This window comes from Streptomyces sp. NPDC032721 (genome assembly GCF_055579625.1).
The window spans coordinates 1,071,461-1,127,053 of sequence record NZ_JBVIMX010000001.1 but is presented as its reverse complement, the minus strand read 5'-3'; the positions used below and the strand labels follow the sequence as shown (position 1 = coordinate 1,127,053).

58 protein-coding genes and 1 pseudogene (1 of these 59 running past the window's edge) are annotated in these 55,593 nt (G+C 70.3%); 27 read left to right on the top strand and 32 right to left on the bottom strand.

Annotated features, from left to right (window positions below):
- The 15 genes from ACZ5PB_RS04770 to ACZ5PB_RS04700 all read right to left on the bottom strand — a co-directional run.
- Positions 1-568 carry the 5' portion of an NUDIX domain-containing protein gene (locus ACZ5PB_RS04770; protein ID WP_468687780.1) on the bottom strand. 953 nt of this gene lie to the left of the window's left edge, so the window shows 568 of its 1,521 coding nt (coding positions 1-568); its start codon is at positions 566-568; its stop codon lies beyond the left edge, outside the window.
- Between the two features lie 55 nt (positions 569-623).
- Positions 624-1,718, bottom strand: coding sequence for an NUDIX hydrolase (locus tag ACZ5PB_RS04765; protein WP_468687778.1), 1,095 nt, complete (start codon positions 1,716-1,718; stop codon positions 624-626).
- Positions 1,719-1,777: 59 nt separating this feature from the next.
- Positions 1,778-3,796, bottom strand: a complete 2,019-nt coding sequence (locus ACZ5PB_RS04760; protein ID WP_468687776.1) for an ABC transporter ATP-binding protein — start codon at positions 3,794-3,796, stop codon at positions 1,778-1,780.
- 247 nt (positions 3,797-4,043) lie between these two features.
- Positions 4,044-4,976 carry a phosphotransferase family protein gene (locus ACZ5PB_RS04755; protein ID WP_468687774.1) on the bottom strand — a complete coding sequence of 311 codons (933 nt, stop codon included), beginning with the start codon at positions 4,974-4,976 and terminating at the stop codon, positions 4,044-4,046.
- Positions 4,977-5,036: 60 nt separating this feature from the next.
- Positions 5,037-5,696, bottom strand: a complete 660-nt coding sequence (locus ACZ5PB_RS04750) for a PIG-L deacetylase family protein (protein ID WP_468687772.1) — start codon at positions 5,694-5,696, stop codon at positions 5,037-5,039.
- Positions 5,693-6,997 carry a phosphodiester glycosidase family protein gene (locus ACZ5PB_RS04745; protein ID WP_468687771.1) on the bottom strand — a complete coding sequence of 435 codons (1,305 nt, stop codon included), beginning with the start codon at positions 6,995-6,997 and terminating at the stop codon, positions 5,693-5,695. Before ACZ5PB_RS04745 ends, ACZ5PB_RS04750 begins: the two co-directional genes overlap by 4 nt.
- The gene (locus tag ACZ5PB_RS04740; protein WP_468687769.1) at positions 6,994-8,010 is read right to left on the bottom strand and encodes a phosphotransferase; all 1,017 of its coding nucleotides are present in this window, start codon (positions 8,008-8,010) and stop codon (positions 6,994-6,996) included. The genes ACZ5PB_RS04745 and ACZ5PB_RS04740 overlap by 4 nt, the downstream gene beginning before the upstream one ends.
- On the bottom strand, positions 8,007-9,545 hold the full coding sequence (locus tag ACZ5PB_RS04735) for a Gfo/Idh/MocA family protein (protein WP_468687767.1): 1,539 nt from the start codon (positions 9,543-9,545) through the stop codon (positions 8,007-8,009). The genes ACZ5PB_RS04740 and ACZ5PB_RS04735 overlap by 4 nt, the downstream gene beginning before the upstream one ends.
- Positions 9,542-10,687, bottom strand: a complete 1,146-nt coding sequence (locus ACZ5PB_RS04730; RefSeq protein WP_468688277.1) for an LLM class flavin-dependent oxidoreductase — start codon at positions 10,685-10,687, stop codon at positions 9,542-9,544. The genes ACZ5PB_RS04735 and ACZ5PB_RS04730 overlap by 4 nt, the downstream gene beginning before the upstream one ends.
- A 25-nt stretch (positions 10,688-10,712) precedes the next feature.
- The gene (locus ACZ5PB_RS04725) at positions 10,713-11,750 is read right to left on the bottom strand and encodes an Ldh family oxidoreductase (RefSeq protein WP_468687764.1); all 1,038 of its coding nucleotides are present in this window, start codon (positions 11,748-11,750) and stop codon (positions 10,713-10,715) included.
- A 72-nt stretch (positions 11,751-11,822) separates the two neighbouring features.
- The gene (locus ACZ5PB_RS04720) at positions 11,823-12,671 is read right to left on the bottom strand and encodes a protein kinase family protein (protein WP_468687762.1); all 849 of its coding nucleotides are present in this window, start codon (positions 12,669-12,671) and stop codon (positions 11,823-11,825) included.
- 85 nt (positions 12,672-12,756) lie between these two features.
- A complete protein-coding gene (locus ACZ5PB_RS04715) occupies positions 12,757-13,647 on the bottom strand; it encodes an aminoglycoside phosphotransferase family protein (protein WP_468687761.1) in 891 nt (296 codons plus the stop codon).
- Positions 13,648-13,798: 151 nt separating this feature from the next.
- Positions 13,799-14,977 carry a GNAT family N-acetyltransferase gene (locus ACZ5PB_RS04710; protein ID WP_468687758.1) on the bottom strand — a complete coding sequence of 393 codons (1,179 nt, stop codon included), beginning with the start codon at positions 14,975-14,977 and terminating at the stop codon, positions 13,799-13,801.
- A gap of 20 nt (positions 14,978-14,997) precedes the next feature.
- Positions 14,998-15,546 (bottom strand): MaoC family dehydratase, encoded by a 549-nt coding sequence (locus ACZ5PB_RS04705; protein ID WP_468687756.1) that lies wholly within the window; start codon positions 15,544-15,546, stop codon positions 14,998-15,000.
- A 2-nt stretch (positions 15,547-15,548) separates the two neighbouring features.
- Positions 15,549-16,466 carry an HpcH/HpaI aldolase/citrate lyase family protein gene (locus ACZ5PB_RS04700; RefSeq protein WP_468687755.1) on the bottom strand — a complete coding sequence of 306 codons (918 nt, stop codon included), beginning with the start codon at positions 16,464-16,466 and terminating at the stop codon, positions 15,549-15,551.
- A 300-nt stretch (positions 16,467-16,766) separates the two neighbouring features.
- Between ACZ5PB_RS04700 and ACZ5PB_RS04695 the strand changes: the two genes are divergently transcribed.
- Positions 16,767-18,092: an XRE family transcriptional regulator gene (locus tag ACZ5PB_RS04695; protein ID WP_468687754.1), complete on the top strand. Its 1,326-nt coding sequence runs from the start codon at positions 16,767-16,769 to the stop codon at positions 18,090-18,092.
- Positions 18,093-18,211: 119 nt separating this feature from the next.
- Here the strand turns inward: ACZ5PB_RS04695 and ACZ5PB_RS04690 are convergent, their stop codons facing one another.
- The 12 genes from ACZ5PB_RS04690 to ACZ5PB_RS04635 form a co-directional block, all read right to left on the bottom strand.
- Entirely contained in the window at positions 18,212-18,748 is a 537-nt protein-coding gene (locus tag ACZ5PB_RS04690; protein ID WP_468687752.1) for a DUF6082 family protein, read from the bottom strand.
- An 81-nt stretch (positions 18,749-18,829) separates the two neighbouring features.
- Positions 18,830-19,423 carry a DUF6624 domain-containing protein gene (locus ACZ5PB_RS04685; protein WP_468687750.1) on the bottom strand — a complete coding sequence of 198 codons (594 nt, stop codon included), beginning with the start codon at positions 19,421-19,423 and terminating at the stop codon, positions 18,830-18,832.
- The gene (locus ACZ5PB_RS04680) at positions 19,420-20,205 is read right to left on the bottom strand and encodes a hypothetical protein (RefSeq protein WP_468687749.1); all 786 of its coding nucleotides are present in this window, start codon (positions 20,203-20,205) and stop codon (positions 19,420-19,422) included. Before ACZ5PB_RS04680 ends, ACZ5PB_RS04685 begins: the two co-directional genes overlap by 4 nt.
- Positions 20,206-20,249: 44 nt before the next feature.
- The gene (locus ACZ5PB_RS04675) at positions 20,250-20,690 is read right to left on the bottom strand and encodes a DUF6082 family protein (RefSeq protein WP_468687747.1); all 441 of its coding nucleotides are present in this window, start codon (positions 20,688-20,690) and stop codon (positions 20,250-20,252) included.
- A 56-nt stretch (positions 20,691-20,746) separates the two neighbouring features.
- On the bottom strand, positions 20,747-21,700 hold the full coding sequence (locus ACZ5PB_RS04670; protein WP_468687745.1) for an aminoglycoside phosphotransferase family protein: 954 nt from the start codon (positions 21,698-21,700) through the stop codon (positions 20,747-20,749).
- Between the two features lie 101 nt (positions 21,701-21,801).
- Positions 21,802-22,371 carry a hypothetical protein gene (locus ACZ5PB_RS04665; protein ID WP_468687744.1) on the bottom strand — a complete coding sequence of 190 codons (570 nt, stop codon included), beginning with the start codon at positions 22,369-22,371 and terminating at the stop codon, positions 21,802-21,804.
- Positions 22,365-22,856, bottom strand: coding sequence for a GntR family transcriptional regulator (locus ACZ5PB_RS04660; RefSeq protein WP_468687743.1), 492 nt, complete (start codon positions 22,854-22,856; stop codon positions 22,365-22,367). The genes ACZ5PB_RS04665 and ACZ5PB_RS04660 overlap by 7 nt, the downstream gene beginning before the upstream one ends.
- Positions 22,857-23,117: 261 nt before the next feature.
- On the bottom strand, positions 23,118-23,609 hold the full coding sequence (locus ACZ5PB_RS04655; protein WP_468687742.1) for a GntR family transcriptional regulator: 492 nt from the start codon (positions 23,607-23,609) through the stop codon (positions 23,118-23,120).
- Positions 23,606-23,797: a DUF5999 family protein gene (locus tag ACZ5PB_RS04650; RefSeq protein ID WP_468687741.1), complete on the bottom strand. Its 192-nt coding sequence runs from the start codon at positions 23,795-23,797 to the stop codon at positions 23,606-23,608. Before ACZ5PB_RS04650 ends, ACZ5PB_RS04655 begins: the two co-directional genes overlap by 4 nt.
- Positions 23,798-23,902: 105 nt before the next feature.
- Positions 23,903-24,091, bottom strand: a complete 189-nt coding sequence (locus tag ACZ5PB_RS04645; RefSeq protein WP_468687739.1) for a hypothetical protein — start codon at positions 24,089-24,091, stop codon at positions 23,903-23,905.
- Between the two features lie 224 nt (positions 24,092-24,315).
- Positions 24,316-24,483, bottom strand: coding sequence for a hypothetical protein (locus tag ACZ5PB_RS04640; RefSeq protein WP_468687738.1), 168 nt, complete (start codon positions 24,481-24,483; stop codon positions 24,316-24,318).
- Entirely contained in the window at positions 24,480-25,052 is a 573-nt protein-coding gene (locus tag ACZ5PB_RS04635; RefSeq protein WP_468687737.1) for a hypothetical protein, read from the bottom strand. The genes ACZ5PB_RS04640 and ACZ5PB_RS04635 overlap by 4 nt, the downstream gene beginning before the upstream one ends.
- Positions 25,053-25,349: 297 nt before the next feature.
- Here ACZ5PB_RS04635 and ACZ5PB_RS04630 point away from each other — a divergent pair, with 297 nt between their 5' ends.
- The 5 genes from ACZ5PB_RS04630 to ACZ5PB_RS04610 all read left to right on the top strand — a co-directional run bounded on the left by ACZ5PB_RS04630 (position 25,350) and on the right by ACZ5PB_RS04610 (position 29,517).
- On the top strand, positions 25,350-26,693 hold the full coding sequence (locus ACZ5PB_RS04630; protein WP_468687735.1) for a hypothetical protein: 1,344 nt from the start codon (positions 25,350-25,352) through the stop codon (positions 26,691-26,693).
- 33 nt (positions 26,694-26,726) lie between these two features.
- Positions 26,727-27,263, top strand: coding sequence for a GNAT family N-acetyltransferase (locus ACZ5PB_RS04625; protein ID WP_468687734.1), 537 nt, complete (start codon positions 26,727-26,729; stop codon positions 27,261-27,263).
- Between the two features lie 925 nt (positions 27,264-28,188).
- On the top strand, positions 28,189-29,064 hold the full coding sequence (locus tag ACZ5PB_RS04620; protein ID WP_468687733.1) for a helix-turn-helix domain-containing protein: 876 nt from the start codon (positions 28,189-28,191) through the stop codon (positions 29,062-29,064).
- A complete protein-coding gene (locus ACZ5PB_RS04615) occupies positions 29,057-29,287 on the top strand; it encodes a DUF397 domain-containing protein (RefSeq protein WP_468687730.1) in 231 nt (76 codons plus the stop codon). The genes ACZ5PB_RS04620 and ACZ5PB_RS04615 overlap by 8 nt, the downstream gene beginning before the upstream one ends.
- The gene (locus tag ACZ5PB_RS04610) at positions 29,287-29,517 is read left to right on the top strand and encodes a DUF397 domain-containing protein (protein ID WP_468687729.1); all 231 of its coding nucleotides are present in this window, start codon (positions 29,287-29,289) and stop codon (positions 29,515-29,517) included. Before ACZ5PB_RS04615 ends, ACZ5PB_RS04610 begins: the two co-directional genes overlap by 1 nt.
- Positions 29,518-30,045: 528 nt before the next feature.
- On the opposite strand, the gene ACZ5PB_RS04605 is transcribed toward ACZ5PB_RS04610, so the two are convergent.
- Positions 30,046-31,137 (bottom strand): hypothetical protein, encoded by a 1,092-nt coding sequence (locus ACZ5PB_RS04605; RefSeq protein WP_468687727.1) that lies wholly within the window; start codon positions 31,135-31,137, stop codon positions 30,046-30,048.
- Positions 31,134-31,724 (bottom strand): RNA polymerase sigma factor, encoded by a 591-nt coding sequence (locus ACZ5PB_RS04600; RefSeq protein ID WP_468687724.1) that lies wholly within the window; start codon positions 31,722-31,724, stop codon positions 31,134-31,136. Before ACZ5PB_RS04600 ends, ACZ5PB_RS04605 begins: the two co-directional genes overlap by 4 nt.
- Before the next feature lie 396 nt (positions 31,725-32,120).
- Between ACZ5PB_RS04600 and ACZ5PB_RS04595 the strand changes: the two genes are divergently transcribed.
- The 3 genes from ACZ5PB_RS04595 to ACZ5PB_RS04585 all read left to right on the top strand — a co-directional run bounded on the left by ACZ5PB_RS04595 (position 32,121) and on the right by ACZ5PB_RS04585 (position 35,428).
- Entirely contained in the window at positions 32,121-32,243 is a 123-nt protein-coding gene (locus ACZ5PB_RS04595; protein ID WP_468687723.1) for a hypothetical protein, read from the top strand.
- A gap of 66 nt (positions 32,244-32,309) precedes the next feature.
- Complete coding sequence (locus ACZ5PB_RS04590; protein WP_468687721.1) at positions 32,310-32,687, top strand: hypothetical protein; 378 nt, start codon at positions 32,310-32,312, stop codon at positions 32,685-32,687.
- Positions 32,684-35,428: a tetratricopeptide repeat protein gene (locus ACZ5PB_RS04585; protein ID WP_468687719.1), complete on the top strand. Its 2,745-nt coding sequence runs from the start codon at positions 32,684-32,686 to the stop codon at positions 35,426-35,428. Before ACZ5PB_RS04590 ends, ACZ5PB_RS04585 begins: the two co-directional genes overlap by 4 nt.
- Before the next feature lie 109 nt (positions 35,429-35,537).
- On the opposite strand, the pseudogene ACZ5PB_RS04580 reads toward ACZ5PB_RS04585, so the two are convergent.
- A pseudogene (locus tag ACZ5PB_RS04580) lies at positions 35,538-35,696 on the bottom strand (transposase); the annotation flags it as partial.
- A 203-nt stretch (positions 35,697-35,899) separates the two neighbouring features.
- On the opposite strand from ACZ5PB_RS04580, the gene ACZ5PB_RS04575 reads away from it, so the two are divergent.
- The 4 genes from ACZ5PB_RS04575 (at position 35,900) to ACZ5PB_RS04560 (ending at position 38,422) form a co-directional block, all read left to right on the top strand.
- A complete protein-coding gene (locus ACZ5PB_RS04575) occupies positions 35,900-36,226 on the top strand; it encodes an HD domain-containing protein (RefSeq protein ID WP_468687717.1) in 327 nt (108 codons plus the stop codon).
- Between the two features lie 310 nt (positions 36,227-36,536).
- Positions 36,537-36,890 carry a winged helix-turn-helix domain-containing protein gene (locus ACZ5PB_RS04570; RefSeq protein WP_468687715.1) on the top strand — a complete coding sequence of 118 codons (354 nt, stop codon included), beginning with the start codon at positions 36,537-36,539 and terminating at the stop codon, positions 36,888-36,890.
- 179 nt (positions 36,891-37,069) lie between these two features.
- Entirely contained in the window at positions 37,070-37,276 is a 207-nt protein-coding gene (locus tag ACZ5PB_RS04565; protein WP_468687713.1) for a helix-turn-helix domain-containing protein, read from the top strand.
- Positions 37,277-37,462: 186 nt separating this feature from the next.
- Positions 37,463-38,422, top strand: a complete 960-nt coding sequence (locus ACZ5PB_RS04560; protein ID WP_468687710.1) for a tyrosine-type recombinase/integrase — start codon at positions 37,463-37,465, stop codon at positions 38,420-38,422.
- A gap of 565 nt (positions 38,423-38,987) precedes the next feature.
- Here ACZ5PB_RS04560 and ACZ5PB_RS04555 read toward each other — a convergent pair.
- Positions 38,988-39,836, bottom strand: a complete 849-nt coding sequence (locus ACZ5PB_RS04555) for a helix-turn-helix transcriptional regulator (RefSeq protein ID WP_468687708.1) — start codon at positions 39,834-39,836, stop codon at positions 38,988-38,990.
- A complete protein-coding gene (locus ACZ5PB_RS04550; RefSeq protein ID WP_468687705.1) occupies positions 39,785-40,150 on the bottom strand; it encodes a hypothetical protein in 366 nt (121 codons plus the stop codon). The genes ACZ5PB_RS04555 and ACZ5PB_RS04550 overlap by 52 nt, the downstream gene beginning before the upstream one ends.
- Positions 40,151-40,313: 163 nt before the next feature.
- Here ACZ5PB_RS04550 and ACZ5PB_RS04545 point away from each other — a divergent pair, with 163 nt between their 5' ends.
- From ACZ5PB_RS04545 to ACZ5PB_RS04480, 14 genes are all read left to right on the top strand, one after another.
- Positions 40,314-40,493, top strand: coding sequence for an SDR family NAD(P)-dependent oxidoreductase (locus ACZ5PB_RS04545; RefSeq protein WP_468687704.1), 180 nt, complete (start codon positions 40,314-40,316; stop codon positions 40,491-40,493).
- Between the two features lie 515 nt (positions 40,494-41,008).
- Positions 41,009-41,671 (top strand): hydrolase, encoded by a 663-nt coding sequence (locus ACZ5PB_RS04540; protein ID WP_468687703.1) that lies wholly within the window; start codon positions 41,009-41,011, stop codon positions 41,669-41,671.
- Positions 41,672-41,676: 5 nt separating this feature from the next.
- On the top strand, positions 41,677-42,198 hold the full coding sequence (locus ACZ5PB_RS04535) for a DoxX family protein (RefSeq protein WP_468687702.1): 522 nt from the start codon (positions 41,677-41,679) through the stop codon (positions 42,196-42,198).
- Between the two features lie 98 nt (positions 42,199-42,296).
- Positions 42,297-42,875 (top strand): Dps family protein, encoded by a 579-nt coding sequence (locus tag ACZ5PB_RS04530; protein WP_468687701.1) that lies wholly within the window; start codon positions 42,297-42,299, stop codon positions 42,873-42,875.
- Between the two features lie 110 nt (positions 42,876-42,985).
- Complete coding sequence (locus ACZ5PB_RS04525) at positions 42,986-43,831, top strand: alpha/beta fold hydrolase (protein ID WP_468687700.1); 846 nt, start codon at positions 42,986-42,988, stop codon at positions 43,829-43,831.
- Between the two features lie 44 nt (positions 43,832-43,875).
- Complete coding sequence (locus ACZ5PB_RS04520; RefSeq protein ID WP_468687698.1) at positions 43,876-44,829, top strand: alpha/beta hydrolase; 954 nt, start codon at positions 43,876-43,878, stop codon at positions 44,827-44,829.
- On the top strand, positions 44,826-46,748 hold the full coding sequence (locus ACZ5PB_RS04515; protein ID WP_468687697.1) for an amidohydrolase: 1,923 nt from the start codon (positions 44,826-44,828) through the stop codon (positions 46,746-46,748). Before ACZ5PB_RS04520 ends, ACZ5PB_RS04515 begins: the two co-directional genes overlap by 4 nt.
- 56 nt (positions 46,749-46,804) lie before the next feature.
- Positions 46,805-47,542, top strand: coding sequence for a GPR1/FUN34/YaaH family transporter (locus ACZ5PB_RS04510; RefSeq protein ID WP_468687695.1), 738 nt, complete (start codon positions 46,805-46,807; stop codon positions 47,540-47,542).
- A gap of 232 nt (positions 47,543-47,774) precedes the next feature.
- Positions 47,775-48,500 carry an alpha/beta fold hydrolase gene (locus tag ACZ5PB_RS04505; RefSeq protein ID WP_468687693.1) on the top strand — a complete coding sequence of 242 codons (726 nt, stop codon included), beginning with the start codon at positions 47,775-47,777 and terminating at the stop codon, positions 48,498-48,500.
- A gap of 103 nt (positions 48,501-48,603) precedes the next feature.
- Positions 48,604-49,935, top strand: coding sequence for an ABC transporter substrate-binding protein (locus ACZ5PB_RS04500; RefSeq protein ID WP_468687691.1), 1,332 nt, complete (start codon positions 48,604-48,606; stop codon positions 49,933-49,935).
- Positions 49,935-50,900, top strand: coding sequence for a carbohydrate ABC transporter permease (locus ACZ5PB_RS04495; protein WP_468687689.1), 966 nt, complete (start codon positions 49,935-49,937; stop codon positions 50,898-50,900). Before ACZ5PB_RS04500 ends, ACZ5PB_RS04495 begins: the two co-directional genes overlap by 1 nt.
- Positions 50,897-51,784, top strand: a complete 888-nt coding sequence (locus tag ACZ5PB_RS04490; protein ID WP_468687688.1) for a carbohydrate ABC transporter permease — start codon at positions 50,897-50,899, stop codon at positions 51,782-51,784. Before ACZ5PB_RS04495 ends, ACZ5PB_RS04490 begins: the two co-directional genes overlap by 4 nt.
- Positions 51,781-54,540, top strand: coding sequence for a helix-turn-helix transcriptional regulator (locus ACZ5PB_RS04485; RefSeq protein WP_468687686.1), 2,760 nt, complete (start codon positions 51,781-51,783; stop codon positions 54,538-54,540). The genes ACZ5PB_RS04490 and ACZ5PB_RS04485 overlap by 4 nt, the downstream gene beginning before the upstream one ends.
- 133 nt (positions 54,541-54,673) lie before the next feature.
- The gene (locus tag ACZ5PB_RS04480) at positions 54,674-55,510 is read left to right on the top strand and encodes an alpha/beta fold hydrolase (RefSeq protein ID WP_468687685.1); all 837 of its coding nucleotides are present in this window, start codon (positions 54,674-54,676) and stop codon (positions 55,508-55,510) included.
- The last annotated feature ends 83 nt before the right edge of the window (positions 55,511-55,593 follow it).

Sequence of the window (55,593 nt, the reverse complement as noted above, 5' to 3'; positions counted from 1 at the left end):
CCGGCTCGACGGCGGGCGTGAGCGTGAGCAGCTTCTCGCGGACGGAGGGGGAGGTCACCTTGTCCAGGGGCCGCCACTCGACGCCGCCGACTTCGTCTTCCTGCAGCATCACAGGCGCCGTCGCAGTGCGCAGGCGGAAGAGGAAGCGGAGGTCGAAGTGGCGGTGGCCGGGTTCGCCTTTGCCCGGTCTGGCACCGATGTCGTGGATGTCGACATCGAAGGGCGCGGTCTCGTAGCCGGGCCACGGTGTCACGGCCTGGGACGGGATTCCGGTCTCCTCGTGCAGTTCCCGCAGCGCCGTCTCTGCCAGGGACTCGTCGTCGGGCTCGGCGTGTCCACCTGGGATGAGGGTCCTCCCGCTCGCCAGGTGCAGCACGTGCAGGACGCGGCCGAAAGGGTCGACGACGATCGCGGCACAGGTGACGTGTCCGGTGAACGTGGAGCGGCTGGCGATGTCGGCGGGCCGGTCGAGGGCCTGCAGGAGGGCCCCGAGCTTGGGGCGCTCGTGAGGGTGGTGAGCGAGATAGGTCTCGACGGTGGTGCGGATGTGGTGGTGCGACAGCGGCATAGGTGTACCTCAGAGGGTGCGGCGCGGAGCGGTCGAGGTGGTGTGGTCGTCCGTGTCAGCTCAGCCGCATCCCCTCCGCAGGGACTTCCTCGATCGCGGTGCGGGGAGCGACAGGCAGGCCCCAGCGCTCCCGAGCGGTCTCCGCAGCGAGTCCCGCTTGCCGGGCCCCTGGCGGGCCCCAGCCCAGCAGGGCGGCTGCCTGGACGGGAGTGGCGAGCAGGCGTGCGAAGGAGCGGCCGGTGGCGGGGTCGACGGCCGCCCGTCCGATGCCGGTGACACGGGCGGCCAGGCGGAGCCGGGCGTTGGGCCCCACACCGCCGTAGACCTCGCCCGTCGCATCGAGGACCCAGCCCAGCCGCACCGGGTCGGTGAGGGTGAGCTGGGCTTCCTCGGCGGCCTCGCGGTGAAGGGTCTCCTCGGCCGTGGCGTCGGTCTCCTCCACGGTGCCGCCGGGCAGCATGGGCAGGGCGCCCCGGGGGCCGGGGTCGGCAACAAGGACGATCCTGCCGTCGGGCAGAAAGCACCACGCCCAGGCTTGCCGCACGGGGAAGGACTCGGGAACGGGCCCGCGGTCGAAGGGGCTGTTCCACAGGGGGCGGTAGCGGACGTGGACGTCATGGCGGTCTAGCGCGGGGACGCCGAAGAGGTGTCGGCCGTCGGCGAGGTGCGAGGTGGCGGTGTTGCCGAGCCGGGCACGGTAGGCGGCGAGCATGATCTGCCCGTCCACGGGGCGCAGCCGCTGCACCGCGTCCCGGGTTTCCAGGAAGGCGTACTCGGACAGTTCCTCGCGGGGCAGGCGGATCGCCTCCACTTGCTCGGGCGTGAGGGTGCCGCCGTCGAAGACGTACCGGATCTCTCCGGGGAAGGGGGTGCCGGGTCTGATGTCCGGGTGGTGGTGTGAGAGGGAGTGGACGGCGAGCACGCCCGACAGGGGCAGGTCCAGGCCCAGTTCTTCGGTGATCTCGCGCCGGCAGGCGAGGTGCGGGTGTTCGCCGGATTCGACGACGCCGCCGGGCAGCAGCCACCGGTCGTCGTCGCGGTAGGTCGGGCGGACCAGCAGGACGCGGCCGACCAGGTCGGTGATGAGGGCGGCGGAGCCGAGCCACACCGCGTTCCGGGTCGCGGCGCGGGCTGGCGGGACGGGCTGCATGGCAGCTCGGACGGATGGGGGGAGGGAGGAGGACATGTTCTGCCTTACGGGGGAGCGGCTCATGCTGTGTCCACGACGCTGGGCGAAGCTGGCTTCGGGACGTGCGGGGCCGGGTGATACTGCGCCGACTGGGCAGTGAACATGCCGCGATAGACCCCGTCGGGCCGGGCCATGAGCTGCTCGTGGGTGCCTTCTTCCGTCACCCGGCCCGCATCGAGGACGTAGATCCGGTCGGCCCTGGCCGTGGCCGCCAGTCGGTGCGTGACGAGGACGACCGCGTGCCCCTCCTCTGCGAGGGACCAAAGGCGCTCGAACGCAGTGATCTCTGCGTACGGGTCGAGCGCCGATGTGGGTTCATCGACCAGAAGAAATGGGGCACCCCGGTACAAATTTCGTGCGCTGCCGAGCCGCTGCCACTGCCCGCCCGAGAGCTGGACCCCGCGCTCGTAGCCTTTGTAGACGATGGAGTCCCAGCCGTGGGGCAGCCCCTCGATCAGGGGGGCAATGCCGGCGGACTGGGCGGCGGACTTGACCCGGCCCATGTCGCGGACGCGGTCGCCGGCACCGATCGCCACGTTCGCAGCCGCGGTCATCTCCCAGCGCGGAAAGTCCTGTGCCAGCAGACCCACCTGGGCGAAGATCTCGGCACGGCGGGCATCCCGGAGTTCGACCTGGTCGCTGCCGTCGGCGTTCTGCCACCACACGCTCCCCTCGGACGGCAGCAGCAGGCCGGACAGCACCTTGGTCAAGGTCGTCTTGCCGGAGCCGTTCGCCCCCACCAGCGCAGTCACCTGGCCGCGGGGAACCCGCAAGGTGACATCACACAGGGCAGGAGTGTCGGCTCCGGGGTAGGTGTAGGACACGCAGTCCAGCCGGACCTGGTGAACATCCGCCGGCAGGTGCGCCCCTGTTCCGGGGATGGCGTTGTCGCCGGCTACCGCGATGGCGTCCTCGGTGTCGGTTAAGAACAACAACTCCTCGTAGAGCCCGTTGACCTGCTGGACCAGGGACGTCAGACGGGCGGTTGACACCTGGATCGCCACGACCGCGGTGCTCCCGACGGCCAGCGGCAGGACGCCGCCGGAGAGCAGCCACCACAGCACCCCGTAACAGCCCAGAGACGCGACCCCGGCCAACGCACCGGCAATCAGGTCGGTTTCGGCCTGCGCGCGGGCCAGCCGTTGCTGCTCCACCTCGGTCTGCCGGGACATCTCTTCGTAGCTGGCGAGCAGCTTCTCACCGGCGGCGTGCGCACGGATCTCCCCTTGCGCGTGCGGGCGGGTCGCGAACCCGAGGAGGGAGGCGATCGCCCGGCGGTGGTCGATCCAGTGCATCTTGGAGACGTAGTCGCGGCGTGCCGAGCGCACTGCTCCCCACCCCTTCGGCAGGGCGATCACGAGAAGCATCGGCAGAAGTGTCCAGTGCAGCGACGCCAGCACGACCGCAGCCGCCACCATCCCGATCAGGACGTTACCGACGCCTACCGACAGACGCAGCATGCGGCGAGCCGAGTCCGTGCCGAACCGGCCTGCCTCCAGGACCCGTTGGACTTCCGGGCGCTCCGTCGCTTCCAGCTCGACCCTGGTGATGGCCGCGTAGTAGCGCGCCGAGACGGCCCGCTCCACCTGAGGTTCCAGACGGCCGGACATCGCCGTCGACCATGCCCTCAGCAGCGCCACGGACACCGCGGTCAACAGCAGCCCGGCCAGGGCCGGCGCAGCCTCGCGCAGCTTGCCCACCACCGGGCCGTCCGCGAACAGGTCCGTCAGAACGCTGTTGACGGCGACCAGCGCCCACGCCGCGCTCGCCCCCTGGCCGAACTGCGCGGCCACCAGGCCGGCCATCGCCCGCCGGTCGGTCCGCCAGCCGGTGCGGAGCACCAGAGCGACCATGCGCGGCAGAGCGGACGCCATATGCCGGAAGGAGAGTCTGGTCAGCGGGTTCGCGTGGTGCACGAAGGACTGGTCGTAGCGGAGCCTCCCCCCGTACAGCTCACGCTCCGCTTTCGAGAGGGTCTCCTCAGCCGGTGTCTTCTTCGCTTCCTGCGGGGTCTCGCGGTCTGGTCCGGTACGGCTCAACGTCACTCCTTGCTGACGGTCGCGGCGCAGCATCGTCGGGTTCAACGAAGCCGCCGGAACTTCGAACACATGTCTTTCGGCCGAGTCGTGAACCCGGGTAGGGGGCGGCATGGGGAAGGTGTGTGATGCATCGGCCCGTGCGGCGTAAGTGCCGTTCCACGTGCGGGTGTTGGCCGAATCGCCGTAGGTTGCTTGTGCCGGTCTGGTGGCCGTGGTTCCTGATAGGTCCCGACGGGGGACGGGTTCGTCATCGGGCCAGCAGGGCGTCGGGGGCCGGCGGGCGGGCCCATTGCCACGTGCGGGCGGTCCACGGCTTCGGGGCCGGGCCCGCAGCACCGCGCAGGCACGCCAGGCGGTGGTTTGCTTCGGCGCGGCCCTCTGGGCCGGCAGTCGTGTGGCGCAGGGCGAACAGGGTGGTGCACAGGGAGCGGACGTCGCGGATGACCTGGTAGCCGGGCCAGGTGGTGATGTCGTTGCCGTAGACGTAGGCGAAGGCGGTGTAGTCGTCGGGGTGGGCACCGAAGACGTCGCGGTGCCAGGCGGCGGTGGCCTGGTCCCATTCGCGGGGGCCGATCGAGAGCCGCTCCCAGTCGATCAGGAACGCTCCGGTCGTGGTGGACATGGTGTTGCCCGGCCCGGCGTCGCCGTGGATGACGCAGTGAGGAGTGGGCCAGTCCAAGGCGAGCCACCGTTCACGAAGCCGGGCGGCGTAGGCAGTCAGCCAGTCCCTCTCTTCGAAGGTGGTACGGGCGGTGGCGATCTGGGCGGGGAAACGGGCGAAGGGGTTGTGGGTGGGCAGCGTGAAGTCGGTGGGTGCCGGAAGCCGGTGGAGGGAGCGGAGCATCCGGGCGACGTCGGCAGGATTGGCAGGGCCGCCGGCGCCAAGGTCGGTCCAGAAGGTCACGGGACGCCCAGCGGCCACCACGGGTTCGGGTCGGCGGGGCAGCGGGACGGGGACGCCGTTTCCGTAGAGCCAGTAGGCGCCGCGGAGCTCGTTTCGGGCGGTGGCCGTGGTGCCCCGCTGATGGACGCGGGCGACGATGCCGCCGGGCAGGCGCCAGATGCCGTTATCGAGGGCGCGGATCAACTGCGCCTGCCCGGCGTCGAAGCCGGCGAGGAGGCAGGCTCCTCGCAGCGCGGGGAGGGTCTCCTCCCCGCTGTACGTGAGAGTGCTGCTCATCGGTTGTGCCTCTCTGGTCGGGTGGTGGGCGGGGCCGTGGGGCTGCGGTCGGTGTCGCGTCTACGGGCGGGCGGCGTGGACGATTTGACGGGCCGTGCGGAACATCTCGGCGCCGTGGGCGCCGTCGGGGAAGCGCTCGACGACGCGGTGGTGCACGTGCTGCCGGTAGGCCAGTTCGGTCAGGCCGCCGAAGACCTCCATGTCGAGCTGCTGCTGGGAGGCGAAGCAGGCCAGGGCGGCCTGCTTGGCGGCCAGGAGCTCCGGGGTGCCGACGACGTAGAGGTTCGGTTCGAAGTTCCGGCTGTAGGGGGAGCGGAAGTGGATCAAGTCGGCGGTTTCGCGCAGCGCGACGGTGGTGGCCTCCTCGCCGGTGACGGCGTGGTCGAGGTGCTGGTCGTCGGGGTAGTGGGTGTAGACAACATCGGGGCGTTCGGCGGCGAAGGCGTCGAACAGGGCGGCGTTGATGGCACCGCGGTGGTCGGTGAAACGGGTGTCGGGTATCTGGGAGAACGTGTAGCCGCCGATGCCGAGGAGCTTCGCGGCAGCCAGGCACTCCTCGCGGCGGCCCGCGCCGTCGTCTTCGTCGGCGCGCCCTGTACTCAGGCAGTGGACACGGACGCGGTCGCCGGCGAGGACGTGACCGCGGATGCACATGCCCATGGCGAGCTCGGCGTCGTCGGGATGGGCGACGACGACCAGGACGGACCGGGGGGCGGTCAATGAGCCTCCTCGATCGGGGTGATCTGCAGAGCGCTGTGCAGCGGGCGCCCGTCGAGGCCCTGCCAGCGAAAGGGCTCGTGCTCCTGGCGGGGCCAGCGCAGATAGTGGAGGGAGCCGACGGCGTCAACCGGTTCGCGGCCGTGCCGGAAAGCGATCTTGGAGGTCTGTCCGCCGTCGAGGTGGAACACCGCTGCCGGGTCGAGGTCGGCCCGCTCGCACAGCTGGGCGGTCTCCTGGACGGTGACGCCCTGGAAGGCGGGGGCGAGGGGTGCGCCGTCCAGGACGGTCAGGGTCAGGTGCCGGCCGCCGAGGCTGATCAGGGTGCGGGCGTAACGGGCGTCGGGGCGAAACGGGCTCGTCCCCAGGCTCTGGTCCCAGGCGGCGGTGCGTCCGGCGGCGGCGTCGGCGGCGGACGGGCCCAGCGACAAGGCGCTGTCGATGCCGACGGTGTCGAGGGTGTCGATGGCGGTGATGTGGACGGGCGCGCCCGGGGCGAGGTGGGCGGGCCAGGGCCGGTGGGTGCGCAGGACGTAGGGGCCGGTGAACAGGTCGGCGCCGCCGCCGGGGTGCAGCGCGGCGATGCGCGGGCCGGTGGGGGTGGGGGTGACGGTGCAGTCGAGGACGTCCGGGTGGCGGGGGGTGGTGTTAGTGGCCGGGTCGACGTCGCGGCGAAACCCGGTGCGGGGGTCGTCGTGGTAGCGGATGCGGCAGTTTGCGGCGCCGAACACGGTGAGGTGGCCGGGCAGGGCCGGGTCCGGAAGGGGTTCCTTGGATCCGGCCCAGGTGTGCGGGCGACCGGCGACGGTGAGGGTGCCGGTGGCGGCTAGGGTGCGCACGACCGGGTGGCCGTGGTGGATGAGGAGGGCGGGCTTGGTGATGGTGGGCAGGCTGGCGACGTGCTGGTCGCGGACGGCGAGGTCGAGGCAGGGTTCGGCGGGCTGGTAGTCGGGGGCGTCGGAGATGTAGGCGAAGGCGCCGGAGACGCCAGCGACGGCAGGGCCGGTGACGAGGCGGCGCAGGTGGAAGCCGGCCGGGGAGGAGACGGGCAGGCACCGGGCGCGGTCGAGGTCGACGGTGAGGCTGTAGGCGTTGGTGAGGCAGCCGTCGCCGAGGCCGATCGGGCGGGCGGTGAGGGCGACACCCGGCGCCAGGTGGCGGGTCCGCGCCGGGGTGGGGCGGGCGAATGGGCTCTGGTCGCGGGCCAGCGACTGGATGCTGGGCACGTGGATGCCGCGGGCGCTCAGTTCGGCAAGCGGGAGAAGATCCGGATGACGGCCGGACGGGGCGAAGGGGGTCTTCATGCTGTCCCCGGGGCGGCGGTGACGTCGAGCAGATCGGGGACGGTGAACGGCCCGGTATCCAGCAGGCGGCGCAGGCTGCGGCGCAGACGGCCGGCGGTGGCGGGCGGGGCGGTCGGCGGGTAGGGGACGGTGCGGGCTTCCAGCCGGTACAGCAGCACACCGGCGGCCACCGTGGCGAGGAGGTCGTCGGCATGCCAGGGCCGGGCCGGGCCTGGGAGGGTGTGGGCGTTCAGGAACGCGGCACTGAGCGGGGGCAGGCACGCGGGCCGGGCCGCGTGGTGCAGGACCAGGTGGGCGAGGAGGTAGCCGCGATCGAACAGAGGGGCGCCGTGGTGCACATTGTCTAGGTCGACGAACGCGGTGCGCCCCGCCGCGAGGCTGAGGTTCTTCGGGCAGGTGTCGCCGAGGACCAGCTGCCGACCGGGCAGGGCGTCCAGGCGCCGGCACGCCTCGTCAAGGGCGTGGTGACCGCTGGCGCGCAGGCAGTAGCCGTAGGTGTGCTCGGCGCGGAAGAGGTCGTCGCCGAGGCCCTCGCGCAGCGGCGGCAGGTGGGCGGTGGCGCGGTGGATGCGGGCCAGGGCGCTGCCCAGCCGTGTGCATTCCTCGGTTGTGGCGGCGCGTTGGTCGAGGTGCTCGTGCCAGGTGCGGCCGTCGGGGAAGACGTCACTCAGCACCATGGTGTGCGCTGCAGGTAGAAAGGCGAGGACCTTTGGGAACAGGTCGGGCAGCAACCCGTGGTACCGGAGGAGGGCCCGGTGCTCGACGGCGATCAGCGACGGGTCGGTGGCGATGTGCGCGATTCCGGCGAAGTGGTCGCTGCGGACCTTGACGATGGCAGTGCCTGTCTCGCCGTGCACGCGGAAGACGTGGCTGACATTGCCACCGGTGCACGCCCGAGTGTGGAGGGGGCGTCCGGTGTGGGGGCGGCATGCGGCGAGAACCTGCGGCAGGTGCGGTCCGAGGATCGCGACCAGGTCAGGCGTGGTGCGGTCGGCGGCAGGTGCGGCGGTCACGTCGTACCTCCCAGTGCGGCGAGGGTGCGTCCTGCGCGCTCAGCTCGATCGACGGGATGGAAGTCGAGCACGGCGGGGGCGGTTGCCCGCCCGCCGTCGGCCCAGCGGCGGGACATCGACAGGTAGGCGGCGGCCATCAGACGGACCGGACGCCCGTGATCTGCCAGATCCGAGGCCAACTCCGCGCGGGAGATTCGGCCGGTGAGGTAGGAGAGGAACTCGGTAACGGCGCATGTGCGGGCCGACCGCTGGGTCGGCAGGACCACGCTGCCACCGTCGCCTCGGACGAGATCGGCGAAGGCGAGCGTGCGGTGCCGCTCCCAGTCCGGGCGCAGCTGGTTGTTGCGGAAGATGTGGAGTTCGATGTGGTCGGCGCCCCCCGCTGCCAGCGGATCGATGCCGGCGTCTTCCCTGTGGAGGGTCTGCAGGACGTGCAGGTGCAGTGCCTGGAAGGGGCCCTGCTGGATGATGTGGGTCTCCTGCCCGATACGGCCGTTGCCCTTGTACAGGCCGTCGTGCACCGGCTGCAGGTTGCCGCGCTGGGAGAAGGTGGTGTGCGCGAGGTTGTGGCTGCCCAGCGTCATCACGCGTCCGCGGCTGCGGTAGGAGACGTTGAGGAACACGTCGACCTCCCCGAAGCCGGAGGAGAGCAGCTCCAGGTCCTGGCCGGTGTACGGGTTGCGGTCGGCGAAGCCCGGCAGTAGCTGTCCGTGGTCGCTGACGGTGAGTTGGGCGAGGAAGTCCGCGGGCCTGGTGCACGCGGCGTGGACCTCGATCTCGTCGATCTGCTTGCCTGGGCGCTCGCCCGCAGCCAGCCACCACGGCACGGTGTCGAAGTGGTGGTAGCCGGAGTGCGCTGCCTTGCCGTAGCCGCGGTCGAAGCCGTGGTAGCTGAGGTTGAGGAGTTCGTCCGGCAGCCGCCACTGGCCGTCGCCGTGGCTGGACTGGATCGAGGTGACCGGGCAGTTCGTGGCCTCGGCGATCTCGGCGACCAGCTCCCGCACCCGGCGGAACGCGGGGTGCCAGCGGCGCTGACTCAGCACACTGACGACCATCTGCGGATCGCGTCGGCAGGCAGCCCGGTAGGCATCCAGCAGAGCGTCGAAGTCGTCGACGAGCCCCTGCGCAGCCGCCGGGTCGGTGGAGGCGCCCGGGCGTACGGTCAGCGGCTTGTCGAGGAGCACCGGAAGTCCCCGCTCCATCGCCCACAGCGCGTACGGCAGGTGTACGGACGGCTCGGTCGCCACGAAGACCGCTCCGATCCGCTCCCGGTCCACCGCTTCATCCAGCGCCCGGCGGACCTCGCCGGGCAGGGCGCGCTGAGAGGCAGGAAACGGTGGGACCACTACGACGGGCATGCGCCGTGGGCGACCGGGCGTGCCGTAGACGACCTCGGCTGCTGTGGCGCTGGGCAGGTCGACGCCGGTGACGGTACCGGCGAGGCCCGCGTCCTGCGCCACAGCCAGCGCGGGCAGGTGGTTGAGACGCGTGTGCGGGCCCACGCCGACGATCAGCACGTTCACAGCGGCGCTCACCGGCCCACCGCCACGCCGCCGATGCCGGCGCCGAGCAGCGGTAGGACGCCCTCGCCGACCTGGTACGCCTCCTCCAGGTGCGGGAACCCGGACAGGATGAACTCCTCGATGCCGAGGTCCGCGTATTCGGTGATCCGGTCGGCGACTTCGCGGAACGAGCCGACCAGGGCGGTGCCCGCGCCGCCGCGAAGTAGCCCCACCCCGGCCCATACGTTCGGCCACACCTCCAGATCGGAGGTGCGTCCGCTGTCCCGGAACGCGGCGTGCAGGTCGCTCTGCAGGGCCTGCCCGGTGGACTGGCTCGTGGCCAAGGTGGCCTGCACCCGGCCGACGTGCTCCGGATCGATGCCCGTGAGCAGGTGCTCGGCGGCGGCCCATGCCTGCTCGCTCGTCTCACGGGCCACGACGTGGAAGCGGATCCCGAACCGCGGGGTCTTGCGCCCGCGTTCGCCAGCCAGGGAACGGACGCGGTCCAGCTTGGCGGCGACAGCGGCGGGCGGTTCGCCCCACGTGAGATACACGTCCGCGTGCCGGGCGGCGACCTGGGCGGCCTCGGCCGAGGAGCCACCGAAGTACACCCCGGGCACCGGATCTGGCGGACAGAAGACCGCAGCACCGCGAACGTCGTACTGCGCTCCGGTGAAGTCGAACGGTTCGGTACCCCAGGCGCCGCGCAGGACGGACAGCCACTCGTCGGTGCGCGCGTAGCGGGCGGCCTTGGCGAGATGGTCGCCGAAGCGGGCCTGCTCAGCAGGATCGCCACCGGTGACGACGTTCAGCAGCAGCCGGCCCCGGGACTGCCGCTGGAACGTTGCCGCCATTTGCGCGGCCAGCGTCGGGGATATGGAGTCCGGACGCTGCGCGACCAGGAACTTCAGACGTTCGGTCACCTGGGCCAGGGCTGCGCAGGTAATCCACGGGTCCTCGCTGAACGTCCCGGCAGGGGTGAGGATGGCGTCGAAGCCCAGGTGCTCGGCAGCCTGCACGATCTGGGTGAGGTAGCGCATGTCGGGAGCGCGGTACCGGTCGGCACCGGGGGCATCGGCCGTGGTGGTGTCGTGGCCGGGGCCATGGGTACCGCGCATCCCGGTGGTCAGGGTGCGGCCATCGCTGCCGGTCGGCAGGAACCAGTGGAACTGCAAGCGGTTCACGGGGGTCTCCTGAGGATCAGTCGGAGGAGAAGTCGCCATCGGCGCGGGCCGACAGGCGAGCGAGGAGCGGGACAGGGACACGGAGGGTGCCACTTGCACGGGCGGCGGCTTCGCGTGCGCGGCCCTGGTCGCCGGGCACGCGCCAGGTGCCGTCGGCCGCCGCGGCGGTTCGCAGCTGGTCGGCGAGGCGAGTGTTCGCGGCAGCCGCACGTTCGCCGGGATCGGCGAAGGCGGGGTCGAGGGCGATCAGGGTGTACCCAGTGGTCCAGGTGGAGTCGACGTCGCTGCCCATGGGGAAACCGAACAGGGAGCCGGTGAGGGCCTGCAGGAGCAGGGACAGGGCGACACCGCGGTGGTCACCGAAGATGATCGCGGAGGAGGCGGCGTCGGGGTCGCGGGTGGTGCGGCCGTGGGCGTCGACGAAGCACTCCTCGGGCAGGGGCTGCCCCGAGCGACGGTGTTCCCACAGCACGCCCATCGGCGCGAGGGTGGTGCCCATGTCCGCGCTCAGGGGCTCGTCGAGGGTGGGCAGGGCGAAGGCGAGAGGGTTGACGCCGAGGACAGGGGTGGCTCCGCCAGCAGGGACCGCTTCCGCGCGGGACGTGTTGGCGGCGATGCCGATCATGCCGTGGGATGCGATGGCCTCGGTGAACGTGGACAGCACGCCATAACGCTGGGTGTTGATGACCCCGACGAGTCCGACACCGAGCCCGCGGGCCCGCTCCATGGCAACGGCGGTCGCGAAATCGGCGCTGAGCGGTCCGATCTCGCGGTGGGCATCGACGACGGCGACCGCACCACGTTCCCGGACGACTTCGGGTGGACCCTGTCGCTCGGGGAAGAACCGGGATTCGAAGGCGAACTTGGCCAGGCCGTGAGACGGCTTGCCGCGCAGTTCCCCGGTCAGGAAGTGGTCGGCCACCTTCAGCCCCGCGTTCTCGGGAACGCCGGCGGCTACGCAGGTGCTGACCATCAGGTCGACGAGTTCGGCGAGCGGCACCTGCACACTCGCTTCAGCGGGTGCGGTGCTGCGGGCGGGGGAGGTGAGGTCCATGGGGTTCCCGTTCTGCGGCATCGGGCGGGGGCGGGGCAAGCGGGCGGTCGGCCGAAGTGGGCGGGAGTGGGGTCAGGTGCGCGTGCGGTAGCGGTGCCAGTTCAGGGCGGAACGCAACTGGCCCTCGCGCTCGGTGCGGCGGTCGGACGGGCAGGCAGCGGCCTGCTCGGCGCGGCGCCGGGTCAGCACGGCGACGAAGGTGTCGGCCGCCTCGGAAGGGGCAGCGGCCCAGTGAGGCAGCGCCCTTCGGGCCCAGGATTCGGCGTGGGCCGCTGGCGTTCCTGCATTGATCAGTTGCGCGAGAAGGAAGCCGGCGCTCAGCCAAGGGGCGCCACGCCCCGGCCTTGCCCAGTCCACCAGGGCAGCGTCGTCGTCGGGCTGGATGAGGATGTTGCCCGCGTTCAGGTCGGTGTGTACGAGCCGGTCTCCGGCTAGGAGTGAGAGGTCTAAGCCCGCGCCGAGGTGGGCCCAGCGGTCCTCGGCGTGCAGCTCGACGGCGGGGGCTGTCAGGTCCGCGAGACGTTGCAGCACGCGGGCAGCGGCATCGCGGTCTGCCGAGCCCGGCGACAGGTCAGCCGTTCGGCCGGGGACGTGCTCGAACAGCAGCCACCGCCAGTCACCTGCGGTTCCGTGGTGCAGCAGCTTAGGCGCCAGCCAGGGAACGGCGGGGGTGAGACGGGCCTCGGTGTCCAGGGTGCGTGCGTGGCGATGAGACGCTGGCGCGGCCTTGAGGAACACCCGGCCGCTGGGGACAGCCAGGATCAGGTGCAACCGTGCGTTCCTGCCCGCAGTGCCCGCCGTGCCCGCAGTGCCCGCAAGGACCGGGCCCGTGACGGCTTCGACGGCGGCACGCAGCGGCAGGGGGGTATCGCTCCAGAGAATGGACGTGGTGAGAGCAGGCGAGCCGGGGGCGAGAGCCATCGGGTACCTCCTGGTTCGGGGCGCTGCGGCAGTGATGAAGGGTGTTGGGGCCCGGGGTGGTGTCCCGGGCCCGGGGGCGGTGCGGTCAGGGTCGACGGGCGGCCATCCGGTCGAGGATGAGGTGGCCGCGCGCCACGAGTTCGTCGCGGCCCTTGATCAGGCCAGTGCGCAGGTAGGACGCACCGAGGCGGACGGTCAGCAGGTGCAGCAGCCGGGCCTCGTCGATCGTCAACGGGCGTTTGTAGCCGGTGAAGTACGCCTCGCGTAGCTCCGGGCGGACGGACCAGACGGCGCCGTACAACCAAACGAACTCGGCAGCGGCGATGCCGTGCGTGGCCGTCGCGAAGTCGATCAGACCGTGCTGTCCGGTGGCCTCGTCGTACAACCAGTTCCGTGTCTCGTAGTCGCCGTGCCGGTAGACCAGCGGTAGTTCCTCGGCGAGTCCGGTGAGTTCCTTCGACGCGGCTTCGACCAGGGCGATCTGGTCGGCGGTCAGGTGCGGGGCGAGGTCCTCCAGGCAATCGGCTGCCTCGCGGGCCTGGCCTTCCACGTCCTCGCGGACCGCAGCGCGGTGCGCGTCGGTGCCGGGCGGTGAGGCGTCGTGCCAACGGCGCAACAACGCCCCCGCAGCCTCGTACAGACGCAGCTCGGTGCCGGTTTCCAGCGGCAGGTCCCGCACCACGCGGCCCGGCAGTGAGGTACTGAGGATCGCGCGCAGGTCTTGGTTGCAGGCCAGCAGCCGGGGTGCATGTGTCGGGCCCAAGTGCGTTGCGGTAAAGGCGTATCCGGCGAGTTCGCGCTGAAAGTCGGGGCCGCTCGGGCTGACCTTCACGTACGCGTCCTGGTCGCTCGCGCTCACGTGCCAGACGAGGGAGGTGCTGCGCGGCCAGGAACGGTCCTCGGCTGCATCCAGGCCGGGCAGGTGCTCGGCGACCCAGTCCCGCAGTTCGGGTGGGAAGGGCTTGACGGTCTTCATGGCGTTAGGTCTCCGAACGGGCTCGGGAGCAAGTTGTTCCGGTGGGCCGACCCACGTGGCGTGGGGCGGTCCGTAGTGCAACGTGCCCCTCTCCTTGCAGTTCCTGCCGGTTCAACGGCCGGATGACGGGCGGGGTGCGAGACGGCGCTGGTCAGAAGTAGTCGGCGAGCCAGGGCTCGCGGTCAGCGGTGGTGGTCAGCAGACGCGTGAGGGCAGCGACGTCGCCGCGCACGCCTGCCATGGCGGCGGCGGCCGGGGTGCGGTAGGCGCCGGCGTACCAGAGCGCGAACTGCCCCCGGGTCAGGGTGACGTCGGCGGTGCGTCGCCCCCGTGCGACGTCGGGGGCGAGGCAGGCGCGGCCTGCACTGATGCTCAGAGTGTGAAGTCTGGGGCCGTTGCCCTCCGGGTCGGGAAGGTCGAGCACGATCTCGTCGTTTATGTGCTCGGCCCACCCGCGCAGCGCGACGGCCCGTACGGGGTCGAGGACACGCAGCGTCCACGGATGCCAGGCTGTGGCCGTCGCCGTGCCGATGCTCGTGAGACGCTGCTGCAGCAGCGGGCCGGGCGGCAGGCCGGTGCGTTCGAACAGCACCGTGGGAATGCGGCCCCGGTGCCCGCCGAGGAAGGCGAGCATGGCGTCCGCTGCCGACATGTCGGCAGCCCAGAAGTCGTGGACGACCAGCTGTCGGCCAACTGGGCTGCGTTCCGTCGCCACCGCCAGGACGCCGCGCAGCTCCCGCCCCCCGGATTCGGTGAACGAGTAGGTTGCCAGCTCAGGATGCCGCTCCTGCTGCCAGGAGCCCCACCACACGGGACGCCGCCAGGGGCCGTTCCACCGCCCGGCCAACTGGTCACGCAGTTCCCCCAGTTGTCCGCTGTCGCCGTGGGTGATCTCCATCGTGTCCGTGACGGACTGCTGGAGGGCGGCGGTAGGCACCGTCCAGGAGAACACCTGCGCAGGGGCTTCCCAGCCCAGCCGTCGCACATAGCCGGTGGAGGCTGTCCACAGCGTGGCGAGCACGGCTCCCTGGTCCTGCACCGCGCGCACCCGCTCTTGCGCGAGGCGGGCCGCGAGGCGGTTGCCGCGTTCCTCCGGGGCGACGCAGCCGCAACCCATGCTCGCGGCAGGCACCGGCCGCCCACCGAACCACTGCGGCACCAGCACCGCCAGGCCCCCGGCGACGACCCGCCCACCGCGCACCGCTACCCGTCGGTCCGCATACGGTCCCAGGCGTGTGATGTCGGGGACCGGCTGGCCGTAGGCGCGGCGGGCCAGGGCGTCGTATTCCTGCCACCGCCCGTCGTCCGCCTCGGTGAATTCCACGTCCATAGTTCGCCCCACCCTTCTCGCTAGTAGCCCGTGGCGTCGCGGACGGCGTCCGGGTCGGCGGGGACGAGGAAGGCCCGGGTACCGGTGACGACGAGATCGCCGCGCTGGTTGAACCCGTCGACCCGGCAGGTGACGATGCCCTGGTCGGGGCGGCTGTCCGAACGGCGAGCGGCCAGAACGGTGCTGCGTGCGCACAACGTGTCGCCCACGTGGACGGGCTTCGTCCACCTGACCTCGTCCAGGGCGAGGTTGCCGGTGGTCATGCCGCTGGTGGAGCGGACCGTCATGCCGAGCACGATGTTGAGCGTGAGCATCCCGCACACCAGGGCCTGCGCATGCCCGGTACGACTGCAGAACTCGATGTCGGAATGGATCGGCGCCTCGTTGCCCATCAAAGCGAGGACCTGCACATGTTCGGCCTCGGTCACCGTGCGGGCCGGCCGGTGCTCGATCACCAAGCCGGGAACGAGGTCGCTCAGGCCCAAGCCGACGACTTCACGGATGACCCGGCCGTCTTCCACCGGCCGGAATCCGGCAGGGACGGACAGGGGTTGTTGGCTCTGCTGCATTATCAACTCGCTTCCGGATCACGGTTGGTAGCGGTGCGGGCGGCGTCGGCCCGGTGGACGATGGCGCGTGCTGTTTCCACGAGAGGGGGCCCGACCATCGCGCCGCCCGCCGTAGTGATGGCGCCTCCGGTTCCAGCGGCGGCGACGAGCACCGCGCGGGCCGCTTCCAGCTCGTCCTGATTCGGAATAAACGCCGCGGAAATGACGGCCAGTTGGCGCGGATGGATGGCTACCTTGCCCGCGAAGCCCAGCTCGACCGCCTCCAGAGCATCCCGGCGTAGCCCATCGGAGTCGTCGAGGGCGAAGTACGGCGAATCCACGGCCGGGATGCCAGCGGCGGCTGCCGCCGTGACGAGCCGCGCACGCGGGTACCACAGTGCCCGGGAGGTGATCTGGCACCCGGACGCCGCGGCGTAGTCGGCAGCACCGAACAGCACCCCCGCCACGCCCTCGGCGCCAAGAATGGCGGGCGAGTCAACGACCCCCCGTGGGGTCTCAATCAGTGCCCAGACCTGAGTCGCAGCGTGCGCCCTGCGCACGGACTGCACCACGGCCTCGATGGCGCATCTTGATTCGACCTTCGGTACCACGACGAGGTCCGGCCACCACCTCCCCACGGTCATCTCAGCGACGTCCCGCAGGCCGTCGGTGCCGTCCACCGTGTTGATCCGTACCCCCAGTACCGGTGATCCGGGGCCGGGCGGACGGGCATGGATGTACGTGAAAACGGCAGCACGAGCGTCGGCCTTGGCCTCGGCCGGCACCGAGTCCTCCAGGTCGAGCAGCACGACGGCTGCACCGGAACCGACAGCTGTGTCGAACCGCGTGGGGGAGGTGCCAGGGGTTACCAGCCAGGTCGGCCCGCGGGGGTTGGCAGGTACGGGCGGTTGGATGGTCGCCCGGTTCAACGGTGGGGACACGTCGATCTCCTCTCGAACAGCCGATTGGTTCGGTCCGTGCTCCAGGGGGCACGGCGGGCAGGAGGCATGGGGGTTGAACAACAGCGCAAGGAGGGGTTGCGCAGGGCGGCGTCGGCGGCGCACCGAATCCCGCCCGGGGCGTGTCTCTGGCTGCACGGCAGAACATGTGGACCGACGTCGTTCGGTTGAACGAGTGTCGGCCAACTCGACTGCGTCATAGAGGGGTTGGCGGGAGTCCCGCGGGAGTCCCGCTGTTCCGAGCGGTACCCTCGGACCGTGCTGGGCTGATTGGATTTCGCCGTGGACGAGGACAAGCGCACACCCCACCCGCTGGCTGCGGCTCGGGCGGCCCTGGGACTCAACCGTGTTGAGTTTGCCGCCGCCATTCGGGTCGAAGCTCACCGGTGCGGACTGCGTTCGGGCGTGGACAAGACCCGGGTGCGGAAGTGGGAAGTGGATGGGGTGACGCCCGATCCTGACTCCCAGAAATACATCGCTCGGGTCCTGGGCATTCGGGCCGAGGACGCGGACCCTGCCCTCTGGCCGACGTGGTTGCCCGCGATCGACCGCGGTGTTGTGCCGCTCGGTCCCACCAGCACCGTGCCCGCCCTCCGAGAGGCTTTGCGCACTATGAACCGCCGCACCCTGTTGAGCACCATCCCTGGAGCCGCGCTCGTCACCCTGGCCGGAAGCTGGGCCGGGACTGATGCCGCTGCTGCCCTCTTCGATGGGCAGCCACGGCCCGGCACCGCCGTGGGCGAGGACATCGTGGCCCTCCTTGAGGAGACCAGCGCCCGCCTCAACGTGCTGGCCACAGAGCAGCGCCAGCACATCGCCCCCCTCTACGACGCGCACCTGGCTCACGTCACCGACCTGATCGATGGACAGCGATACCCTCGCGCCTTGGGCCTTCGCCTGCACAACCTGGCGGGCAGCCTCGCCCAAACCGTCGCCTGGATTCGCTTCGACAACGGCGAACATGGCGCAGCCAGCCGGTACTGGATCGCCGGCCTGCACAGTGCGCATGCCGGACACGACCGGGACATGGGGGCGGCCCTTCTCAGCGACCTCGCCTATCAAGCGTCCTGGCGCAACGACCCGACCACAGCCGCCGGAATCCTGGCGAAGGCCCTCAGCCGCCCCACCCACCCCACGGCCAGCTCGCTTCTCCACCTTCGGCTGGCACGTGCCCAAGCCGCGCTGGGCCAGCGACGCGCCACCCTGCAGTCCCTCGCTGCGGCCGAACGCCTGCTGGAAAGCCGAAACCGCAGCGAAGTACCGCCCTGGTGCGCGTGGATGTCGGCCGCGGATCTGGCTGTCGATTCGGGCCGCTGTCTGCTCGACCTCGGAGATGTCACCCGCGCGCACACCCTCATTGCCGAAGGCCAAGCGCTCCTGCCTCCCAGCCGCGACAAGACCCGCGGGGTGTTCCTCGCCTACCGGGCCGAGGGACATCTCCGCCGCCGCGAGCCCGACGCCGCCGCTGCCGATGCGCTGGAAGCCCTCATGCTGGCCGAGCGCATCGGGGCGCCACGATGCGTCCAGCTCGTCCGCGACCTCACTCCCGCCCTTCACCCCTACCGGAACGTAAAAGGCGTTTCCACGCTGCTCGACGCGGTTGCGTAACGGCCAGCCCGGACCCTGGCGATCGACGCGATCGGATTCCCTGGGCGCGCATGGGGTCGCCGACGGGCGCCGGACAGCAGCGCCCGCGACGAGGGTGAGCTGCACCGGCCGACCGCGGGTCATGCCGATCCCCGGGCGGCGTCCGAGCTGAGGAGCTCCAGGTCGGGGTACAGGCCGGGTCCGCCGGCCTTCTCGTACGCCTCGTTCAGGAGCGCGATGTGCAGCCGGTCGGTGTCGTTGCGGGCCTGGGAGGCGCGGCCGTGGCGGCTCAAGCCCCATGCCTTCAAGGCCAAGCCGTCCTTCATGAAATTGGCGGCGTTGACCCTCAGCAGGCTGGGGGTGTAGACGTCGAGGTTCAGCCCGGTGCGCCACAGCTCCAGCCACGCCTGGCGCATCAGTAGCGGCCCCGACTCGCCGGGCTCGACGTACTTGGGGTAGACGCGCTCCCAGATGGGGTCGAGGTCGGGATGGGCCATGGCAGTTCGCAGAATGCTGACGTGGGCCTGAAATACGCCCAGTTCCAGTTCTCTGCCCTGGTGGCGCTGCTGCTGGTCCAGCATCTGGCGGTGATGACGGCTGCGCTGGCACGTGCGTACGGCGGCAGCCGCACCGATCACCCCGGCCAGGACCAGGGCAGGAGACAGGGAGGTCCTCATGGTGCTCCTCGAAGTCGAGGGCGGCCGAGGTGTGGGCCGCCCTGGGGGGAATGGGGAAGAGCGGGGGCTTGGTGCCGCTCGTCAGGCGTTTGCGAGCAGCACAGCAGGCGCGGGGTCGGCGGAAGGGTCGTCGTCCTTGTCCTGGCGCAGAAGCGCGCCGTATCGCTGGAGCAGTTGGGCGCGGGCAGTTGCGTACGGCGGCAGGCCGGCTGCGGCCCGCCGGGTGTCCAGATTCTTCGGGTCGGCGACGGGCAGTGCGATCAGCTGCCCGTCGACGAGGCGGTTCTGCGTGGCGTGGAGCTGCGGCTGCCCGGCGCCGACGTTGCACCGGTCGTGGAGATGGGCCCACAGAGGCAGCAGCGTGCGGTCCGTGTCGGCGGCCGTGCGCAGGTAGCCCAAGGCGAGGTGCTGGATTTCGGGGGAGTGGTCGCCGTGAAGGGCGATGCGCCAGGCCGCCGCCACGCCCAAGTCGCCGACGAGCACGCGGGTCGGCCACCCGTGGACCTCCAGCACCTGCTGGAGGAATGCGCTGTTGGCCTGCTGCTGGAGGACGCCGACCTCGTACGCTGCCCGGTTGGACTGCCCCTGGACGAGCTGGGTGCGGAACGTGCGGTCCGCTGAGGCGCGTTCGATCAGTTCCGCGGCGAGGTCAGGACGCTCGGGGCTCGTGTTCATGGGCGTGCTCCTCGGAGCAGTGCCTCGGCAAGGAGCTGGGTGGGGGTTACATCGAGGGAGCCCAGCTCGACAACGGGGTCCCCGCAGCCGCGACTGCAGTCGGGGTGGAAGTCGACGCGAAGGGTCCCGCCCTGGGTGGGGGTGCTGACGCCCTTGATGAGCCGTTCGACCAGGGGTCCGGATTCGCTCAGCTCCGCGACGTCCTCGGGAGGGAGGTCGCTCTCGGCAGGCGGGGCGCCCAGGAGCGTGGCCAACTGGTCAGCGGTGGGCAGGGAAACGGAGCCGAGAGCGATCGAGCCCTCCCGGACCCTGGGCGTGGAGAAGCCGCGCAGCCCGCAGACGTTGAACGCTTCCTGCAACTGGGCGGCAGCCGCGTACGCAGGACGCAGTAACTCTTCCAGCATGCGGGTCAGGTCCGCAGCAGTCCTGTCGTCGAACGGGGCGATCTTGAAGTACGGCGTTACGCTGCGGATGAAGGCGACCTCGACGCGGATCAGGTTCAGGCCAGCCGCCGAGCGGAGGACAAGGTCGGCGACGAAGACGAGTGCGGGGTCGCTGAGGTCACGGGGTCCGCCGGGTGGATACGGCAAGAATCCGCCCACGGTGGCGGCGACCATGATCTCGCCGGGCTGGGCGGTGGCCGCCGCCTGGAGAAGCCCCTTGACCCTCTGCGACGGGATGCCGTACTCGCGGGTCTTGAAGGTGCTCACCCCTTGCGCGTAGAGCTCCAAGAGGCGCTGGACACCGGGCGGCAGACCGGCCGGGGACCTCCTGCTCCTCACGATCCCCGGGGTGGACAGCGGCGCCGAGGAGGGGCTGGCCGGCCTCACACGTCCCTCACAGAGGTTCCGGCTTCCTCGGCGTAGACCTCGTCGAGCGCCGCGTGGACACGCAGCACGGACGCGCCGTGCACGCTGCTGGAGTACCAGGTGCGCTCCCACACCCAGAACTGTCGGCCGTTTTCGGTGGCGAACAGGTCCTTCGCCTGCGACCGGATCTCGGCCAGGGACACCGCCTTGATGCGGTAGCCCATGATCCACAGCGACACCCAGGCGTGCAGGTGCGTCCACTGTGCCTGCGTCGCCGGTTCCACCTTCTCGAACGGCGCCCAGTATTGGCGGAGGCTGAGGTTCTCGGCCGTGGTGCCGAGGAGCCGCTGGTGCTGCTCCTCGTAGACACCGATCGCGTACCGGCGGGCCCGGTAGAGGTGCGCGACGATGTGGGCGGCGCCCATGATCGAGGAACCCAGCGCGACGGCGACCAACAAACCGGGCCGTCCAGGCCGGCTCCGCCCGCGGGAGGCGGGGGCGGGGCAGGAGGTGTTCAACACGAGTCCTCCGAAAAAGTGGTGGGGTGGGCACCGCACAGCTCGCCGCCGTCGGACACGGGGCGGGCGGGCTGGCCGGGAGCTGCGAGGTGTTCGTCGGCTGCCCTGGCCTGGGGCCCGGTGGGTGTCGAGCGGTTGGGGCGAGCACGCGTCCGGGGGCGTGGGCCGGGGCGCTGGGTGATCCAGGGCGTGTCCTGGTCGGAGCGGAGGTTTCGGATCATGGTGTGGGCCTGCGCGACTGTCTCCGGGTCGCTGTGGAGGCGGCTCCATTGCAGGGCCTGCAAGGCGTCCAGGGCGGCGCATTGGCGCATGACCCGGTGCTCGGCCCTGGTGAAATTTCGGCCGTAACCCGTGCGGAAGGCCGTATCGAGGTCGGGACGTCCGCGCAGGACGCGGTATCCGAGGCGCGCGAGATCGGTGCAGGCGGCGGGTGCCCCCACGGCCGCCTCGAAGTCGACGACGCGCAGGTGCTTTCCGTCCCAGAGCCAGTTGCGCGGCATCCAGTCTCCGTGCACAGCAACCCGTGGCAGATTCGGCGGCGGCCCGTCGGACAGCAACGTCGCCAGTAGGTCCGCCGAAGACTCCGGCAGTGCGAGCAACTCGGCCTGTACTTGCGTGAGTTTGTCGTGCCAGGTGACGCTGCCGGGCGCCGGGGCCGGAGCGGGCTGGGCGTGAAGTACAGAGAGGACCGCTCCGGCCTGGCGGTAGACCTCGATCTCCTCGGTGGCCGTCAAGGACAGTGAGGAGACCGGAACGCCCGGGACGCGCGTCAGGATGAGGGTGCGCGTGTTCTCGTGCACGGAGACCAGGAGCGGGGCCCGGTCGATGCCCAGGGCCGGGACGGTCCTCTCGTATGCGATGCACTCCCGCTGGAAGGCCGAGGTCGTGGCGTGCTGTTTGACGACCCGCCGGAAGCCCACCCCGGGCGGTCCGGACTCCACCTCCCACACACGGTTACGCTTCGGGCCGTGCCAGGAGAGATCCGCGACGACGCGGCAACGTCCTCTGGTCGTACTACTGAGCAGGGTCTGTACCTGGTCGGGCAGTTCGATCACGGGGCGCTCCACTGGATGGCCGGCACCCACGGCGGTGGCACGGGGACAGGACGGCCGGACGGCAGGAGGGGAGCTGGGCGCCTGACCCAGGTGCAGCGCGGGGCGTCGGGCAGCGGGCGTACGGGGTCGTACTGGCGGCCCGAGACCGTGAACACATGCCGTGTACCGATCACCCGGTCCTGCCAGCCCCGCGTCACCAGATGCCAGGTACTCGCCGCGCTGGTGACGTCCTGCAAATACAGCAGACGCACCCGCAGCGTCTCGCGGGAAATGCCCAGATGCCGCGCCGCCCTTACCTGGCCAGCTCCGCTCGCCAGGAGCTCCAGAATGCGGATATCGCGTACCGAGAGCGGCGTCGGATGACGGCGCGGTGGGCGGGAAACGGCACCGACCAGGTACCCGACGTGCACTAACGCCGTGCGCCCTGAGACGCCGAGACGCTGAGTGCACCGGTCGGTGGCGGTGTACACCGCTCGCACCGGGACCTTCAGGTGCCGGGCGGCGGCCTCGGCGGTGTCGCCCGCGGCGAAGCGGCCGACTACTTCTCGCTGGAAGGAGGTCAGCACGATGCCGCCTGGGCGGCATCGGAAACGTAGAGGCCGGGGCCGTGCGGCTCAGTCTGAAGGCGCAGCGTTCCGTCAGCGATCAGTCGGCGGCAGGCGCGGCGTACTTCGCCGCTGCTGAGCATGAAGTCGTGGGCCAGGACTCCGGTTGGCAGCGCCGAGCCGGGCTGGTAGTACCCGGACTGGATGCGGTCGCGCACGCAGGCATCTAGGGCCACGTCGGCCGGGTGCAGCTCGGCGGGTCCCAGGATCCTCCTGCCGGCCAGCAGGCCCTCGGTCTCCAGGCGACGCCGGGCACGGATGACCGAGTCCTGCGGGGCGCCGAGTGCAGCGGCGAGATCGCGGTCGGACGGCAGACGGGATCCGGGCCTGCAGTGGGTGTGGAGGTGTTCGTGCAAGAGCGCCGCCGCCCGGGCTATCGACGGGAGCTCCCGCGAGCCGGTGAGGTGCCAGGACGGGGGCGCGTCCGGCGCGTACGCGATGGTCACGTCGTGCTCCAGATCAGTTCAACGAGGCGGAAATTGAAGGAAGTTGTGGTGGTGCCGCCCCTAGGAGGAAGGGGAAGGGGCGGCACCAGGGGAAGGGCGCCCGGCCGCGTCGATCGGCATCGGTGCGGCCGGTTCCCCTGGTCCCGGCCCCTGCCGCGAACGTCGGCCTTGCGGTTGGCCGGCGGTCGGGCTGGGGCGCGGGACACTGAAGGGCGCCCCACGGTGCGGGTACGGTGCCACCGGACCGCGGGGCGGCCCGGTCTAGGGGAGCGGTGCGGGCAGGGCGTACGCGTCCGGTTCGCAGACCCGCAGCACGTGCTGGGACTGCAGCCCGTCGAGGCCGCGGAGGTAGCCCTCCTGCCGGGCCCAGGTGCAGCCCTGCTGAGCGACGGGCCAGCTCACGCCGACCTCGCTGGCGAGGGCCTGCGGGGAGATCTCCTGGTTCGGTGGGTAGGTGCCGTCCGCGACGCGGGTCCGCAGGAGACGGGCGACGCAGGCGACAGGGTTCGGCTCGGCGGGCTCGGCTCGTACCTCGGGCCAGCGTGGCGAGCCGCCGCCGCGCTGGATCAAACCCTCGGCCGCGAGCCTGCCGAGGGCCTCGTGCAGGGACGCAGCGCTGACGCCGAGGTCGGCGGCGAGGGACCGCAGCAGCGGCAGGGACGCCCCTGGCGGGTAGATGCCGTCGGCGATGCGGGCGCGCAGGGTGGCGGTGGCCCGCCCGACCACGGTCTGGCTGAGCCTCGGTGCGGTCACGCGGCCACCCCCGCCGGCCGGTACGGGGCGATGATCTGCCCATTCGGCAGCAACTCACCGGTGTCCTCGAACAGGTATACGCCGTTGCACAGCGCCGACCAGCCTTGTTCCGGGTGGGATACCCGGACGGCGGCGGCGTCCCGGTCGGCGGACTCGGCGGACGGACACAGCGGCTGGTGCTGACACATGACAAGTCCTCGCAAGAGAAAGGGGCAGTGAGGTGTGCGCAGGCCGGGTGATCGTGGGCGACGTGCCACGGCGGCCTGGGTATTTCGGTGGGAGCGCCGGGGGCATCAGACGCCGGCGAGGTGGCCTCCGGGGGAGTAGACCTGCGAGGCCAGGCGAGGCGCGGGCCCGTGGCACCCGTCGCGGAGGTGCGCCAGCTGCTGCAGTTCTGCGCTGATGAGGCGGATGCAGCCGGTGCACGCGTAGAGGTCTGTGGTGGCGACCGGCGGCAGGGACGGGGCGTCGAGCAGTTCCACCGTGCCCACCGCGAGGACCGCGGCCCCGGGGGCTTCTCCGCTACACCACAGCCAGCACCGGCGGGGTTGTCCGTACGTCAGGACGTGGGCAACCGTGCGGTGAAGGCGCTTCAGGCACGGGGAGCAGACGTAGAGCGAAGCGGCCCACCCGTGGTCCTGCACGCTCCCGACGTACTGCACCTCGACCAGACGGAGGGGGCACCATAAGGCGCACACCGCCCTGATCAGTGTTCTACGCACGGCCCGTCACCCCCTTCCTCCGCGTCGAGTTCCTCTGCGGTCGTGGACCCGATGGAGGAGGAAGGGTGCGACAGGAGCACGGCCATGAGGATCAGCAGGACGATCCCGATGCCCAGCACCCAGGCAGACCCCCCGGTCAGGGTCCCGGTCATCGGCCGACCTGCCATCCGTGACAGTCCCTCGGTTCGGCACTGGCGGTGCGGGTGGACGGGTCCTCGGCGGACGGCGGAGGTGTGGACCTGCGCGGCCGGTTGCACAGCCGGAGTGCGTCCAGCACAGCCGTGCGCACCTGCTCGCCGCCAAGCAGGGCCAGTGGCTCCGGGCGGGCGGGAGACCATGGCGGCGTGTCCCACCGGACCCCGGGCGACGGCGGCAGCACCAGCCGCGCCTCGGAGCCGGAGGAGACCTCTACATCGGGAGGGCCGCCGAGCACCAAGCCCGTTCCCGCCTGCACCAGGAACGTCACCTGGGTCGCGGTGATGAGGCTGGGCACGGGGCCGAGCCCACCGCTCTCCAGGCGGATCAGTACCTGGTTACCCACCGGGCGGGGGAGCGCGACGGCATCGAAGCCCGCACACCCCGTGCGGATCACAGCGTTCTCGCATCCGGCCGGGCCCTCGGCGCCGTCCACGACGAGCCGCCAGTCCAGCAGATCGGCATAGGCGCGGACCATGCTGGTGTGGTCGCCGGCCCTCGGGGGCCAGGCGGTGACGGTCCTCATCGTGTCCTCCGGTCGTTGCGCGTTGTCACTCCGGGACGACGGCGGTGCCACAGCGGCCAGCGCGGGCACTCTCCGTAAGGGGATGCATCGATCCTGACGACCCGTGAGCGGCAACTCCAGCCCCAACGAGCCCTCGGAACACCTGCTGTGCGCGAGGGAACTTCTTCGGAGTTCCTTCGGCTTCCCTCGGAATGCATGCGGAGTGCGCAAGTACCCTCGACCGCAGGCAAGTTGAGAACAAATGCGCTCTACCGTCGGTGGCACGGACGCACCGCACCCCTGGGGGAGGAGAGGTTGATGCACACGCTCTTTCGCCGCCTGCTCGACGAGCGCGGGCAAGGCGACTTCGGGGCCTTCCTTCCGGCCTTCCGAGAGGCGGCCCGCGAGCGTGCGGAGATCGAGGAGAACCCCTCGCTGCGCGGCCTTGCACCCGCCCTGTCCACCTTTGAGGGTTGGTACTACGGGCGGCGCCAGCCGCAACGGGACGCTCGCAGGGTGCTGATCCACATGCTCGGACTGAGCATCGAGCAGCTCTGGAGCACGGTCCCGGAAGTCCCTGGGGCTCTGGACTCCAGGGCCGGCGCGTCCGCCGACAGCCGTGCCGAATCCGGCGCGGCGCTGGACGAGATGAAAAGGACGGCAGCCATGGCCGCACGACGCGCAGCAGACTTCGCCCTGGGGGCGGAACGGGGGCAGATCGGGCAGGAGACCCTCGGCCTGCTCACCGACACGGTCCACGAGATCGTCGAACAGTACCCCCGGGTACCGCTCGCCACGATCTACGACACCATCGCCGAAGCACAGAACGACGTCTTCCGCCTCATCGAAGGGGGACGCGCCCGCCCCACCCAGATCCGCGACCTCCACGTCCTGGCCACCATCGTCTCCGCCCACATGGCCAAGGCATCCCACGACATGGGCGACCCCCGCTCCGCCATGACCCAGGCACGCGCCGCCGGCGTCTGCGCCCAGCACGCCGAACACGGCGGGCTGATCGCCTTCACGTACGGCCTCAAGTCCCTGATCACCTACTGGTCGGGCAAGGGCGCCGAAGCCATGCACTACGCCCGCCAGGGCACCGCCGAACAACCCGGCCTGCGCGGCACCGTGGGCGTGTGGCTGGCCGCCCTGGAAGCCAGGGCCGCGGCACTGCTCGGTGACGAGGAAGCCACCACCACCGCCCTGCACCGGGCGGAAAGCCTGCGCGACAGCGTCACGCCGGACGACCTCGACGGCTACGGCGGACTGCTCACCTTCCCTGAGCCCAAACACCTCTACTACACCGTCGAGTCCAAGGTCCTGCTCGGCCACAGCGACCCCGACACCCTCACCCTCGCGCAGAGCGCCGTGGCCGAATTCAGCGACCCCCAGGCCACCCACTGGGCCTTCGGCGACCAGGCCGGCGCCCAGTGCAACCTCGCCCTGACCCGCCTGCGCAGCAACGAAGTTGAAGGCGCAGCCGAAGCGGTCCGCCCGGTCCTGGACCTCGACCCCGGACACCGCAACCGCGGCATCGTCGTCTCCGCCGAGCGCGTCGGCAAGGCCCTGCTGCACCCCACGCTGCGCGGCACCGGCCCCGCGCGCGACCTCCACGAGGAGATCGAGGCGTACGGCCCGGCCCGGCTCGCCCTCCCGCGCTAACCCGTACGACTCACGAAGGTAGAGTCCGCTGGCATGCACCCGGTCACCCGCCGCGGCCAGCGGCTCGAACTGCGCGAACTCACCCCCAGCGACGTGGACGCCGTCCACGCGATCTACGGGAGCGAGGCCGCAACGGAGCACCTCTCCTTCGAGCCCCGTACCCACGACGAGGTCCGCGGCATCGTCGACCGCTCGATCGCCTCGGCCACTACCAGCCCACGCACCGAGTACGCGCTGGCAGCATGCACCGAAGGCGAGTTGGTCGGCTTCGCACGACTGGCCATGGACCCCCACCAGCAACGAGCCGCCACGATGGGCTTCGCCCTGCGCCCCGATATCTGGGGCCAAGGGTACGGCCTTGAATGCGTCCAACTCCTCCTCGGCCTGGCCTTCGAGGAGTTGGAACTCCATCGCGTCTGGGGCGCCCGCTCCCCGAGGAATACGGCTTCGACCCGTACCATGCTCAAGGCGGGCATGATCGAGGAGGGGCGAATTCGCGAGCACGTCCTCAAGGCCGGGAAGTGGAGAGACTCCGTCGTGCACGCCATCCTGGAACGTGAATGGCGGTAGGGGTAACGGCATAGGCATGCTGGGTAAGACCTTGATCATGGTCGAACCCGTCACTCTGTAGCAGCGGCATCTGAACTGCCCCGCCTGTGAGCCATGTTGGCTGTCGCTCGGCCAATGGGTGCTGTGATCCTTCAGTGGAACCGCGGCGCATCCGTCAACGCGCCCCATATCCACGCACTGCCGAGAAGGGGGAGGGGGGCTGGTGGATGCCCCCGGGGCTCTCCTCCTTCGGGCGGCGGCTGATGGCAGCAGCGTCCCGAACGTGCCCCTTACGCCGGTGAGGGTGTAGGCGGAGGCACTGGTGCCGGCCTCCTCCAGGAGGCGCACCCACCCGGCGGTGATCAGGCTGGGAGTATCGCTGTCCACGGTCCGGGCGATACGAAGCAGCGCTTCCCCGTCCGTCGGGTGGGGAAGCGAGACGACATCGGATTTCGAACACTCCGTGGAAGGCATCGTGTTCGTGCTGGCGGAGCGTTCCGTGGTGGCGAACGCGGCGGAGGAAACGGGGCGTCCGTCCACAGTGAGCGACAAGCCCAGCACGGTCTCGTAAATACGGATCTGGGCGGCAGGGTCGTGGGCCGGGGACGGCCGAGCGGCGGTGGTCCTCATCGCGTTCTCCGAATCGCTGCAGATGGGGATGGCGGAGGGGGCGCCGAGGCCGAGGGTGCGGGTGCGTTCTTGGCTTTTCGCACACGCTCTCGATCGGCTGCGGATGGCGCAACGGCGTTTGCTGTCACGGGAGTTGAGTGACCACTCTCCGTTCCTGACGACGATGGTGCCCGCTACTGTGACAGACCGTCAAGCATCTGCGTGGCAGATTGCCAGAACTCTGCCCGGCAGAGTCCGCCTGGGGCATATTCGGCACAGCGCTTCTGGCCCTCTGCGTTACTCTCAACGGCAAGGTGTGCTTGGACAGGAGGTTCGAATGGCGGCCACTCGCAGCCCTCTCACCGCTCGGCGGAAGCTCGCTACGGAGCTACGCAACCTCCGAGACAAGGCCGGGCTCACCACCGAGGAGGTCGGTGAGCAGATCGGGTGTCACAACTCGACGATCAGCCGTATCGAGAAGGCGCGGCGTGCCTGTACGCAGAAGGACTTCACCGCGCTCATGGACCTCTACGAAGTGGGGGAGCCGGAACGCGCTGAGCTCACCGAACTCGCGAAGCGGGCACGTCAGCGCATACCTCCATGGTGGGGCGCCTACAAGGACGTCATCTCCGCCAACTACGCCGAGTTCCTTGAGTACGAGTCCGAGGCGGCGAGATGCTGCGAGTACCAGACGCTCCTTGTTCCCGCCCAGCTGCAGACCGAGGCGTATGCCAAGGCCGTTACGGGTGTTGGGTTCGCGGCCCTGGGGCCCGATCAGGTGGAAAGCCTGGTCGAGGTGCGCATGCGCCGTCAGGAGCGGATCCGGAGCGACGACGAACCGATGCTCTTGGACTGCGTCATACACGAGGCCGCGCTCGGCCTACGAGTTGGTAGCACGGAGGCCATGCGAGCACAGCTCGCCCACCTCAAGGCGATGATGGCGCTGCCCCATGTGCGGCTGCGGATCATCCCCTTCTCCGAGGGTGAGAACGGAACGAGCACCGGCGCGTTCACCCTGTTCGCCACAGGCTCGGACACGAGCCCGGATGCCGCATTTATGGAATCCGCGGACGGCTCATCCTTCCGCGACGACCCGCTGACCCTGCGGCGCCTCAACGGGCTCTTTCGTAACCTATCCAAGGCCGCCGGCTCGGAGGAAAATAGCCTTGAGCTGGTCGAACGCTATGAAGAAAGAATGGGATCCCATGAGTAACACGGCCGACCTGTACGCGGTCGACCTCGCCGATGCTGCTTGGCGCAAGAGCAGCTTCACCGCGAACAACTCCAACTGCGTCGAGGTCACTGAATTCGCCACCCCTGAAGTTGCAGGGGTGGCCGTGCGCGACTCCAAGAACACGCATCTTCCTGCTGCTCGTGTTTCGCAGACAGCATTTGCTGCGTTCACGCAGGCAGCAGCTCAGGGCACCTTCGCTTGATGGGCGCCCGACAGAAGGTCGAGCTCTATGAGCTTGACCTTTCGGACGCGGAGTGGCTGAGTGCACCAGGCAGCGATCCAACGGACCGCCTAGAGATTGCTCATCTACCCGGAGGGGCCGTCGCGCTTCGAGCCGCAGCTGACCCGCAGGGAACGGTGCTCCGGTACACGCCGAGTGAGTGGGACGCCTTCGTGCGCGGAGCTCAGGACGGCGAATTCGGCAGCACATGATCGGAGGCCCCCCGCCGGGGGGCCTCCCTCTGTTTAGACCCGATCGGCGGCCTTGTCATCCGCCGGCCGCTCGCCCTTCCCAAACAGCCAAGTCGTAACTCATGTCCGGAGGCTCTCATGCCGCTCTAACAGCCTCCTGCGCATCCAACAGCACACCTCACCACCAAAAGAAGCGATGTCTACGAGGAGCGGGCGAGGAGGTACTCCTCGCCGTGCGCGCGCCGGCGGCCGTACCACTTGGTCAGGCAGCAGCGGAAGATCTCGGCCTCGGTAGCGATGTGAGCGATTGGATGTGCGGCTGCTGCGCACCGCGAGAGCCTTCTCTGAACTGGGCCATGTAGAAGGCGAGTTGGTTGCACAGGATTACGAGTTGGCTTGCGCTGGGAGGTGAATTCGTACTGCTACAGGGTCTATGACCGGACAACGGAACTTGATGACGGCGCAGGAGCCGCGAGCGCTCGTCATCGCCGCGCTCGCGGATCCCACTCTCGATCTTGTTGTCCGCTCGGGATCTGGGTCATCTGGTATTCACCGGGACGGAAAGATGGAGCTGTCCTGCACTTCTGCCGTCCCGGGTCCTGGCCGTACCTTGAAAATGCCCGAGCCTGGCGGCTCCTCCTCCGACCTACTCCTGAGCCATTCGCTGTCGGTTGTTGGGGGCCAGCGGGTGTCCGATGACCAGCGCACGCCTACCAACTTGATCTCGGTAAGGTCGAGATGGCGCAAGTCGGTCCGTGTGAAGTCATCCAATGCGCCGTCCAGCAGTGCTCCAGAGAGCCCTTGTGCTCCCACCAATCCCAGGCCGCGGACCGCGGCCTGATTCAGGCAGTGGTCGAGGGCGCGGGCGAGGGTGCGGGCGTTGGAAAGCTCGTGCTTTTGGTCGCGGGTGGTGCGATGGGCTTGGGCGCGTTCAAGAGCACGGGCGAGGTCGTGGGCATGGTCGCGGGCGCGGGCGAGGTCGCGGGTCTGGGCGAGGTCATGGTCGGGGGAGAGGTCGTGGATGAGGCTGAGCGTGTGGGCGAAGTGGCGTTCGAGATCGAATTCGAGTGCGCGGGCGAGGTCACGGGTGAAGGAGAGAGGGGGGACGAGATCGCTGGCACGGTTGAGGTCGAGTGCGCGGGCGAGGACGCCGATGCGCCCGCGGAAACGAGGGAAGTCGGGGGAGAGGTCGTCTGCGCGGGCGCGGGCGCGGACGAGGTCGCGACCGACGTCGAGGGCACGGGCGCGGTCGAAGTCGACGAGGAGCTCTACGACTTGTGCCAGAACGCCTCCGAAGATGCACCCCATGACGATGGGATGCTGGCGGAGAGTCAGCCGTGTCTTGGGCGGGAGCGCTTCGATTGCTCGTTTTAGCCGTTGCCGCACGACGTCTGGGACGTCGCTGCCCGCGTTGTCAGCTAGGGGAACGGGCGACAGGATCGCAGCCAGCCCCGCCTCTACGTCCAGCACTTGTCCGAGTCCGTGGACTAGCTCATTGTGGCGGGCATAGATCTCCACCTCGCGCAGGCCAGCCTCCATGTCCAGGAAGGGTACGAGGCCGTCAGTGAAGGCCTTGTGTTGCGCGGCGAGCCACTGGGCGAACGCTTCTTCCTCAGGTTCGGGTGCTGGGGTGTCGGTCATGAGTCCTCCTCCCTAGCCGTCAGGTGCGACTCGACACTGAGGCGGGCTTTTCTCAGATTCCCGCGCACGGTTTCGGGGGTCAGCCCCAGTTCCTCGGCGATCTCGGACGGGGAGTAACCCGTCGTACTCCAGGCCAGGACCTGACGCTGACGAGGAGGTAGCAGTTTCAACAGGCTCAACAGCTCGTGCTCGCACTCCCATTCAGCCAGCTCATCCGGGCGAGGTACCAGCGAGGCCGCCGTGTCGGGTACCTGTTCGACGGGCTGCTCCTCGACCCGGCTGAAATAGCGCACCAGATCCCTGGAAGCGACTCTGCGTGTCCACGCCTGCGGGGACCTGATGTCCTGCCACTTGTTGTACGCCTTGATCATTGTTTCCTGGGCGAGATCAGCTGCGACGTCGCCGGGAGCGCCCTGCCACATCAAGAAGGCGACCAGCGTGGGTAGGAACCGCCGGTAGAACACGGGGAACTCGTCCTGTGCTGGCCGTGTGGTACAGGGCGGATTCTGAGGTCCGTCGGGGCTGGACGGCGACCAGGGAGATAAGTGTGCGGAGGTATCTGCCCCCAGCGGCTCCTGCTCGCTCACCTGTGTTCCCCCGGTAGGACGGGTTGCTGCGCGATCGTCAGGCGTAGCGTGCTGCCGTCGCTGGAGACCTCTTCCAGCTGGCTTCCCCTGGGAAGAGATCGGGCAAGTGCTTCCATGGTCTGACGACGAGCATGCTCCTGACGTTCCTGCCACCGTAGTCGCAGGTACTGGTTCACTGCAGCGATCAGATGCAGCCCCAAGCCCGAAGCAGCCATGAGTGCCGCAGTGACTAGCGGGTCCATCTGCGCCCCCTGTGCTCACGAGCCCGCCGGACGCGGACTCTCCATAGCTAAGAGGCGACTGAGGGGCTCAGCGTGAACTCACACCGCGCGGAAGATTCGTTCTCCGGCGCGGATCGCGCGGTACGGTCCACTGGCACGGCGCCTGGAGCAAAGAATGGCGAAGCCGCGGCGCAAGAAGCCGGAGAACTTCCACACCTCGACGGAGGCGCTCGTCGAAGTCACCAGCCTGCGCGCCCCCGGCTACAGCCGACCGACGGTGATCAGTGGTGGGGGTTGAGGGCCCGAAGGCGCTCCGTATTGCAGAAGGGCAGATTTGATCATGCCTCCGGGGCGACCATGGGGCATGGCGAGCTGGCGTAAGGCATGTCTGGTGGCCCTGGCAGTCGTGGGTGTCGCGGCGACAGTGGGGTTGGTCGTGGTGCTTTTGGCCGCCGATCTCAACACGGCCGCGGCGGCGGGCAGTGTGGTGGGAGCGGTGGCAGGAGTCGCGGCGGCCTGGGTGTCGGTGGCGGCGTTGCTGCGCGCCTCGTCAACATCGGCGACGGTCCAATCGGACAGCGGGTCAAACGCGGCGGGCCGCGACATGCGCAACCCCCAGGCTCGTGACACCGGGGCGCGCTCCGCGCCGCCCTCCACTCCGAGGCCGGGGGTGTCTGCATCGGGCGGGTCGAACGCGGCGGGCCAGGACATGAACGATCCGCGCGCACACCGCGGCCGGTGAGCACCTGGCGCCGCCGCAAGCGGCCTGTCGAAGCCGATATCCCCACCACGGTGGCGGGCGTCTCTGCAAGGTCGGGGTCCAATGCCGCCGGGCGCGACCTCATCAACCCCGTAGCCGTCCACGCCGAGTACGCGCTGCCATCAGAGGCGTACTCGCCGATCCCCGACAACGCTGCGGCGGGCGGGGTGTCGAACATCGGAACCGGGCTGTTCGTCGGCCGCATCGACGAGCTGGAGGCGCTGGAGACAGCGTTCGCCCGGCCCGGCGAGGTCCTCGTGCGCGCGGTGCACGGGCTGGGTGGAGTCGGCAAATCGGCGCTCGCCGCACACTGGGCGGCCCGCCGGCACGAGAGGGTGCGGTGGAGGGTTACCGCCGACACCGAAGCCGCGGTCGATGCGGGGCTGGCCGCGCTGGCACGAGCCCTGCAGCCCGGGCTGGCCGGGCTGCCCGCCGAGATGCAGACGGCACGCGCAGTGGCCTGGCTCGCCGACCATGACGGATGGCTGCTCGTACTGGACAACGTCGAGGACCCCCGACACATCCGCCCGCTCCTGGACCGCATTCCGGGCGGCCGGGTCCTGGTCACCAGCCGCCGCGCGACCGGCTGGCACCACCAGGCCGCCACGATCTGCCTCGGCGTGTTCGACCCGGCCGAAGCCGTCGACCTGTTCACCCGCATCCTCACCCACCAGGGCCGCTGCGACACCGACGGCGCCGCAGCCGTGTGCGAGGAACTCGGACATCTGGCCCTGGCCGTGGAGCAGGCCGCCGCGTACTGCGCCGAGACCGGCACCAGCCCCCGCGACTACCTGGACATGCTGGCCCGGTGGCCCGCCACCATCTTCGCCGCCGGAACCACGGGAGGCGACTCCGAACGCACCATCGCCCGGATCTGGCACCTCACCCTGAACCAGCTGGCCGATACCCCACTCACCGGCGACCTCCTGCGGATCATGGCCTGGTACGCCCCGGACAACATCCCCCGCTCCCTGCTCCACAATCTTGCCGGACCACCCCAGCTCGCCGAGGCGATCGGCCGGCTCACTGCCTACAGCATGATCACCGACAATCACGACGGCACCCTGACCATCCACCGCCTCCTCCAGGCCCTCGCCCGCACACCCGACCCAGGGGACCCCCACCGCCGACCTGAAGCCGTCGGCCAAGCCCGCGACCAGGCCGCCACACTCCTCGCGCACGCCTTCCCCACCGACACCAACCAGCCCGAGACCTGGCCCCAATGCCAGGCCCTCCTCCCACACACCGACGCCCTCACCCGCCACCACGCCCCCGACCACGACACCACCCACACCGCCCACGCCCTCAACAGCGCCGCCACCTACCAGATCGGACAGGGAGCACTCGCTCCCGCCATCCACGCCTTCCAACGCGCCCTCACCGCCCACGAGCGGATCCTGGGCGGCAACCACCCCTATACGTTGTCCTCGCGGAACAACCTGGCGTACGCGTACGGGGCGGCGGGGGGCCTGGGGAGGGCGATCCCGCTGTACGAACGGACCCTGGCGGACTGCAAGCGGGTCTTGGGCGACGACCACCCCGACACGTTGACCTCGCGGAATAACCTCGCGGGCGCGTACGAGTCGGCGGGGGACCTGGGGAGGGCGATCCCGCTGTACGAACGTTCCCTGGTGGAGCGGGAGCGGGTCTTCGGTGGTGACCACCCCGACACGTTGACCTCGCGGAATAACCTGGCGTACGCGTACGAGTCGGCAGGGGACCTGGGGAGGGCGATCCCGCTGTACGAACGGACCTTGGTGGAGCGGGAGCGGGTCTTGGGCGACGACCACCCCGACACGTTGACCTCGCGGAACAACCTCGCGGGAGCGTACGAGTCGGCGGGGGACCTGGGGAGGGCGATCCCGCTGTACGAGCGGACCTTGGTGGAGCGGGAGCGGGTCTTGGGCGACGACCACCCCGACACGTTGACCTCGCGGAGCAACCTGGCGTACGCGTACCGGGCGGCGGGGGACCTGGGGAGGGCGATCCCGCTGCACGAACGGACCCTGGCGGACTACAAGCGGGTCTTGGGCGACGACCACCCCGACACGTTGACCTCGCGGAACAACCTGGCGTACGCCTACGGGGCGGCGGGCGACCTGGGGAGGGCGATCCCGCTGTACGAACGGACCCTGGCGGAGTACAAGCGGGTCTTGGGCGACGACCACCCCGACACGTTGACCTCGCGGAGCAACCTCGGGGGCGCGTACCGGGCGGCGGGGGACCTCGGGAGGGCGATCCCGATGCACGAACGGACCCTGGCGGACTACAAGCGGGTCTTGGGCGACGACCACCCCGACACGTTGACCTCGCGGAGCAACCTGGCGTACGCGTACTGGACGGCGGGGGACCTGGGGAGGGCGATCCCGCTGACCGAACGGACCTTGGCGGAGCGGGAGCGGGTCTTGGGCGACGACCACCCCGACACGTTGACCTCGCGGAATAACCTCGCGGGCGCGTACGACTCGGCGGGGGACCTGGGGAGGGCGATCCCGCTGTACGAACGTTCCCTGGCGGAGCGGGAGCGGGTCTTGGGTGGTGACCACCCCGACACGTTGACCTCGCGGAATAACCTGGCGTACGCGTACGAGTCGGCAGGGGATCTGGAGAGGGCGATCCCGCTGTACGAACGGACCCTGGCGGACTGCAAGCGGGTGCTGAGCCCGAGCCATTCATTGATGGCGGTGGTGCGGGCGAACCTGGAACGGGCGCGGTCCGCATAGCGGTTGTGGTGGCCTCCGTTGGCTGAGCCGGGATGTTGGTGTGGGTGGTCCGGGCGATGGCACAGAAAGCCGAGGCGGGTGGCCGTCGGATCGAGTGCCGGGCGTTCCGGGCGAAGCGCCGATAAACCGTAGGCCAGGCCGGGCCGAACACCGGCGGGAGCTGCCGCCAGGTGCAGCCCGACGTGGCCACGAAGGTGATCGCCGCCAGGGCCTCACGGTCACCCGCCCGCCGCAGCCCGCCGCCTTGCGGACGTATCACCACCGTCGGCGGCCCGCCTGGCGCCCGGGCTGGCACTACATGCTTCCCGCTGGCTGGACCCCGTCGACCCGGTAAACCTTCCCGGTCACAGCACTAGCTCGCGCGGGTCGAGACGTGGGCTACTTCGATCGCCCCGTCGAACCCGCGGAAGGCGCGGTCGCGGGCCGCAGCGTCCAGCGCCGGCCCGGGCACCGTCTGGCGGGGAGGCCCCAGTGGGCGCGGAGGCGCTGCCCGATCCACTCATGTGCCTCTTCCACGACACCCAGGAGACCAGGGCCAGCGACATCCCCTACATTTCCCGCCGCTACCTCACCGCCGCCTCCAACGAGGTGGTCACCGCCGATCAGGTCTCCGCCGCCCACCCGGCGGTCGCCGTCGGCGTCCACGGCATCGTGGCCGAGTACAAGAACGGCACCAGCTTCGAAGTCGTCGTCGCCCACGACGCCGACAAGCTCGAATGCCCTCTTCAGGCGGTCGATACCGCAAGCAGGGCTGCGGGAACGTACCGAACTGGATCGCCACCAGCCTCGCCAGCCTGAAGACACCCTCGGATCGGGCTCTCGCGCAGGACGCGCTCACGATGTCCTCCATCGACTGGCAGCAGACGTACCTGCGGTCCTGACTCGCCATATCTCAGCAGGGCGAAATCCCTAACTATGGCCCACCAGTTGCAAGGGTGGGCCATCAACTGCGTGGCGCTGCATTTGGATATCGCTCACGGCAGACGGGAAAGATCCAGAAAAGACTGGAACTCTCTCTGGCGCTATGTCAACGTACGACACCCCGGAAGAACCCTAGACGGTGTGGTCTCACGGGATAGGTGCTTGGGAGGCCAATCTGTCAGAATCTATGTTCCGCTCAGCTCGGTTCACTGCCCCGGTTCTCTTTGCGCTGGGTGCGCTCAACGCGTGGACTGCGCAGGCGCAATCGAACTTGGGCGCGCTCTCTTCAGCGATATGTCTGTGCGTATGTGCGGCCGGGCTGTTCGGAGAGGACCTAGTCCAGCGCGGGTATTACCTAGACCGGGCGATCTTGGTTCATTTTGGCAAGAATCCGGGAACGCCCATTCGCCCCCTTGTGGAAGCCATCGGTAGGCCGGAGCGGGTAGTTGCGGAGAGGCTCCGGAAGTTGTGCGAGGGCGGGCTCCTGGAGGTTGACCGGTCAGCGGCGACGGACCTGGCGGTGTACCGACTGGCGCCATAGGCGGCCCCTCCCAGCTGCAGGCCAGCGGGCGATGCGGCGGAAATATAGCGCCGGATCGCCGGTTAGCCAAACCGGCGATCCCGCAGACCCTTGAAGCTGTTCGTGAGCGGCCGAACTTGGCGGTGGAGCTGTCGCGAACGCTCCAGGACCCACTCCGTTCACTGTCAAGGGACTCACCCATGTCGCGTCGCCTGCTATCCGTTCCCGCCGTTGCTGCTGCCCTGGACGTAGACCGTCGCACCGTCTATCGCTTTATTGCTGCGGGCGACCTATCCGTTGTCGATCTGCGTACCGGGGCTGGCCGGTCGCGTATCCGAGTTCCCGTTGCGGACCTTGACGCTTTCATCGCTGCCCGTTCGGTCACTGGGATGAGTGGCCTGCGCTAAACCGTCCCAAGTGGGACTTATCTACTGCAATTGGGAGTTGGGCTGTACCTACGTAAGCTGAAAACCGGTAAGTGGCAGGCAACGGTTCGTAGCCGAGCCGGTAGGCGATTCAGTGAGACATTTCCGCTGAAGGCTCAGGCACGTGCCTGGGGTTTGGACCAGGAGACTCAGATCGCCCGCCGAGGCATGCTCGATCCCACGGCCGGCAAAGTTGCGTTCCGCGAATGGCATGACAGGTGGTGGGAGGCCCGAGTTGTCGAGCCGCATACCCTGAGGGGAGACGCATCCTGCCTCAAGAACCACGTACTTCCCCACTGGGGTGAGTGGGAGATGCGTGCGGTTAGTCGCATGGATGTGCAGAGTTGGATCCGTTCCTTGATGGGGAAAGGGGTAGGTGCCTCAGCCATCAAGCGGTCGTACAACCTGGTGTCCTCCATCATGGGTGCCGCCGTCGACGACGAGATAATCCCGGTTACACCTTGTCGTGGAATCGACTTGCCCACGATTGCGCAGAAGCCGCCGGAGTGGTTCACGCTGGATGAGGCGCAGAGCATTCTGGACGCGCTGGATCCTGCGTGGCGCACAATGTGTCTGGTTGGCCTGTACACCGGACTCCGGTGGGGTGAGCTCTCCGGCCTCCATCATCACCGCATCGACCGACGGCGCTCTCGACTGTTCGTTGTGGAGGTCAACACAAAGAGCGGCATCAAGGAGTATCCGAAGAGTTCTCGGAGTCGTCGCGAAGTTCCCCTGCCCCCACATGTCTTGGAGGCGTTGGAGCGGCACATCCATCGTCTCGACAGAGACGCCGTCGTGTTCACGACCATCACCAAGGGAAGGGCGGGCCGCCTTCTCGACGACGGGAACTGGCGGCGCCAGGCATGGTGGCCTGCGGTTGGCGGCGCGCACTACTTCGATGAGGATGGCGACCAACAGTTGGTCTCTCAATATCCTCCGCACTCCATGCGTCACACGTGCGCCTCGTGGCTTGTGCAGAAGGGCGTCTCCCTCTACGAGGTCCAGCACCTGCTCGGCCACGAGAGCTTCCAGACCACGCAGCGATACGCCCACTTGCAGCCCGACTCTCACAAGGCCGTGCTCGGTGCCTGGGAGAGCATGGAGGCACCTCTGGTCATAGCAGCATGAACGTTTCTGCGCCCTGTCGGGAAGGCAGGGCGCAGGCGCATTTGCGCATGATTGCGAACTCTGGTTGCGGAGACTCGCCGGCCGTGCGGCTGGTCCGGCGCGCTACCCTGAATGAGCACAGGTGGTGCGAGCCTGCGTAATCGCGAGGCTTCAGAACGGGCGGGCGTGAACGGGGCCTCAGCTGTGATCGGCAGCCCTTCTGTGCCGTGACGCTCATTTGACGCTCGCGAGGCCGGTAAAGGCGCTACGGCAGGCATCTAACCCCTTCTGACCTGCAGTTTTTCTCCTGGTGCCCGGCCGTACATGTTTCCGATGACGCACCACGTGGAGTGCGTGGCGATCCTGGAGCCGGTGAAGAAGGACGACTGACCTGCGGGCTCTTGCAGATTGCTCAGATGCGGCCCGGGTGATCGGGCGCATTCACTGACGGGCGCGGAATCACGCCACCCCTCGCCGGCGCGCGTCCGTAGCCACTCGCGCCGGGCTCGCCCGCTGATGTCGGTGCAGAGCCTCGTCGAGGAGCTGTACGGCAGTGGGCCGGCCGCGCTGCAGCGGCGCTTCTGTGTCAGGAGGTGGCCGGTGTGAACGTCTCGGTGCCGATGGTGTCGAGCAGGGCCAGCGTGCGGGCGTCGGACGAACCCGGTTCGGCGGTGTACACCACGATCCGCAGATCACTGCCCTCCACCGTGAGGACGTCACAGTCCAAGGTCATCGGCCCGACCTGCGGGTGAAGGATCGTCTTACGGGTCGCCGTGTGCCGGGAGACGGAGCCGTGCTGCCAGAGGTGGTCGAAGCGAGGGCTCACCCCGCGGAGGTCGGTGATGAGCGTGCGGAGCCGCTCGTCGTCCGGATGCCGGCCGACCGCGGCGCGGAGGTCCGCGACAGCAGCGGTCTCGAAGGCCGCGTCCTCCTCGGGCGTGGCCACCACCCGGGACGGGGCGCCGGTGAAGTGCCGCCACAGGAGATGGCGCTCACGCGCCGGTTCGTCGGAGAGGTCGTCGAGCAGGGCCGTGAGCAGCGGGTTGGCGGCGACGAGGTGCCAGGCGGCGTCCAGGACCATGACCGGCGTTCCGGCGAGGCGGTCGAGTATCCGCTGAACTGAGGGCGTCAGGTGCCTGTTGAGGCCGGTGGCGCGGGGATCCGCATGGCCGGCCAGTCGGAACAGATGGGCGTTCTCGTCGTCCGACAGGCGCAACGCCCGGGCCAGGGCTTCCAGTACGGAGGGAGAGGGGTTTCCGGCGCGTCCTTGCTCAAGACGGGCGAGGTAGTCGACGGAGAGTCCGGCAAGGTGCGCCACCTCTTCGCGCCGGAGGCCGGGCGCGCGCCGCAGACGGCCCGTGGAGAGTCCGACGCTCGCGGGGCCTAGGCGGTCGCGCCAGTCGCGCAGGCACCGTGCGAGTTCTCTTCGATCCATGCCTCCATGGTCCCCCGGACCGGACGGATCAGCGTCGCCCTGCCAGTCCTAGGCAGAAGCGGTCTCTCGTGCCTGCACCGGTCCGGGGGCACGGTGGTGTCGCAGCAACCGCGAACGGCGGTCGCTTCGGCAAGGAGCATCACCATGACCCAGACGAACGGGGCAGAGCGCCCGGACACCAGCCGGCTGCCGTCCACCAGGTCAGCGGTGAGTCCGGGCAGGTCGATGCCGTACCCGAACTGTCCCTGGCCGACGACAGCACGGTACGCGAGCGCCTCGACGCGCTGGATCACCACCGGATGACGCTGGTCCACGGCTTCCAGGGCGCCCCCCGATCCCTGTCCTCTCGCTGCGCCCCGCCCACGGGCATGCCCTGAGCACCGCAGTCCGCCGTCGGCCGGGCCGGGCGGCGCACCTCCTGGCAGCCCTGCCCCTTTCCGTACCCCTCAACACTCTTCGATCCCAGGAGCACCTGACATGACGTCCCACCCCAACCACCACCCCGCACCCCTCGCGATCCAGGCTCGTCGGCTGGAGGACAAGGTCATCCTGATCACCGGGGCATCCGCCGGCATGGGCGAGGCCGCCACCCGGCGCTTCGCCGCCGAAGGCGCGCACGTCATCGCGGCGGAAGGCGGGCATCGCGTCGGACGCTGACCCGGCAGCGGCGTCGCAGGCGGCGGGGCGGCATGCCTTCGTTAGGGTTGCCGGGCGAAGAGGGGCCGTCGTGATGTGGCTCGGCAAGGGCAGCGCGTTCGTCGGCCGGGGGACAGACCCTGGGACATCTCCCGGGCCCGCGGCACCGCCTCGTCCTCCAAGGCTGTTCCCAGGCCCGTCTGACGACCGAGGGAGCAGTCGTACGTCGACGACTGCGCCGAGGGAGTCTTCCCCCACGACGTCGTACGGGAGGCACTGGCGGCCCGACCTGCGGTGGCGCGACCCGGAGAGGTTCGACCGGCTGTACCGGCCTTCGGACGTCGCCTTATCCGCCTGGCTGCGGCCGGGTTGCCGAAACCTCGCGGTGTGCAGCGCCGGGTCCCCCGCTGTGCGCTGTCGTGCCAAGTCCTGGGCGCAGGAGGTCAACGCGGCCGGTCGGGTCGCTCATAGCTTGAAGAGGTGCCGAGCCGCAGACGCGGTGGGCACGCTGCCGAAGGCTTCGAAAGGACCCCCTCATGTTCGACATCAACAAGGTGCAGGCCGCCCCGAGCGAGGACCTGCTCACGCCCGACAACGCGGTCATGCTCTTCGTGGACCACCAGCCGCAGATGTTCTTCGGCACCGGCAGCGGTGACCGTTCCGCGATCATCAACAGCACCGTGGGTCTCGCCAAGGCAGCCCAGGCGTTCGACGTGCCGGCCGTCCTGACCACGGTCGCCGCCGACTCGTTCTCCGGGCCCCTGCTGCCCCAGCTCGCCGAGGTCTTCCCCAAGCACGAGGCCATCGACCGTACGAGCATGAACGCCTGGGAGGACGAGGCGCTCGTGGCGGCGGTCAAAGCGACCGGGCGCAAGAAGATCATCCTCTCCGGCCTGTGGACCGAGGTCTGCCTGGTGCTGCCCGCGCTTTCGGCGCTGGAGCAGGGGTACGAGGTGTACGTCGTGACCGACGCCTCCGGCGGCGTCAGCCCGGCCGCCCACGAGCACGCCGTGCAGCGCATGATCGCCGCCGGCGCCGTCCCGGTGACCTGGGTACAGGTCCTCCTGGAGCTGCAGCGCGACTGGGCGCGCCAGGAGACGTACGGGGCGGTCATGGAGATCGTCAAGGCCCACGCGGGCGCGTACGGCCTGGGTGTCGTGTACGCGCAGAGCGTCATCGGCGCGCACGCGGCGGGCTGACCCCCGTGGACACCGGCATTCTGATCCTGCGTTTGCTGGTGGGACTGCTCGTCGCCGGACATGGCGTGCAGAAGATCAGTTCGCACCTGGGCGGCAAGGGACTGGAAGGCGGCACGCAGGAGTTCCGCGCCGACGGTTTCCGCGGCGGCGTCGTCACCGCCCTGGCGGCGGGCTGCGGTCAGATCGGATCGGGCCTGCTGCTCGCCGCCGGGTTCCTGACCCCGCTCGCCGCGACCGGCGCCATCGGGGTGATGACGGTCGCGCTCACCGTGAAATGGCGCCACGGGCTCTGGGTGCAGAACGACGGCTACGAGTACCCGCTCGTCCTCATCGGCACCGCCGCCGCCCTCGCCGCCACCGGCCCTGGGGCCTGGTCCCTCGACGCGGCCCTCGGCCTCACGCCCTACCCGCTGTGGGGGGCCGCCCTCGCGCTCGTGACCGGTCTCGGCAGCGGACTCCTCACCCGGCTCGTCCTGCACCGGCAGCCCTCGGCGGCGCCGCACGCCGCCGCCCCCGGCTCGCGCTGAACGCTCAGCGCGAGCGCACAGACCGGGTCCGGCCGCCCCCGTACCCCCGACCGGGCGGCCGGACCCTTTCACACCTTCCTCCCGCACAGGAGCACCCGATGAACACCCTCACGACCCCGCACGGCGGCGGCCAGCCGCTGCTGCACCAGAAGGGCGCCGAGACCCAGGCGTTCGGCACGCTCAAGCAGTTGCCGATCGGCCTCGGCCACGACACCCGCATGTACGCGTGCCAGCGGCTGAACAGGGTCCTCGCCGACACGCAGATCCTGTATTCCCTCTACAAGAAGCACCACTGGCTCATGCGCGGGGCGACCTTTTACTCGCTCCACCTGATGCTGGACAAGCACGCGGAGGCCCAACTGGCCATCGTGGACGCGCTGGCCGAGCGGGTCCAGAGCTTCGGCGGCGTCGCCGTCGGGGACCCTCGCCACGTGGCGGAGCTGACGGCGATCCCCCGTCCGCCGGACGGCGTCGAACCGGTTCCCGTCATGCTGTCGCGGCTTCTCGACGCGCACGAGCGGATCCTGACCGATGCCCGGGACGCCGCCGCCCGGCTCTCCGGGGAGGGCGACGAGGGCAGCGCCGACCTTCTCGTCTCGGACGTCATCCGTACCGGCGAGGCGCAGGTGTGGTTCCTGGCCGAGCACCTGGTCGACACCCCACTGGTGCGCGGCTGATGGACACGTACGACGTCGTCGGGGTCGGTGGCGGTCCGGCCGGGGCCGACCGCCTTCGTCGTCGAGGCCGAGCACGTCTGAACGCTTCATCACCCGACAAGGACCCCCTCATGCGACCCACAAGGCGCGCCGTCGCCCTCGCCCTCGCCCTGCCCGTGACGCTCGCCGCCCTGGTCGGCGCGGCACCCGCTAGCGGTACGGGCGTTGCGGGTACCGACCGTACCGACCGTACCGACCGGCACGGCCCCAAGCCCACGATCGTCCTGGTCCACGGAGCGTTCGCGGACGCCTCCGGCTGGAGCGGCACGATCAGGCGGCTGCAGCGCGCCGGCCACCCCGTCCTGGCCCCCGCCAACCAACTGCGCGGTCTCGCCGCGGACACCGCCTACCTGCGCAGCGTGCTGGCCGCCGTCGACGGCCCCGTCGTCCTGGTTGGCCACTCCTACGGCGGCGCCGTCATCAGTGGCGCCGCGGTGGGCAACAGCCGGGTGAAGGCCCTCGTCTACATCGCCGCGTTCACCCCGGACAAGGGCGAGAGCGCGGCCGAGCTCGCCGCCAGGTTCCCCGGCTCCACCCTCGGCGACACCGTGAACCCGCGGTCCTACCCGCTGCCCGGCGGTGGCACCGGCACCGAACTCGTCATCGAACAGGCCAAGTTCCACCAGCAGTTCGCCGCCGACGTCCCCGCCGCGGACGCGGCCGTCATGGCCGCCACCCAGCGCCCGGTCGCCACCGCCGCGCTGGAGGAGAAGGCCGCGGGAGCGGCCTGGAAGACGATCCCGTCCTGGGCGCTGATCGCCACCGCCGACAAGAACATCCCGCCGGCCGCCGAACGGTGGATGGCCCGGCGCGCAGGCTCGCAGATCACCGAAGTGGACGCGTCCCACGCGGTGGCCGTCTCCCGCCCGGCCGTGGTCACCCGCGTGATCCTCGCCGCCGCGCGGGCGGCCCGCTGACGCTCCGGCCGCCCGTTTCGTACCGCCTCCGAAGGAAACCCCTCATGAAGAACCGTCCGGTCCTCGAACCCGGTGCGCAGGCATTCGCCGACGCCACCGCCCAGCCGCCGTTCCTCCACCAGATCCCCGTCGCCGAAGGCCGCAAGGCCGTGGACGACGTCCAGAGCGGTGAGGGCGTCCCCCTGCCCGACGCCGACGAGGAGTGGATCACCGTCCAGGGCGGTCCGACCGGCGACGTCCGCGCCCGGATCGTCCGCCCGCGCGGTGCCACCGGCCCGCTCCCCGTCATCCTCTACATCCACGGCGCCGGCTGGGTGTTCGGCAACGCCCACACCCACGACCGGCTCGTCCGCGAACTGGCCGTCGGCACCCGGGCGGCCGTGGTCCTCCCCGAGTACGACCTGTCGCCCGAGGCCCGCTACCCCGTCGCCATCGAGCAGAACTACAGCGTCGCCCAGTGGGTCACCCGGGAGGGACACCACAAGGACCTCGACGGCACCCGGATCGCCGTCGCCGGCGACTCCGTCGGCGGCAACATGACCGCCGCCCTCACCCTCATGGCCAAGCAGCGCGGCGACGTGACTCTCCTCCAGCAGGTCCTCTTCTACCCGGTCACGGACGCGAGCTTCGACACCGGCTCGTACCACCAGTTCGGTGAGGGCTACTTCCTGCGCCGCGACGCCATGAAGTGGTTCTGGGACCAGTACACGACCGACGAGGCCGAGCGCTCCCAGATCACCGCTTCCCCGCTGCGCGCCTCCACCGAGCAGCTCACCGGCCTGCCTCCGGCCCTGGTCATCACCGCCGAGGCCGACGTCCTGCGCGACGAGGGCGAGGCATACGCGGCCAAGCTCCGCGCCGCCGGAGTCTCCGTCACCGCCCTGCGCGTCCAGGGGGTCATCCACGACTTCGTCATGCTGAACGCGCTGCGCGGCACGCGGGGCGCGGAACTCGCCATCGGCGTCGCCACCGACACCCTGCGCAAGGCTCTCGCATGACCGGGCCGTCGACGAGCATGCCGGTGGCGGGCCTCGTCCCCGCCCCGCGCGGGGAACACGACCACGCCGACCTCCTCGTCCGCAACGCCAAGGTCTTCACCGGTGACCCGGACCGACCCGAGGCACGTGCCGTCGCCATCCGCGACGGCCGGGTCGCGGCCCTCGGCGACGACCACGACCTCGCCCACCTCGTCGGGCCGGGGACGAGGGTCGTCGACGCCCTGGGCCGCCGGGTGATCCCCGGCCTGAACGACTCGCACCTGCATGTCATCCGGGGCGGCCTGAACTACGTCCTGGAGCTGCGCTGGGACGGCGTACGAAGCCTCCGGCACGCCCTCGCGATGCTGCGCGAGCAGGCCGGCCGCACCCCGAAGGGGCAGTGGATCCGGGTGGTGGGCGGCTGGACCGCCGAGCAGTTCGCCGAGCGCAGGATGCCGACCGTCGCCGAGCTGAACGCCGCCGCCCCCGACACCCCGGTCTTCGTCCTGCACCTGTACCAGTCGGCGCTGATGAACCGGGCCGCGGTACAGGCTGCCGGATTCCACCGCGACACCCCCGATCCGCGCGGCGGGCAGATCGTACGGGGCCGGGACGGAGAACCCAACGGTGTTCTCCTCGCCGCGCCGAGCGCTCTCATCCTCTACTCGACCCTGGCCAAGGCACCGGCTCTCGACGAGGCCGACAAGCGGACGTCGACGCGACACTTCCTGCGCGAGCTCAATCGGTTCGGACTGACGTCCGCGGTCGATGCCGCCGGCGGGTTCCAGAACTTCCCCGACAACTACGCCACGGTCGTCGACCTCGCCAGGTCGGGGGAGCTGACCCTGCGCATCGCCTACCACCTGTTCCCGCAGACGGCCGGGCAGGAACTCGCCGACCTGAAGCGCTGGACCGAGATGGTCAAGCCCGGGGACGGGGACGAGTGGCTCCGGCTGAACGGCGCGGGTGAGAACCTCACCTGGGCCGCCGCCGACTTCGAGAACTTCTCCGAACCCCGTCCCGAGCTCGCCGGGGGCTACGAGACCGAATTCGAGAGCGCGGTCCGGCTCCTCCTCGACAACGGCTGGGGCTTCCGGCTCCACGCGACGTACGACGAGACGATCCGCCGCGACCTGGCCGTCTTCGAGAAGCTCGCCGCGGAAGGGCTCTTCCCCGCCGGCAACCGCTGGCTCTTCGACCACGCGGAGACCGTCTCGGCCGACAGCCTCGACCGGATCGCCGCCCTCGGTGGCGCCGTCTCGATCCAGAACCGGATGTCCTTCCAGGGCACGGCGTTCATCGGCCGTTACGGCGCCGAGGCCGCCGCCCACACCCCTCCGGTACGGGCCATGCTCGACCGGGGCCTGACCGTCGCGGCCGGAACCGACGCCACCCGTGTCTCCTCGTACAACCCCTGGGTCGCGCTCCACTGGCTGGTCACCGGCAGAACCGTCGGCGGTACGGCGCTCTACCCGGCCGGGAACCTGATCGACCGGGAGACCGCCCTCGGCCTCTACACCCGGGGCGGCGCCCGGCTCACCGGCGAGCAGGACGTCAAGGGAACCCTGCGAGAAGGCTCGTACGGCGACCTCGCGGTCCTCTCCGACGACTTCCTGACCGTGCCCGAGGAGGTCATCCCCGACATCGAGTCCGTCCTCACCGTCGTCGGCGGCCGGATCGTCTGGGCGACCGCGGAGTACGAGGGTCTCGACGAGACGGTCTTGCCGGTGACCCCCGAGTGGAGCCCGGTGGCCCACTTCGGCGGATACCAGGCGCGCCGGGAGGGCCAGGGGGGCCAGGGGGGCCAGGGGGGCGCCCACCAGGCGTCGCTCGTGGCCCAGGCCGTCGCGGAGTCCGAGCAGCACCGCCGCTGGCGCGTCGCGCGCGGCTCCGCTCCCGGGACGACACCGTCCTTCGTCGACCACTGCTTCGAGCACTGAAGAGCGCTGAAGAGCACTCAAGAGCACTCAAGAGCACTGAAAGAGAGATCCACCCGATGACCCCAGCTTCACCCGCCGCCGAGGGTGGCGACGCCCCGGCGACCCTGCCGGACGTTCCCCCGGAGCGCCGTTTCGAGCCGGACCTCCGGTCGATGACCCGGATCAATCTGCGCCCCATCGCCTCACCCATGCCGCTCGGCTTCTTCACGATAGCCATCGCTTCCGTGATGACGGGCTGCCTGCAGCTCGGGCTCTTCGACGAGGCGGCCCGCGACGCCGTCGCCTTCACCGTGCTGCCGGCCTTCGTCCTCCAACTCCTGGTGAGTGTCCTGGCCTTCGGCGCCCGTGACGTGATCGCGGCGACGCTGATGGCGGTGTTCGCCGGGAGCTGGCTGCCCTACGCGCTCGTCATGCTCAGCGGCGCGGCCGACGGCCTCCAGGTCCTCGGCGTGTTCAACCTGGCGCTCCTGTGCTTCGGGGCCCTGATGACCGCCGTGACCCGGCCCAAGCGCGCGCTGTGGCTCGTGCTCGCGGTCTCCCTGCCCCGCTGGGCGGCCACCGGCCTCGCGGGCATCACCGGTGCCGAATGGCTGACCCGCACGTCCGGTGCGCTCGGCCTCGTGGTGGCGCTCGTCGCGATGTACACGGCGTTCGCCCTGATGCTTGAGGACATGCGCAGCGAGCAGGTCCTGCCCATCGGCCGCAGCGGCCCCGCGCACCTCGCCGTGGAAGGCGACCTGACTGTCCAGCTCCGCAATCTGGAACGCCAGGCGGGCGTGCGCCGCACTCTCTGACCGCACCCGCCCGGGGCCTCCCGCTATGAGGTCCTCGCCGGCGACGCCGGTACCGAGACCGCGGCTTCGCCGAGTACCACCTCTCGGAGGGCGAGATCGCCTTCATCCACACCCAGATCGACGGCCGGTTCGCCGATCTGGTGCCCGAGGCGCGGCGTGCCCGCTTCGGTCTGTGAAGCACCGCGCAACAACCTTCAGCCTCATCCCCCGTCATGTACCGAGGAGTTCTCCCATGCCCCGACACGCCCGCCCCACCGTCGTCCTGGTCCACGGCGCCTTCGCCGACGCCTCCAGCTTCGCCCGCGTCATCCCCGAACTGACCGCCGCCGGCCTGGAGGTGCTGGCCCCGGCGGTGCCCAACCGCAGCCTCGTCGAGGACGCCGCGTACATCGCCTCGGTGGTCCGCGCCGTCGAAGGCCCTGTGATCCTCGTCGGGCACTCCTACGGCGGCGCCGTCATCACCCTCGCCGGGGCGGAGGACAACGTCCGCGCACTGGTGTACCTCGCGGGATACGCGCTGGAGGAGGGCGAAAGCCTGGGTGAGCTGCAGGGCCGCTTCCCCGACTCCGGTCTCGCCGACGCGCTCGTCCACACCCCGTTCCCGGTGGCCGGCTCCGCCGGGACCGGCACCGACGTCTCGGTGGAGATCGAGAAGTTCCCCGCTCTGTTCGCCGCGGACGTCGACCCCGGCCTCGCCGCGGTGCTCGCCGTCTCCCAGCGCCCCCTGGCCGCCCGGGCCTTCTCGGAGACGGCGCCGGTCGCCGCGTGGAAGACCAAGCCCTCGTGGGGACTGGTCGCCGCCTCCGATCGTACGATCAACCCCGAAGTGGAGCGCTACGGTTACGCGCGCGCGGGCATGACCACCGTCGAGGTCGACTCCTCCCACCTGGTCATGCTTGCCCGGCCCAAGGCGGTGGCGGAGCTGATCCAGGACGCGGTCCGGTCCACCGCCCGCTGACCTGATCGTTCAAAGTCGAACGATTAGTCGATATTGTTCGAGCGCTGGTAGCTTCTGATCGCCCCCGAGAGCCCTTCGGCGGGCGATCGGAGGAGATACACACATGAGGTTCGGCGCGAGGCACGTGCTCGCCGTCATCGCCCTCGCCGCCCTCACCGCCGCATGCGGTGTCCCGCAGGACCGCGCTTCGCAGCCCGGCGCCACCGCGGACTGCGGGCAGTACGCCCGGTACGGCAGCCACCCCGGCACCAAGGTCACCGTCTACGCGGAGAACCGCGACCGGGAGGCCGACCTCTTCGAAGAGACCTGGGCGGACTTCGCGTCCTGCACGGGAATCGACGTCCAGTACGAGGGGGACGGTGAGTTCGAGGCCCAGATCCAGCTCCGGGTCGACGGCGGCAGTGCGCCTGACGTGGCGTTCTTCCCGCAGCCCGGGCTCCTGGAACGCTTCGCGCGGGCCGGGAAACTCAAGCCCGCGAGCGCCCAGGTCGCGGCCCTCGCGAAGCAGGGCTGGTCGGCCGACTGGAACAGCTACGCGACCGTGAACGGCACCCTCTACGGCACGCCGCTGGTCGCGAACGTCAAGTCGTTCGTCTGGTACTCCCCGAAGTTCTTCCGCGACAGGGCACTGAACGTTCCCCGCACGTGGTCCGAGCTGATGGCCGTGACGGAGAAGGTCGCGGCGTCGGGCGTCAAGCCGTGGTGCGCGGGCATCGAGTCCGCCGAGGCGACCGGCTGGCCCGTGACGGACTGGATCGAGGACGTCCTGCTGCGCCAGCAGGGCACGGACGTCTACGACCAGTGGGTCACCCACAGGATCCCGTTCAACGACCCGCGGGTGATCAGGGCCATGGACACCGTGGGGTCCATCCTCAAGAACGACCGCTACGCCAACGGTGGCTTCGGTCCGGCACGGTCGATGGCGTCGATCTCCTTCCAGGAGGCCGGCGCCCCGATCCTCTCCGGCGACTGTGCGATGCACCGTCAGGCCTCGTTCTACGCCGACCTGTGGCCGAAGGGCACCCAGATCGGACCGGACAAGGACGTCCACGCCTTCCTCCTGCCGGGAGACGACCCGGCCGGCCGGCCCGTACTGGGCGGTGGAGTGTTCACCGCGACGTTCGCCGACCGTCCCGAAGTGCGTGCCTTCCAGGAGTACCTGGCCTCCGCGGACTTCGCGAACGCACGCATGAAGAAGGGCCCGTTCGTCTCGGCGAACAGGGGCGTGGACCCGGCGAACGGCGCCACCGCGGTCGACAGGCTCTCGATCCAGCTGCTCCAGGACCCCAAAACACAGTTCAGGTTCGACGGTTCGGACCTGATGCCGGCGTCGGTCGGTGCCGGGACGTTCTGGAAGGGGGCCGTCGACTGGACCGGCGGCGCGCACACCCGCCAGGTCGCCGATTCCATCGAACGGTCCTGGCCGGGCCACTGATGCCGTTCGACGTCGCCGCCCAGCAGCCCAAACTGCTGTACCTGCTCCAGGGCGTCGCCGCCTTCGCGGCGGTGGCCGCTCTGGTCCTGCTCGCGCTGCACCGAGGGCCGGTACGGAGGAGAGCGGCGGCCCTGATCCTGCTGGCCCCCGCGCTGCTGCTGCTCACGGTCGGCCTCCTCCTGCCCGGACTGCGCACCCTGGTGCTGTCGTTCACCGACAGCGGGGGAGACACCTGGGCCGGCTTCGACAACTACGTGTGGATGTTCACGGACCACCGGGCGCTGGTGGCGCTGCGCAACACCCTGGCGTTGGTGGTGCTCGTGCCACTGGCGTCGACCGCGGTCGGTCTGCTCTACGCGGCGGCCGTCGCACGGTCGCGGTTCAGGGCGCTCGCGCTGTCCCTCGTCCTGATGCCGATGGCGATCTCCTTCGTCGGCGCGGGAGTCGTCTGGAAGTTCGTCTACGCCTACCGCCCCGCGGAGGCCGGGCAGATCGGACTGCTGAACCAGCTTGTCGTCGCGTTCGGCGGCGAACCGAGGCAGTGGCTCGTGGACTCCCCCTGGAACGTCCTGCTCCTCCTCGGAGTGATGGTGTGGTCCCAGGCGGGCTTCGCGGCCGTCCTGCTGACCGGCGCGATCAGAGCCGTACCCCCGGAACTGACCGAGGCCGCTCTGCTCGACGGCGCGTCCCCCCGGCAGATCTTCCGGCGGATCACCATGCCGTCGGTCAGGCCGACGCTGCTCGTCGTGCTCCTCGCCCAGGCGATCGGCACCTTCAAGGCCTTCGACATCGTCAGGACCATGACCGGCGGGCAGTTCGACACGGGCGTCCTCGCCCACGAGATGTACGACCAGGCCTTCCGCTACGGCGAGACGGGCCGCGGCGCCGCGCTCGCCGTGCTCCTCTTCCTCCTCGTCACCCCCTTCGTCGCCCACCAGGTCCGGGCCCGGCGGAGGACGGGATGAACGGCGTCCGGGAGCGTCTGGCCTCCCGCGCCTTCACACTCGTCGCCCTGGTGATCGCCGTTCTCTGGACGACACCGACGCTCGGTCTCCTGCTCTCCTCGTTCCGCCCCGAGGAAGAGATCAAGACGACGGGCTGGTGGACCGTCCTCGGTACGCCGCACCTCACGCTCGACAACTACGGCGAGGTGCTGTCCGGCGGCGGGAACGGGTCGGGGCGGCTCGCCGAACACTTCGTCAACTCCGTCGTCATCGCGATCCCCTCGGTGCTGTTCCCACTCGGCCTGGCCTTCTTCGCGGCCTACGCCCTGGCCTGGATCGACTTCAGGGGGCGGGACGCGCTCGTCGTCGGCATCTTCGCGCTCCAGGTCGTGCCACTCCAGATGGCGCTCGTCCCCCTCCTGAAGCTCTTCTCCCAGGGCTGGCTGTTCCTGCCCGCGTGGCATCTCACCGGACCCGCGCGGTTTGGCCAGGTCTGGTTCGCCCACACGGTCTTCGCGCTGCCGTTCGCGGTGTTCCTCCTGCACAACTCCCTGGCAGGGCTGCCCCGGGAGCTGATCGAGGCCGCCCGCGTCGACGGCGCGTCGCACGGCACGCTGCTGCTCCGGATCGTGCTGCCGCTGACCCGCCCGGCCCTGGCCGGCTTCGCCGTCATCCAGTTCATCTGGGTGTGGAACGACCTCCTCGTGGCACTGACCCTGTCCGGCGGAACGGCCGAGACCGCGCCGATGACGGTCAGACTCGCGAGCATGGCCGGGACGTACGGCAACGAGTGGCAGCGGCTCACCGCCGGAGCCTTCGTGGCGGCGTTCGTCCCGCTGCTCGTCTTCTTCTCCCTCCGGCGGCACTTCGCAGGGGGACTGCTCGCCGGATCGGTCAAGGGATGAGTCACGACCGGCCCGTGGCACGAGCCGCGGAAACAGGGCTGAGCCGGCCCGGACTGCGCGGCCGCGAAGCCGAGCTGGAGCGGCTGCGCGCCCTCATCGAGGCGGTGCGCGACGGCGAGGGAGGAGCGATCGCGCTGCTCCTGGGCGAGCCCGGGATCGGGAAGACCGCGCTGCTCCAGGAGACCGTCTCGCTGGCCCGGGACCACGGATTCCTCGTCAGCCACGGACGAGCCGAGGAGCTGCACGAGCTGGCACCCCTCGCCTCACTGGCCTCGGGCCTCCTGCACGGCGACCCGCCGCTGCTGGCCCGTACGGACTTCGCAGACCTCGCCGGCCACCACGACCAGCGCATCTGGCTCGTCGAACGGCTGGCCCAGCTGATCGAGGAACGCTCGGCGGGCGCGCCTGTACTGATCGCCGTCGACGACGTCCAATGGGCCGACCCGGTGAGCCGCTTCGCCCTCGGCGTGATGCCGGCACGGCTGCTCAGCTCCCCGGTCCTGTGGCTGCTCACGGGCCGGGAGGACCCGGAACTGTACGGACAGGGGCCGCGGACGACCACCCTCCCGCTGCGGCCGCTGTCCGCCACGGCCCTGGCCGAGCTGGCCCGCGACGTCCTCGGCGGGGACGTGCCGGCGCGGGCCGGGGAGCTCCTCGACGGGGCGGGCGGCAACCCCTTCCTCGCGGCCGAACTGCTCGCGGGCCTCGCGGCGTCGGGCGCCGACGGACCGGAACCGCCCGAGCGGCTGGTCCTCGGCGTACGCGGCCGACTGGCCGGCCTGCGGCCGGACACCGTGCACTTCCTGCGGATCGGCTCGGTCCTCGGCCGCGCGTTCTCGCTCACCGACGCCGCCGCCCTGTGCGGCCGGCCCGCCTCCGCGCTCAGCGCCGAAGTGGACGAGGCGATCGCCGCCGCCGTCCTTCACGACGACGGCGAACGCCTCCTGTTCCGCCACGACCTGCTCCGCCAGGCGGTGTACGCCGACCTCGCCCCCTCCGTGCGCCGGGCGCTGCACAGGGAGGCCGCGAGCAGGCTCGTCGCGGCGGGCCGGAGCCCCCTCGACGCGGTCCCGCACCTGCTGAAGAGCGCCGAACCCGGCGACATGGAGGCGATCGGGCTGCTCGGCACGGCCGCCGCGGACGTGAGCGCCGTGCTGCCCGACCTCGCCGCCGACCTGGCCGTACGCGCCCTGGAACTCGTACCGCCCCGTGCGCCCATGGCGTACGACGTGGGAGAACGGGCCATCGCCGCGCTGACCCGCGCGGGCCGCTACACGCAGGCCCGGCACACCGGCGACGCGCTGCTCGCCCGGCAGCCGCCCCTGGACGTCTTCGCCCGTCTGCAGTCCGTACTCGGCGACGCGCTGTGGCACCTCGACGACGTCCACGAGCTGACCCGCCGCTCGACGACGGCGCTGGCAGCCGTCACCGACCCGGTGATCCGAGCCAGGCTCACCGCTCGGCAGGCCCTCGCCCAGTCCCGCGGGCGCGACCTCGCGGCCGCCCGCGAGACCGGCGAACGGGCGCTCGCCCAGGCGGAGCTGGCCGGCGACCGGGAGGCGCGCGTCCTCGCCCTATGGGGACTCGGCGAGATCGCCCTCAACGCGGGCGACTGCGCGGCCGCCCTCGAACACCACACGGCCCTGAGCGTGTTCGACACGGCCTTCCTGCCCGAGGAGACCGTCGCACTGATCCACATGGACGACTTCGACTCCGTACGGCGACTGCTCCTGACGGCGGGCGACGCCCCCCTGCGCCCCGCGATGCTGCTCTGGGCCCAGGGAACCTTCAGCATGGGGCTCGGCCGGCTCGACGACGCCGACGCCGCCTTCGTCACCGCCGAGCGGCTCGAAGCGGACCTCCACGTGCCCGGCAACCTGGTCAACATGCGCGTCAACCGCGGCCTCCTCGCGTTGCTGCGCGGCGACCGCGAAGCCGCCCGAGAACACCTGGACGTGGTGCGGGCGACCATGGCAGACCGGCCGAACACGGGCAACCACGCCGCACACCAGTACTTCGAGGCGGTCGTCGCCGACGCCGACGGCGACCACGCGGCCGCGGCCCGACTCGTCCGGTCCGTGCAGCGCGACCACCCCTTCCTCCGGTGGCGGCTGCTGCGCCCCCATGTCGTTCAGGCCGTGCGGATCGCCCTGCGCGGCGGGGACCGGAAGCTGGCCGGTGACCTCGCGGCGCAGGCCGCCGAACACGCCACCCGCAACCCCGCCGTGCCGACCGCCCAGGGGACGGCGGCACACGCGTCCGCCCTGGTGAACGGCGACCTCGGACTCCTGGAGCAGGCGGTCCGCGTCCTCCTCACCGGCCCCCGGCCGCTGCCCCTCGCCGCCGCGTTTGCCGACCTCGGGCACGCGCTGCTGACCTCGGGCGACGCCGCCGCCGCGGCACCCGCCCTGACCAGGGCGTACGACATCTACGCCCGGGCCGGGGCCGACGCGGCGGCCGACCGGGTCCGGGCCGATCCGGAACGGGCCACCAGCCGCCCCGGCCGGCGCACCGGACGCTTGCGGCCACGCGCCGACCAGGGCTGGGACGCGCTCACCGCCTCGGAACGCAAGGTGGCCCGGCTGATCGCGGCGGGTCACTCCAACCGGTCGGCTGCGGAGGTCCTCGTCGTCTCCCCGCACACGGTCAACACCCATCTGTCGTCGATCTTCCGCAAGCTCGGGGTGCGCTCGCGCGTCCACCTGGCCCGGATCGTCCTCGCGCAGGACGACGCCGCAACGGCCACCGGCGACTGAGCGACCTCTGCGCCCCCGTGCAAGGTGCGGTGCGCGGTACGGCAACAGGAGGTGCGCGACCGCTCCTAGCGTGACGGGCGTACCGCGCCGCTTCGATGCGCGGATCAGCCGACCCGAACCGAGGGAACATCCCATGCCGTACATCACCGTGGGCCAGGAGAACACCAACCCCGTCGAGCTGTACTTCGAGGACCAGGGAGCGGGGCAGCCCGTCGTCCTCATCCACGGCTTCCCGCTCGACGGCCACTCCTGGGAGCGCCAGAGGGCCGCGCTGCTCGACGCAGGCCACCGCGTCATCACGTACGACCGCCGCGGCTTCGGGCAGTCCTCGCAGCCGACCACCGGTTACGACTACGACACCTTCGCCGCCGACCTGAACACCGTGATGGAGACCCTCGACCTGAACGACGCCGTCCTCGTCGGCTTCTCCATGGGCACCGGCGAGGTCGCCCGCTACGTCTCCACGTACGGCTCCGGCCGCGTCGCCAAGGTCGCCTTCCTGGCCTCGCTGGAGCCCTGCCTGCTCAAGACCGACGACAACCCGGACGGCGTCGCCCCGCAGGAGTTCTTCGACGGCGTCGTCGCCGCCGTCAAGGCCGACCGATACGCCTACTACACGGCCTTCTTCAACGACTTCTACAACCTCGACGAGAACCTGGGCACCCGCATCAGCGAGGAGGCCGTCCGCAACAGCTGGGACACCGCGGCCCGCGGTGGCTCCTTCGCCGCGTCCGCCGCCCCGGCGACCTGGTACACCGACTTCCGCGCCGACATCCCCGCCATCGACGTGCCGGCCCTGATCCTGCACGGCACCGCCGACCGCATCCTCCCCGCCGAGGGCACCGCGCGCCCCTTCCACAAGGCGCTCCCCTCCGCCGACTACGTGGAGATCGAGGGCGCCCCGCACGGTCTGCTGTGGACCCACGCCGAGGAGGTCAACACCGCCCTCCTCGCCTTCCTGGCGAAGTGACGCCGCACCGTTGACCCGCCGGGTGGCGACAGGGCCCCGGAGTCACCCCCGCCCCCGTTTCCCGGAGTGGGAACTGAAAAACC

Bases quoted from the DNA above. Each gene is read 5' to 3' on its own strand.
- ACZ5PB_RS04630 (WP_468687735.1), top strand. From the start codon at position 25,350: ATGCACACGCTCTTTCGCCGCCTGCTCGACGAGCGCGGGCAAGGCGAC.
- ACZ5PB_RS04520 (WP_468687698.1), top strand. From the start codon at position 43,876: ATGAAGAACCGTCCGGTCCTCGAACCCGGTGCGCAGGCATTCGCCGAC.
- ACZ5PB_RS04715 (WP_468687761.1), bottom strand. From the start codon at position 13,647: ATGAAGACCGTCAAGCCCTTCCCACCCGAACTGCGGGACTGGGTCGCC.
- ACZ5PB_RS04650 (WP_468687741.1), bottom strand. From the start codon at position 23,797: ATGTGTCAGCACCAGCCGCTGTGTCCGTCCGCCGAGTCCGCCGACCGG.
- ACZ5PB_RS04595 (WP_468687723.1), top strand. From the start codon at position 32,121: ATGGCGAAGCCGCGGCGCAAGAAGCCGGAGAACTTCCACACCTCGACG.
- ACZ5PB_RS04710 (WP_468687758.1), bottom strand. From the start codon at position 14,977: ATGGACGTGGAATTCACCGAGGCGGACGACGGGCGGTGGCAGGAATAC.
- ACZ5PB_RS04570 (WP_468687715.1), top strand. From the start codon at position 36,537: ATGTTCCGCTCAGCTCGGTTCACTGCCCCGGTTCTCTTTGCGCTGGGT.
- ACZ5PB_RS04515 (WP_468687697.1), top strand. From the start codon at position 44,826: ATGACCGGGCCGTCGACGAGCATGCCGGTGGCGGGCCTCGTCCCCGCC.
- ACZ5PB_RS04480 (WP_468687685.1), top strand. From the start codon at position 54,674: ATGCCGTACATCACCGTGGGCCAGGAGAACACCAACCCCGTCGAGCTG.
- ACZ5PB_RS04560 (WP_468687710.1), top strand. From the start codon at position 37,463: ATGCTCGATCCCACGGCCGGCAAAGTTGCGTTCCGCGAATGGCATGAC.
- ACZ5PB_RS04590 (WP_468687721.1), top strand. From the start codon at position 32,310: ATGGCGAGCTGGCGTAAGGCATGTCTGGTGGCCCTGGCAGTCGTGGGT.
- ACZ5PB_RS04765 (WP_468687778.1), bottom strand. From the start codon at position 1,718: ATGCAGCCCGTCCCGCCAGCCCGCGCCGCGACCCGGAACGCGGTGTGG.
- ACZ5PB_RS04555 (WP_468687708.1), bottom strand. From the start codon at position 39,836: ATGGATCGAAGAGAACTCGCACGGTGCCTGCGCGACTGGCGCGACCGC.
- ACZ5PB_RS04745 (WP_468687771.1), bottom strand. From the start codon at position 6,997: ATGAAGACCCCCTTCGCCCCGTCCGGCCGTCATCCGGATCTTCTCCCG.
- ACZ5PB_RS04640 (WP_468687738.1), bottom strand. From the start codon at position 24,483: ATGACCGGGACCCTGACCGGGGGGTCTGCCTGGGTGCTGGGCATCGGG.
- ACZ5PB_RS04755 (WP_468687774.1), bottom strand. From the start codon at position 4,976: ATGAGCAGCACTCTCACGTACAGCGGGGAGGAGACCCTCCCCGCGCTG.
- ACZ5PB_RS04720 (WP_468687762.1), bottom strand. From the start codon at position 12,671: ATGGCTCTCGCCCCCGGCTCGCCTGCTCTCACCACGTCCATTCTCTGG.
- ACZ5PB_RS04530 (WP_468687701.1), top strand. From the start codon at position 42,297: ATGAACACCCTCACGACCCCGCACGGCGGCGGCCAGCCGCTGCTGCAC.
- ACZ5PB_RS04615 (WP_468687730.1), top strand. From the start codon at position 29,057: ATGAGTAACACGGCCGACCTGTACGCGGTCGACCTCGCCGATGCTGCT.
- ACZ5PB_RS04500 (WP_468687691.1), top strand. From the start codon at position 48,604: ATGAGGTTCGGCGCGAGGCACGTGCTCGCCGTCATCGCCCTCGCCGCC.
- ACZ5PB_RS04620 (WP_468687733.1), top strand. From the start codon at position 28,189: ATGGCGGCCACTCGCAGCCCTCTCACCGCTCGGCGGAAGCTCGCTACG.
- ACZ5PB_RS04685 (WP_468687750.1), bottom strand. From the start codon at position 19,423: ATGAACACGAGCCCCGAGCGTCCTGACCTCGCCGCGGAACTGATCGAA.
- ACZ5PB_RS04525 (WP_468687700.1), top strand. From the start codon at position 42,986: ATGCGACCCACAAGGCGCGCCGTCGCCCTCGCCCTCGCCCTGCCCGTG.
- ACZ5PB_RS04635 (WP_468687737.1), bottom strand. From the start codon at position 25,052: ATGAGGACCGTCACCGCCTGGCCCCCGAGGGCCGGCGACCACACCAGC.
- ACZ5PB_RS04565 (WP_468687713.1), top strand. From the start codon at position 37,070: ATGTCGCGTCGCCTGCTATCCGTTCCCGCCGTTGCTGCTGCCCTGGAC.
- ACZ5PB_RS04505 (WP_468687693.1), top strand. From the start codon at position 47,775: ATGCCCCGACACGCCCGCCCCACCGTCGTCCTGGTCCACGGCGCCTTC.
- ACZ5PB_RS04610 (WP_468687729.1), top strand. From the start codon at position 29,287: ATGGGCGCCCGACAGAAGGTCGAGCTCTATGAGCTTGACCTTTCGGAC.
- ACZ5PB_RS04605 (WP_468687727.1), bottom strand. From the start codon at position 31,137: ATGACCGACACCCCAGCACCCGAACCTGAGGAAGAAGCGTTCGCCCAG.
- ACZ5PB_RS04545 (WP_468687704.1), top strand. From the start codon at position 40,314: ATGACGTCCCACCCCAACCACCACCCCGCACCCCTCGCGATCCAGGCT.
- ACZ5PB_RS04540 (WP_468687703.1), top strand. From the start codon at position 41,009: ATGTTCGACATCAACAAGGTGCAGGCCGCCCCGAGCGAGGACCTGCTC.
- ACZ5PB_RS04510 (WP_468687695.1), top strand. From the start codon at position 46,805: ATGACCCCAGCTTCACCCGCCGCCGAGGGTGGCGACGCCCCGGCGACC.
- ACZ5PB_RS04690 (WP_468687752.1), bottom strand. From the start codon at position 18,748: ATGAGGACCTCCCTGTCTCCTGCCCTGGTCCTGGCCGGGGTGATCGGT.
- ACZ5PB_RS04625 (WP_468687734.1), top strand. From the start codon at position 26,727: ATGCACCCGGTCACCCGCCGCGGCCAGCGGCTCGAACTGCGCGAACTC.
- ACZ5PB_RS04485 (WP_468687686.1), top strand. From the start codon at position 51,781: ATGAGTCACGACCGGCCCGTGGCACGAGCCGCGGAAACAGGGCTGAGC.
- ACZ5PB_RS04725 (WP_468687764.1), bottom strand. From the start codon at position 11,750: ATGGACCTCACCTCCCCCGCCCGCAGCACCGCACCCGCTGAAGCGAGT.
- ACZ5PB_RS04705 (WP_468687756.1), bottom strand. From the start codon at position 15,546: ATGCAGCAGAGCCAACAACCCCTGTCCGTCCCTGCCGGATTCCGGCCG.
- ACZ5PB_RS04490 (WP_468687688.1), top strand. From the start codon at position 50,897: ATGAACGGCGTCCGGGAGCGTCTGGCCTCCCGCGCCTTCACACTCGTC.
- ACZ5PB_RS04495 (WP_468687689.1), top strand. From the start codon at position 49,935: ATGCCGTTCGACGTCGCCGCCCAGCAGCCCAAACTGCTGTACCTGCTC.